Here is a 56,562-nt window from a genome sequence, read left to right as displayed (position 1 = left end):
GGGCCGCCGTCAACACGTACTGGCCACCGGCCAGCAGCGAACCGGAACACGCCCAGTTGCCTTCGGCATTGCTGAAGCTCAGGCGGGCCACGCCGTCGAGCGCGCCCACGACGCCGTTGAAACTCTGGCCCGGCAGGAAACGCCAGTCGGCCGGCGACGACGTGTTGCCCGTCAGCGGTTTGAGGAAAGCGGCATTATTGGCCTGCGCGCCCGTGGCGAACAACGCCGCGGCCAGCGCACCGGCCAGTTGCAAGGTTTTGGACTGCATCACTGTATGACCTCTGTTAGTCGATTTATTGGTTGAAAAGTGCATCCCTGTCGTGTTCCACCAGCACGCCATCACCACCTGAGTGCATCCCGGACGGCGTGCGATGTGTGGACACAAATATAACATTGCTGTTTGAAAAATACTTATATTTTCGCAATTTATATTTAATTAACTCATTACCGAAGCGTCACGTATCGACGCGGAACCCATCAGCCCGCTTTGGGAGTACACTGGCCCGCAGACGGTGCGGCAGCCGCCCCTACCGCCCGCCCCTCTCTCGGACCCGGCCGCCATGACGACATGCTTGCGCTTGCTGTGTTTGCTGCTGCCGCTGCTGTGCGGCGCCTGGCCGGACGCCACCGCCGGCACGGTGACGCTGCGCGTGGCGGCCCAGGAGGGCACGGAACCGAAGTTCATCGCCCGAGGCGGCGCCGTGGTGGGCCTGTGCGTCGATATCCTGCGCGCCATCGAGAAAACAGAACCCGGCCTGACCTTCACCGGCGACCAGCACTGGATGCCGCTGGTGCGCGTGTACGCGGAGCTGGCGCGGGGCGAGCAGGACGCGGCCTGCGGCGTGCAACGCACGGCGGACCGTGAAGGCAAATTCGTCTTCCTGGAGCCGTCCCTGTTCCCCATCAACTACATGCTGATGGCGCGCGCCGACGATCCCATCGTCATCAACAACTGGGACGATGTGCGCAACTTGGGGCCGGACGCGGTGGTGCTGGCCAACCGTGGTTTTGCCAGCGTGCAGATCCTGCAAGGGGTGGGTGGACTGAACGTGGATGCGCGCTCAGCCAGCCCGTCGATGAACCTGCAAAAACTGATCGCCGGACGGGGCCGGCTGTTCCTGCACCGCACCCCGGGCCTGCAAGCGTTCCTCGAGCGGTCCGGCGCGACCTACAAGGTCAGGATCTTGCCGGTGATATTGTCCAGCAACCGCCTCTACCTGGTGCTGGGCAAGCATGTGGACCACGACACGGCCGCCCGCGTGCAGCACGCGCTGACACGGCTGGAAAAATCGGGCGAACTGGAACGCTTGCTGCACCGCTGGGATGGCCCCGTCACGCCATAAGCCCGCACACCGGCCGGCATCAGCACGCTCGTGCTGAAACTTGATTGACAGCAACGCAAGATTTAGCCACTATCAACGTTTGCTGACTTTCACGTGACACCGATGCTGCCTTCCCGTTTCCGCCCGTCCCTGCTGGCCCTGCTGCTGGCAGCCGCCTTTGCCGCGCCCGCCGGCGCCGCATCCGTCGCCCAAGGCGCCCCGGCCAATTCCGCGACCCCGGCCACCCATGCCATCACGCACGAGGACGTCTGGCTGATGAAACGCGTGGGCGCGCCCGTGCCCAGCCCGGACGGCAAATGGGCCGTATTCTCCGTCACCGACCCGGCCTACGACAGCAAGGAACAGTGGTCGGATTTGTGGATCAAATCGCTGACCGACGACACGCCGGCCCGCCGCCTGACCTTCAGCAAGGGCGGTGAAGGCGGCGTCAGCTGGTCGCCCGACAGCCGCCAGCTGGTGTTCACGGCCAAGCGCGACGGCGACGAAGCGAGCCAGCTCTACCGGCTGGACGTGGCGGCCGGCGGCGAAGCCCAGCGCCTGACCACGCTGACGCTGGGCGCCCGCCTGCCCAAGTGGAGCCCGGACGGCAAGCAGCTGCTGTTCACCAGCGACATCTTCCCCGGCAATGCCAGCGAAGCGGACGTCAAGCAATCGGCCAAGGAACGCAAGGAGCGCAAGACCAGCGCGCGCGCCTATGAATCGTTCCCGCCCCGCTATTTCGACCGCTGGCTCGATGACAAGCAGGTGCGCCTGTTCGTGATGGATGCGCAGCCGGGCGCCGTAGCGCGCGACCTGCTGGCCGGCAGCAAGCTGGCCGCCCTGCCCGGCTTCGGCGGCGCCCAGGGCGACGATGGCCAGTCGCTCGACGCGCTGTGGACGCCGGACGGCAAGGCCGTGGTGTTCGCCGCCGCCACCAACCGACTCGACGCCGCCAGCACGCCCACCATCACGCAGCTGTACGCGGTAGCGCTGGCCGGCGGCGAGCCGCAAGCGCTCACGGCGGATACGCACAGCTACCACGCCATGCAATTCGCGCCGGACGGCAAGACCCTGTTCTGCCTGACGGAAGCAGAAACCAAGGGCAAGGTGTACGACCTGACGCGCCTGGCCAGCCTGCCCTGGCCCGTGGGCCAGGCCCAGCCCGCCATCCTCACGGCCGGCCTGGACCGCTCCATCTCGCGCTACGCGCTGCCCGAGGGCGCCCGGCGCGTCTACTTCAGCTACGAGCACGCGGGGCTGGAACAACTGCATTCGATGGCCTACGACGGCGGCGCCGTGCGCGACGAGCCGTCCGCCGCCACCGGCGCCATCAGCGCGTTGCGCGCCGGCGGCAAGGCGCTGGTGGGCGTGTGGGAATCGTCGGTCAACCCGCCGGAAGTGGTGGCCTTCAACGGCGCCCGGTCCAAGCGCCTGACGGACTTCAACACGGCGCGCGCGGCCAGCATTGACTGGCAGCCACCCGAGCACTTCTGGTTCCAGGCCGCCGACGGGCGCCAGATCCACAACATGCTGATCAAGCCGCCCGGCTTCGACCCGCACAAGAAATATCCGCTGTTCGCCGTGATCCACGGCGGCGCGGCCAATATGTGGCGCGACCAGTTCGTGCTGCGCTGGAACTACCATCTGCTCGCGCAGCCCGGCTACGTGGTGCTGCTGACGGACTACAAAGGTTCGACCGGCTACGGCGAAGAATTCGCGCGCGCCATCCAGTTCGACCCGCTCAAAGGCCCGGCCGACGAGCTGAACCAGGCGGTCGATGTGGCCATCCAAAAATACGCCTACATCGACGGCGACAAGCTGGCCGCCGGCGGCGCCAGCTACGGCGGCCACCTGGCCAACTGGCTGCAGGCCACCACCACGCGCTACAAGGCCATCGTCTCGCACGCGGGCGAGATGGACCTCGTGATGCAGTGGGGCACCAGCGACAGCATCCACAACCGCGAAACCAACAGCGGCGGCCCCGTGTGGAGCGACTTGCCCGTGTGGCGCGAGCAAAGCCCGGTCATGCAAGCAGGCAACCACGACAAGGGAACGGGCTTCCTCACCCCCATCCTCATTTCGGTGGGCGAGCTCGACTATCGTGTGCCGGCCAACAATGCGCTGATGAACTTCGCCACCCAGCAACGGCTGCATGTGCCCAGCAAGTTGCTGGTCTTCCCAGACGAGAACCACTGGATCCTCAAAGGCGAAAACAGCCGTTACTTCTACAACGAAGTACACGGCTGGCTGGCGAAATACCTGAAATGAGCGTCTGAAAAACGCTATAAACGATTTATATCATTGAACAAGGAGACAAGATGACGATTGCAAACTGGACGATCCTGGGCGCCTGCATGCTGCCGGTGGTGACGATGGGACTGGCGAAGGCGGCCTCGGTGCGCCTGCCGGACCGCAAGGCCCGCTACGACAACAACCATCCGCGCGACTGGGAAGCCAAGTTGACGGGCTGGCAGGCGCGTGCCTACGCGGCGCAGAACAACGGCTTCGAAGCGCTGCCCTTGTTCATCGCCGCCGTCATCCTGGCGCAGCAGGCGCACGCCGAGCAAGGCCGCATCGACCTGCTGGCGTTGAGCTTCATCGGCATCCGCATCGCCTACGTGGCCGCCTACCTGGCCGATATCGGCACGCTGCGCAGCCTGATCTGGGGCGCCGGCCTGGCGACCAACATCGCCCTGCTGGCCATGGCCTGATCCGGCCACGCCTGACGTCAAACGCGCGGGCCGCCCACGACGGCCCGCGCGTTCAACACGGGGCGGATGAAGCCCACTTTCCCTTATTTGTCCTTGCCTTCCCTTATTTGCGCTCGTTCTTATCGATGCGCAGTGCGCTCTGCACCTGGGTCACGCCCTTCACATTGCGCGCCACTTCCACCGCCTTGTCCACTTCCGTTTGCGATGGCACGAAGCCGCTCAGGCTGACCACACCCTGGTTGGTTTCCACGTGCACGTCCAGCGACTTCAGGTTCGGTTCCTTGAGCAGTTCGGCCTTGACCTTGGTGGTGATGACGGAGTCGGCCACTGCTGTTCCGGCCATGTCGGACTTGGTGCGGGTCAAGCAGGAAGCCTTGGCCGAACCCGTCATGGTGTTGCAATCCTCACCCGTCTGCGCCACGTCGGCCGCATGCTTCTCAGCCTTGGCATCGGCGATGGCCGCCGTTTGCGCGGACTTGGCCGTGTTCAGGCAATTGCGCTTTTCCGTGCCGGTCATGTCGGCGCACTTGGCCTTGGCCAGGTCATATTCGGCGTCGGCCACGGCGATCTCGGCCTTCTGCACCGACTTCTTCTCGTTCTTGTACTGCACCACGGCATCGGACTCCGTGTGCGCGCGCGTGGCCTTGGCTTGCTGGATGCAAATGTCTTTGGCGTTGCCCGACTGCTCGTCGCATTGCGCCCTGGCCGTCTTATAGTCGGCGGCCGCCTTGTCCATCATCTGCTTGTAGGCCACTTTGTCCATGTGGGGCGTGGCGGCAGCGGGCATGGCCGGATCGGCGGCAAAGCTGGCGCTGGCAAAGCCAGCCAGCACGATGAAGATAAGCTTGTTCATGGTGTGTTCCTTATCAATGGTTGACATGCAGATTAAATCCTCGCGCCAGCCGCTACTCTGTGCGAGAACGAACACAATCCGGGAATTCGGGACAAATAGGCTAAGGAACAGCGCGGCGTTTGTGGTGGATCAATCGCTGCCGGCCAAACCTTTGCTCCACAGCAGGGACACCTGCTCGAACAGTGGGGAGGGGGAGGAAAACGCTGCACGGTCGGCCGCCAGCCGCAGCCAGGCCGTGGTGTCGTGCGAAGCGCCGGCGCCAGGCTGGCGCACCTGGCGCATCCAGCGGTACACCTGCGCATATTGGGCCGGGTGGTGAGAAGCTGTCCATGACAAGGCCACCAGGTCGGCGTAGCCTTCCTCGCGCTGCGTGGCGCGCTGCACGCGGGCCAGTTCCAGCAGGTCGGCCGAGCTCGCATGCTGCTGGCCCACTTCGACGAAACCGGCCGGCAGCACATGCCATTGGTGATGCACGTAGCGCCAGCAATGGCCGATCTCATGGGCCGTCATGGCTTCGATCAGGATGGCGCGCTGGCCGTCGGGCACACCGTCGAGCACGCTCTCGGCGGCCGGGTTGCCGCGCATCGACAACACCAGCTTGCAGCGGCCGTTCTCAAAGCCCAGCGCCAGCGGCACATCGTTCGGCCCGGCCTGCGGCTGCACGGTGATATCGAGCGGCAAGCCCAACTCCTGCTTGGCGTAGCTGAGCGCAGGCAGGCCGGCCGTGAGCCAGCGCGTTTCCAGCTCGGTCAGCTGGGCCGCGCCCGCCAGGGCTGGCAACAACAGCAACAGGGATAAGGGGGTCTTGGACATGGCGCGATTCCTGAGTCGGACTCTAGCATGTCGGGCGCGCGAAAATTTACCTTGCGGAAGGTATTTTTCTACGTAGAAAAAGTGGAATGACTTTATGACAGCGGATGCGCACCGGCCGCGAGGGGCCGGTGCGCGGGCCGGGCTTATTTGCCCAGCAACGCTTGCGCCGTCGGGAACGACGGGCGGATATCGTTGGGCACGGCCTTCATCTTGTCGAGCGCCTTCTGCACGTCGGGACGGATCACGACGTACTTGGTCATCATGGCCTGGGCACGCGCATAGTCGCCCGTGGCTTCGATGGTGAGGAACTCGCGGTCAAGATCGGCCACCGCCTGTTTGATCTTCTTGAAATCCACCGCGAACGTGCCGTCGCCGTGCGACACGAAGCCGCCCTGGTCGAGCAGGTAGTTGATCTGGATCGCCATGCCGCGCGCGTGCGAATCGGTCAGGCCGAAGTGCAGCGTGCGGAAGCCCGAGGCCAGGAAGGTCGTGTACAGCTTGCGTTCAGCCGCCTCGCCCTGCCCCAGCACGCCGTTCAACTGGCCCTTGTCCATCATGTAGGCCAGCGCGTACAGGCCGGTGATGTCGGCCTTCGCTTCCTCGATGGTGGAATAGGCCGCCTTCAAGTCCTGGCGCGGCGTGGACGCGACGCCGTTGACGCGCGTAATGTGCGGACCCAGGCCATGCGTGATCTCGTGCGCCAGGATGTGGGTGAAGAAGGAATCGAAATCCACGTCCTTCTGGTCGGCCGGCTTGAGCACCAGCTTGGAGATCGGCGTCAGCGTGGACTTGAACTTCGCCTCCTGCACGTTCTTCAGCATCACGCGCTTGGAGCCGCGCTGGCTGATAATGCGCTCGTCGTTGGGCAGGTTGTAGGCGGCCGTCTGCACACCCATGTTGCCGTCGCCCGCGCCATACACCTCATTCACCACCACCATCGGCGCCAGCGCACCGACCTTGGGGTTGCGGTACTGCGCGTCCAGCGGCAGGTTATCTTCCAGCTCCTGCATGTGCTTGGCGAAGAAGTTGAGCTTCTCGGTTTCCTTCTGGTCGCGGATGTTCACATACGCTTCGAACGCGGCCTTGTAGCCGAACAATTCGTCGTTGTAGGTCTCGTAGGGGCCGATAGTCACGTCCACCGGCGAATCGAGATCCATCCACGCGAAATCGGAAGCCAGGTAGTCGTTCGACAGCAGCGCCTGCGCGCGCAGGCCGAGGAATTTTTTCAGCGACGCGTTATCGGTGGCGTCGGCCGCTTCGTTCAGCAGCGTGGCCAGGCGGGTCAGCTCCGGCTTGTATTCATCGGCGTACTTGACGGTCTTGAACTGGCCGTCGGCGCCCTGGCGGATCACGGTGTAGAACCACTGGGCCTGCTCCTTGTCAGCGGCAGGCAGGCCGTTGATCCACGTATCCAGCGCCTGCTTGCTGGCGCCGGCCGGGTAGAAATTGGCCGCCGCCGGCTTGGTGGCCGGAATGGTGATGCCCGCCACTTGCGCCGGCAGGAATGCGGCGTTGCCGTCGATGATGGACCACGGGCCCTTGTTGAGCCAGAAGTAGTTCAGGCGCGCCTTGCCCAGCGGGCTGCTGTCCTTTTGCAGCGAGGCCCACAGCGCCTCGTTGGACGCCCAGCGCTGGCGCAGTTGCAGCACGTCGACGATCTTAGCCGCTTCGACCAGCTTGGCGATGGCCTTGCGGTCGCCGGCCGACAGCGCCGACGTATCGGCCTTCAGTTCGACCGGCGCGAAGCGGGCCGTCATTTTATTGAGTTCGGCGACGTTGGCCGGCGCGGCGGATACAGCCGATGCGGCAACTGCCAGTACCACAGGAAGCAGGATGGTTTTCATGTGACCTTGTTGAAGGGATGGTAGGCCGGGTATTGTAATGCGTCTGCCTTAAGTTTCACCCCTGCATTTCACCCGGCGTTTCACCTTCTGCGTTCCCCCTGCTTCCCGCCGCCGCGCTTACCAGACGCGGTATTCCTGCCCCGTCTCGGCGCCATCGACGCTGCGCGCGTAAGCGAGCGCCACACGGCTGGCTTTGACCGGCTCGAAGCCGACAAAGAACGGACCGTACGCGGGCATCGATTCTTCCAGCACGGTGGGGCTGACCAGATTGATGCGCAAACCCCGCTGCAAATCGACGGCGGCGCCGCGCACAAAGCCGCCCAGCGCGCAGTTGACGGCGGCCGCGCTGCTGGCGTGGCGGATCAGCGGCCGCTCGCCGATGATGCCGCTGGTGAGCGTGATCGAACCGCCATCGTTCAGGTAGTGCTGGGCCACCATGGCCACGTTGACCTGCCCCATCAACTTGCTGTCCACGCCCACGCGGAATTCCTCGGGCGTGATATCGGCGAACGGCACCAGGCGCAGCGCGCCGGCGGCTACCACCACGGCGTCCACCTTACCGACCTGCTCGAACAGCCGGCGCACCTGGGCAATGTCCGCGATGTCGGCCTGGTGCTGGCCGCTGCTGCTGCCGACGGTGATGATGTCGTGACGCTGGCCCAGTTGTTCCACGACGGCCTTGCCGATGGTGCCGGCGGCACCGATAACGACTACTTTCATGTTGTGACTCCTGTCTGGTTGGTGAGTGCGAGCAGTATCTCGCCAAGCAAAAAAGGAATAAATGGGCTAGGATTTAGATCATTCCTAAATCACAGTTAGCAATCAATGGATAAACTGCGCAGCATGGCCATTTTTGTCGCCGTGGTGGATGCCGGCAGCTTCACAGCCGTCGCCGCCCGTTTCCGGCTCTCGTCCGTCATGGTGGGCAAGCACATCGCCCACCTTGAGGAAACGCTGGGCGCGCGCCTGCTCACGCGCACCACGCGGCGCCAGAGCCTGACGGAGATCGGTCAACAATACGCGGAACAATGCCGCGCCATCCTGGCCCAGATCGAGGCGGCCGAAACGGGCGCCGCCGCCATGCGCGCGGGCGCGCGCGGCCTGCTCAAGATCACGGCGCCCGTCTCGTTCGGCGCGGAATGGCTGAGTCCCGCCGTGACGGACTATCTGACCCTGCATCCGGACGTGAGCGTGGACCTGAGCCTGAACGACCGCATGGTGGACCTGGTGGAGGAAGGCTACGACCTGGCCGTGCGCATCGGCAAACTGGAGGATTCGACCATGGTGGCGCGCCCCCTGTTCCCGTATGCGATGGTGATCTGCGCCGCCCCCGGCTACCTGGCGCAGCGCGGCACGCCGCGCACGCCGGACGAACTGGCGCAGCACGAATGCCTGGACTTTATGCACTGGCCGCACGCCATGCGCTGGCGGCTGCGCGGCGTCCAGGGCGCCAACGCCATTCCGCCCAGCCGCTTCCGGGCCAACAACGGCCAGGCGCTGCGCACGGCCGCGTTGCACGGCTTTGGCATCGTGATGCAGGCCGAAGTGCTGCTGGCGCAGGACATCGCGGCCGGACGGCTGGTGACGATACTGGAGGATTACGTGCCGCAGGCGCGGCCCATGCATCTGGTCTATCCGCGCGACCGCCAACCCACGCCCAAGCTGACCACCTTCGTTGACTTCATGCTGGAACGCTTCGGGCCAGCGGCACGCTTGCCGCTGGCCTCTTCCGCCTAGGGACAACAGGGAGCGGCCGGGCCGCTCGCTGCAGGCTGATTGCGCCGCTTATCGGGCAAAGTATTGCGCAAGGTATTGGGCTACTTGTTGCGCAGCGTATTGCCCTGCTTATCGCAGAGACTTATTGCGCCGTCCTGGCCGCGCCGGTGGACACGGCCGCCAGGGCCGGCGAAGGCTGCCAGCCTGCGCCCAGCGCGCGCGCCACGTTCACGGTGGCCAGCAGGCGCTGGGTGTTGATCTGCACAGCGGCGCGGTCGGCCGCCAGCGCGCTGCGCTGGGCGTCCGTCACGTCCAGGTAGGTCGACACGCCGCGCTCGTAGCGGGCGCGCGCCACCAGGTAGGCGCGCGCAGCGGCCACTTGCGAGGCCGATTGCGCCTGGCCCTGCAACTGGCGCTGTTCGGCGTCCGACAGCGCGTCTTCCACTTCGCGCAGGGCCGTCAGCAGCTTGCCTTCGTGGTTGGCGACGGCTTCCTCGTAGCGGGCCTTGGCCACGGCCAGATTGGCCTTGTTGCGGCCGCCGTCGAAAATGGGCAGCGACAACGCCAGCGGGCCGACACTGAACTGGCGCGCGCCGCCCTTCGACAGTTCGCGCAGGCTTTCGGATGCGAAGCCGAAATTGCTGGTCAAGGACAGCGAAGGATAGAACGCGCCTTCGGCCACGCCGATCTGGGCGTTCGCCGCCCGCAGGCTGGCCACGCTGCCAGCCAGGTCGGGACGCTGGGCCAGCAGGCTGGCAGGCAGGCCGACGGGAATGGCGGGCGGCTGCGGCAACGCGCCGGCATTGTCGGCCGCCGGCAACCGCATGGCCGACGGCGAGGCACCCACCAGCGTGGCCAGGCTGTGTTCGAGCAGGTTGCGCTGGCGCTGCACTTCATGCAAGTCGGCCTGGGCGTTGGCGCGCTCGATGCGGGCGCGCGACACATCCAGTTCATTCGACAGGCCGGCGTCGAAGCGGGCCGTGACCAGTTCCTCCGTCTCGCGGCGCGTATCAAGCGCGCCCTTCAGGATCGCCATTTCGGCGTCCAGGCCGCGCAGTTGCCAGTAGGTGGTGGCCACTTGCGAGGACAGCAGCAACAGCACGCCGTCGCGGTCCGCTTCGGCCGCCAGCGCTTGCGCGTCGGATGCTTCCACCAGGCGGCGCACGCGGCCCAGCAAGTCCACTTCATACGACATCGACGCGCCCACCGTGTACTGGTTGCCCTTGATGGCGCGGCCGCCCAGCGCCAGCGCCTGCGACGTTTCGGCCGAGGTGCGCGAGTTGGCGGCCGAGGTGCTCAGGTTGACGGATGGCGACTGGTTGGCGCGCGTCACGTCCGACTGCGCCTGCACTTGCAGCAGGCGCTGGCCGGCCGCCTTCACGCTGGGGTTGTCGCGCAATGCCGTCTGTTCCAGGCGGTCCAGCGTGGCGTCGCCGAACACGGTCCACCACTGGGCCGGCAGATGCGCCTCGCTGGCGGCGCCAGGCGCCTGGTGGCGGAAGCTGGCGTCGGCCACGTTCTTCGGCGCGGCGAAGTCGCTGCCCACGGTGGCGCAGCCGGTCACGGCCAGCGCCACGGATGCGGCCAGGGTCAGGCGTTTGAATGCTGTGTACATGGCATTACCTCGAAATCAGTATAAATAGTATTATTTTTTGTGGAATCAATGCGCGCCGCCGCCACCGCTGGACGGGGCTTTGACCTTGTCGGAGAACCACAGCACGAAGATGCAGCCGATCAGCACCGCGCCGACCAGGAAGAAGCCGTCGTTGTAGGCCATCACATAGGCCTCGCGCCGCACGATCGAATCGACCGCCTTGAGCGCCATGTCGGAGGCCGTATTGGCATCGATGCCCTTGGCCACGAACGATTGGGTCAGCTGGTCCAGGCGCAGCTGGGTGGCGCTGGAGAAGCTGTTCACGGCTTCACCCAGGCGCTGCGAATGGAAGTGCTCGCGGGCGCTCAGGGCCGTGGCCAGCAGCGCGATGCCGATCGAGCCGCCCAGGTTGCGGGTCATGTTGATCAGGCTCGACGCGGACGGCGTGTCCTTGGGCGCGATGCCATTCATGGCGAAGTTCGACAGCGTCAGCATCACGAAGGGCTGGCCGGCGGCGCGCACGATCTGCGAGATCAGCAACTGGTCGTAGCCGGTGGTGGCGTCCATGTAGGCGTTCATCAGGCAGGAGCCGCCGAACAGCAGCAGGCCGAAGGTGCACAGGATGCGGTTGTCCACCTTGATCGACAGCTTGGCCACAAACGGCATGATGAACAACTGCGGCAAGCCAGCCCACATGATCACTTCACCGATCTGCATCGGCGAGTAGCCGGCAATCTGGCCCAGGTACAGCGGCAGCAGGAACGAGGAGCCGTACAGGCCCATGCCCATGCAGGCCGACAGCGCGGTGGCAGCCACGAAGTTGCGCTGGCCGTACAGGCCCAGGTTGACGAAGGGCTGGGCGCGCATGGTGCTGGTGACGACCCAGCCCAGCAGGCCGACGATGGCCAGCGCGGCGAAGGTGACGATGAAGGCCGAGTCGAACCAATCCTTGGAGTTGCCCTCTTCCAGGAACACGGTCAGGCTGCCCAGGCCCAGTGCCATGAAGGCGATGCCCAGCCAGTCGGCGTTGAACAGTTGGTCGAGTTTGACCGGTTCGCGGTCCAGGCCATACGAGATGCCGGCGATCAGCAGCAGGCCGGGCACCCAGTTGATGTAGAAGATAGAAGGCCAGCCATACAGTTCGCTCAGGTAGCCGCCCAGCGTGGGGCCCATGGAGGGCGCCAGCGTGGCCGTCAGGCCGAAGATGGCCATGCCGGTGGCGCGCTTGGAGGCGGGCAGCTTGGCCATCACCAGCGTCATGGCCATCGGGATCAGGGCGCCCCCGGTGAAGCCTTGCAGCATGCGGAAGCCGATCATGCTGGGCAGGTTCCAGGCCGAGCCGCACAGCGTGGAGAACACCAGGAACAGCGCCGTGGTGCCCATCATGTAGGCGCGCATGCCGAACACGCGCGCCATCAGCGCCGTCATGGGGATGATGATGATTTCCGCCACCAGGTAGGCGGTGGAGATCCACGAGCCTTCTTCCTGCGTGGCCGACAGGGTGCCCAGGATGTCCTTGAGCGAGGAGTTGGTGATCTGGATGTCGAGCACGGCCATGAAGGCCCCCAGCATGCCGGCGGCCACGGCCATCCAGGTGCGCGCCGAGACGTGTTCGCCCACCATGGGCGGGCCCAGCGGCTTGGCGCCGGGCGGCAGGGTTTGGGTGCTGCTCGTCATGACCGGCGCTCCTTACTTCTGCGCCACTTTGGCGGTGGCGGCAGCTTCGCCGCGGTTCACTTCCACTTCGGCCAGGGCCGACATGCCGGGCACCAGGCGGCCGCTCAGGGCTTTCACGTCCTCCGGCTTGAACACGATCTTGACCGGCACGCGCTGCACGATCTTGGTGAAGTTGCCGGTCGCGTTATCGGCCGGCAGCAGCGCGAACTGGGCGCCCGAGGCCGGCGAGAAGCTCTCCACCTGGCCCTCCAGGGTCTTGCCGGGGATGGCGTCGATCGTCACCTTCACGGGCTGGCCGGCGCGCAGGTCGGCCAATTGGGTTTCCTTGAAGTTGGCCGTCACCCACACGTTGTCCTGCACGATGGCCGTCAGCTGCTGGCCGGGCTGCACGCGCTGCCCCACTTCCACGGCGCGCTTGCCGATGCGGCCCGTGACGGGCGCCACGATCTGGTTGTAGGCCAGTTGTTGCTGGGCGTCCTTGAGCTGCACGCGCAGCACCTTGATCTGGGCCTTGAGCACGTCGCGCGCGGCCGTGGCGGCGCCGATGTTGGCCTTGGCGGCGGCGGCGCTGTCGCGGCGCGCGGCCAGGTCGGCCACGGCGCTGGCACGGCCGGCGTTGGCCGCGTCCAGCTCGGCCTTGGAGACGGCCTTCATCTGGCTGTTATACAGCTGGCCGAAACGCTCAGCGTCCTGCTTGGCGCGCACCAGCTGGGCTTCCGACTGGGCCACCTGGGCGGCGGCGGCGCTGGCCTGGGCCTGCACCTGGGCGATCTGGGCGTCGGACTGGCCCACCTGCTGTTCGGTGGTGGCGATCTGGGCCTCGATCTGCTCGACCTTGACGCGCTGGTCGGCCGGATCCAGCTCGGCGATCACGTCGCCTTCGTGCACCAGCTGGTTATCTTCGATCATCACACGCGTGACAACGCCAGAAATGCGCGACGACACCGGATGCACATGGCCCGTCACATAGGCGTTTTCCGTCTCGACGAAATAATGGCTGCGATACCACATGCGGCCGCCGGCGGCCAGCGCGGCCAAGGCCACCAGGCCAGCCACCACCAGCACGCGGCGGTTGGGCTGGGGAGCGGCCGGCGTTGCGCCAGGGGTCACGCCCGAGTTTGCGCCGGGTACGGCGTTGAGCACTTTTTGTTCTGCTTCGGTGTGCAGGTTGGACATGGAACGCTCCGGAAATGAAATTGGGTAGGTGCATTATTGGTCAAGTTTTGGGCAAAGTCAAGAAATGAAACGATTGCATTTCATTTTAATTTGGACTACATTATCGCCATCGACTACCATTGCGTCCCATGAAGATTTCCGCCCCCACCGCCCTGGAACCGGACAGCGTCCAGCTCGACCGCGCCGCCAACGACGCCTCCGACCATCAGTGCCCCGGCAAGAGCGCCGGCCGCCCGCGCGCGGCCGACAAGCAGGCCCGGCTCGATAGCCTGCTGCAGACGGCCGCCTGCCTGTTCCTGGAAAAGGGCTACAGCAAGGTCAGCCTGGAAATGATCGCCCGCGAGGCCCACGTGGCCGTGCGCACCATCTACGTCAAGTTCGGCGGCAAGGCCGGCTTGCTGAACGCCGTCATCGCCGAGGGCCGGGCCCGCTTCTTCGCCGGCATGAGCAGCATGGACACGGACACCCGCCCCATGGAGGAAGTGCTGGCCGATTTCGGGCTGCGTTTCCTGGGCCTGGTGTCGGCGCCCGCCTTCGTCAAGCTGCACCGCATGGTGATCGCCGAAGCCCACACCACGCCGGAACTGGCCATCACCTTCAACCAGGCCGGCCCGCAGCAGACGCGCGAACAACTGTCGCGCTTTTTCGCCCGCCCCGAAATCAAGGCCCAGCTGCGCACCCAGGTGCCGCACGAGGCGCTGGCCGTGCACCTGATTAACTGCCTGCTCGGCGACCAGCTGAGCCGCGTGCTGTTCGCTGCCGACACGCCACCCACGGCCGAGGAAAACCAGCGCCGCGTGGCGCAAGGGCTGGACCTGTTCCTCAACGGCGTACGCGGCCCCGCGCGCGACTGACGCTGCAAAACCTTGCGATTTGCGCCATACTATCTCTTTACTAACAGGAGACAGCATGAGCAAGTCGAATCGTCTTGAATGGAGCAGGCAGGTGGCGCAGTTGAACGAGCGCATCAAGGGATTCCAGGCCAACCCCGACCAGGAACAACTGGAGGCCGCCATCGCCGAGCTGCGCGCCTATGCCGAGGCGGCCCGCAACGGCGGCATCGAAATCCCCGCCCAGTTCATCGCCAGCTAAAGCTCCCCCACACCACATCAACACCCCACCGCCCCGTGCCGCCCGGCACGGGCGCATCCGCCGCTTGCGCATAAAAAGCAACAGCAAGACCCGTCTTTGCGTCCCCGCCCCGACCATGGCTTCAACCAGTCGAACACCACGCCAAGGTTGTATTGAAGACCGTCAAATATGAGCGTATAAAAGTAACATTCGCCGCAACCCACCGGCCGTCCTGCGGTCCATGGACAGCCATCCACCACGAAAGGACGACCATGCTTTTCCTGCAGCGCATGCGCTTGTGGCAACGATTCGCCCTGCTGGGCATCATCGGCATCCTGCTCGTGGCGCCGCCGCTCTACCTGTACCTGGAAGGCGCCAACAAGGACATCGCCTTTTCCAGCACCGAGCAGGATGGCCTCACACCCGGCAGCGCCGCGCTGACGCTGCTGCAGAAGACCCAGCAACACCGGGGCCTGTCGGCCGCCTACCTGGGCAACGGCCAGCTGGCCAGCGAGCGCGCCGCCAAGGAAGCGGAAGTGAACGTGGCGCTGGCCGCCGTCGCCAAATCGCTCAAGGGCAGCAGCCGCGACATCGACGCCGCGCTGGGCGCTGTCCGCGAAGCCTGGGACAGCCTGGCCAAAGGCGTGGCCGCGCGCACCATCACGCCAGCGGAAAGCCTGCAACGCCACGCGGCCCAGTCCGACCGCCTGCTGCTGCTGATCGAACAGGTGGCCGACCACTACGGCCTGTCGCTGGACCCGGACGCCGACACCTATTACCTGATGCGGGCCGCGTATTTCGACTTGCCCCAGGAGACGGAATACCTGGGCCGTACCCGCGCCAAGGCCACCAGCCACCTGGCCGCGCGCCAGATCGACACGGAAGGCCGCTCCACGCTGTACAGCCTGATGGCGCAAAGCGAGCTGTATTCCAACCTGGCTGGCCGCACGCTGGGCAAGGCCTACGCGGCCAACGGCGCGCTGCGCCAGGCGCTGGACCAGGACGCGACGGACGCCAGCACCATGGCCGCCAACGCCATCGCCGTGACCCGCACCAAGGTGGCGGCGGCCGACACGCTGACACTGCCGGCGGCCGAATACCTGGACCTCATGACGCGCACCATCGACCAGCAATTCAAGACCGCCTTCCACGCCAAGGGCCAGCTCGACCAGTTGGTGGCGGCCCGCGTCGCCAGGCTGCGCAGCACCCGCAACCTGCTGGCCGGGTCGGTGGCCGGCATCGCCCTGCTGGCCGCGTTCGCGGGCTGGGCCATCAGTGTCAGCCTGATCCGCCAGCTGGGCGGCGAGCCGGCCTATGTGGCCGATATGCTGGCCCAGGTGGCCGGCGGCGACCTGCGCGCCAACATCCAGGTCCGGCAGAACGACCGCAACAGCATCGTCTATTGCCTGAAGACGATGGTTGAACGGCTGTCGGCCGTGGTGGCCGAAGTGCGCGGCGGGGCCGAGGCGCTGGCCAACGCCTCCAACCAGGTCAGCAGCACGGCCCAGTTGCTGTCGCAGTCCACCAGCGAGCAGGCGGCCGGCGTCGAGCAGACCAGCGCCTCGGTGGAACAAATGACGGCCTCGATCGCCCAGAACACGGAGAACGCCCGCGTCACCGACGATATCGCGGCGCGCGCGGCCAGCGAGGCCGGCGAAGGCGGCGAAGCCGTGCGCTCGACCGTGCAAGCGATGCAGCAGATCGCCAACAAGATCGCCATCATCGACGATATCGCCTACCAGACCAACCTGCTGGCCCTGAACGCGGCCATCGAGGCGGCCCGCGCGGGCGCGCACGGCAAAGGCTTCGCGGTGGTGGCGGCCGAGGTGCGCAAGCTGGCCGAACGCAGCCAGGTGGCGGCCCAGGAGATCGAGTCGGTCGCCAGCGGCAGCGTGGCGCTGGCGGAACGGGCCGGCGGCCTGCTCAACCAGATGGTGCCCAACATCAGCAAGACGTCCCGGCTGGTGCAGCAGATCACGCTGGCCTCGGCCGAACAGACCTCGGGGGTACGGCAGATCAACGTGGCCATCAACCAGTTGAGCCAGAGCACCCAGCAGAATTCGGCCAGCTCCGAGGAACTGGCGTCCACGGCCGAGGAGATGAGCAGCCAGGCCGAGGAGCTGCATCAGACCATGTCGTTCTTCAAGGTGGCGCAGGTGGCACAGGCGTCGCAGGGGAGGCCCAACGCGCTGCGGGCGGCCTGACGCCTGGGGCCTGGGGCGCAGCCCAAAAAAACGACACGGCGCCCGCTTGCCCGCCCTGCGGGTGTGGCGGGCGGGCCAAGCCACAGGAAAACTTGTGTTGAATGCCGTCAAGTTTGAGAGTATAAAAGTGATAGTCACGATCTCCTGGCGCCTGCCAGGATTGAACCTGCCAGCTCCCTGATCGGAAGGAGATGCCTATGTGTCTTTTACCGCACCCGCCTGATCGGCGACGATGAACGCTGCCAGCCATGCCCGGGATCGACGCACTGATCCCGGCCTGACCCAGCCTCCCCCAACCTGAAATGAAATACCACCGGCCACCGCGGCGCCTGCGCGGTGCGGCTGCGGCCGCCCCTGCGCGGCCCCGGCGCCGGTCACACGTCACGCACATCAGCAACAACACGGGCCGCAGTGAACGGCAGCCACGGGCGCTGCCGGACCAGGCCCGCGCTTCATCAGGAGAGCATCATGCGCAGCAGATTGTCCATCAAGCAGATTTTCGCCGGGTTCTTCCTCTTTACCCTCACCCTGTCGGCCCTCAGCCTGTGGGCCTTGTTCCAGATCGCGTCGCGCCAGGCCGAATCGACCAGGGCCAGCGAAGCGCGCTACCACTCCTACCTGCTGGCCGACGAACTGCGCCAGAGCTCGGACGACCTGACCCGCCTGGCGCGCACCTACGTGGTATCGGGCGATCCGCGCTACGAGCAGCAATACATGGACATCCTGGCCATCCGCAACGGCGCCAAGCCCAGGCCCCAGCACTACGAGCGCATCTACTGGGACTTCATCGCGGCCGGCATGCCCAAGCCCACGCCCGACGGCGAGACGGTGGCGCTGGCCGAGCTGATGAAAAAGGCCGGTTTCACGGACACGGAATTCGCCAAACTGAAACAGGCGCAAGCCAATTCCGACGGCCTGGTCAAGACCGAGGTGATCGCCATGAACGCCGTCAAAGGCTTGTTCGACGACGGCACCGGCAAGTTCACCAAGAAGGGCGAGCCGGACCTGGAGATGGCGCGCCGCATCATGCACGACGAGGAATACCACAAGAACAAGGCCAAGATCATGCAGCCGGTGAATGAATTCCTCACCATCCTCGACCAGCGCACGGGCGAGGCGGTGGAAGCGGCGGCGGCCGGCGCGCGCCATGCCTACCTGCTGGCCATCAGCCTGCTGGTACTGTCGGTGGCCGCCACGCTGGTGGGCCTGTATTTCGTGTACCGCCACATCCGCGACAGCATCCGCAGCGCCGTGGGCTGCGCGGAAATGATCGCGGCCGGCGACCTGACGGGCCACATCGAAGCGCACGACAACGACGAGGTGGGCCTGCTGATGCGGGCCATGGACACCATCAACAACAACCTGGCGCGCATGATAGGCGACATCCGCAGCAGCACCGACGAGATGACCACGGCCACCCATGAAATCGCGCTGGGCAACGCCGACCTGTCGGCCCGCACCGAGTCGCAAGCCAGTTCGCTGGAGGAGACGGCCAGTTCAATGGAAGCGCTGACGGGCACAGTGACACAGAACGCCGGCCATGCGCGCCAGGCCAACGAACTGGCCGCCAGCGCCTCCACGGTGGCGGCCCAGGGCGGCGAAGTGGTGGCACAGGTGGTGCAGACGATGGGCGCCATCAAGGACAGTTCCGGCAAGATCGTCGACATCATCGGCGTGATCGACGGCATCGCGTTCCAGACCAACATCCTGGCACTGAACGCGGCCGTGGAAGCGGCGCGGGCTGGCGAACAGGGACGGGGCTTCGCCGTGGTGGCATCGGAAGTGCGCAACCTGGCCCAGCGCAGCGCGGCGGCGGCCAAGGAAATCAAGGCGCTGATCAACGATTCCGTGGAACGGGTGGACACGGGCAGCAAGCTGGTGAACGACGCCGGCCAGACCATGGACCAGATCGTGCAATCGGTGCGCCAGGTGGCCGACATCCTGGTCGAGATCACGGCCGCCAGCCAGGAGCAGAGTACCGGCATCACGGAAGTGAACGCGGCCATCACGCAGATGGACACCATCACCCAGCAGAACGCGGCGCTGGTGGAGCAGGCTGCGGCGGCGGCCGAGAGCCTGCAGGAACAGGCGCAGGCGCTGGCCCATGCCGTGAGCATCTTCCACGTACCGGGTGGCGCGCACGCAGGGCACGCAGGGCACGCAACAGCGGCGCGGCCCGCGCTGGCGCCGGCCAGAGCGCCCGCGCCGGCCGCCCCGCCCGTCGCGGCGGCCCGTCCGCGTCCCGTGCTCAAGCCGGTGCCGCGCGCGCCCGCACCGCAACTGGCGGCCAAGCCGGCCAAGACAGCCAGCAAGGTGCCAGGCACGCCGGCCGACGAGTGGGAAGAGTTCTAGTGGCGGCAGGGCGCGCCGCAGCGGGCCGCCCTTACTGCCCTTACTTGTAGATGCCGGAGCCGACGATCAGGTCGCCGCTGCGCTCGACGTAGCCGGCCTTCAGGTCGACCTGCTTAGTGATCGGGTTGGGCCACTTGTATTCGACCCAGCCCTTGCCGGCCGGCGAACTGGCCACGTCGATGAAACTCTTGACGATGTACTTGCCTTCGCCGTCGCGCAGCTCCAGCAGGTTGCGACCGACCATCTTGGGATTGACGCCGTGGGCCACGGACACGCCCTTCATGTCGTACACGTAGACGTACAGGTCGCGGTCATGGAACGTGGTGTTGGCCGGATTGGCGAATTCAGCGAATGCCTTCTCCTTGCCATGGTCCTTGATGTAGGCGACCGCTTTCTGGGTCATGGCGACGGCTTCGGCCGCCGTACCTTTCTCGGTGGCGCCGGCGGGCGCCAGCGCGCATAAGGACGCGCCGAGGATGGCGCAGCTCAACAGGGCTTTCATACGTTGTCTCCGTAATTGGACTGATTAGTCTTCGTGGCAGCCCGCAGGCTACTGCGTGCAGTATCGGAGAAAACCGCCTGCCTGTCGTCCGTAGAAATACGGATTCGCCAGAAAAAAAAACCGGGGTCAGGTCATGAAGTCATGCAAGTTGCGTGACTTCATGACCTGACCCCGGCGTCAGCCTTAGCGCTTGCGCGGCGGCGGCAGGTCGGTGCAGCTGCCTTCGTACACTTCAGCGGCCATACCGATCGATTCGCCCAGCGTCGGGTGCGGGTGGATGGTCTTGCCGATGTCGGTGCCGTCGCAACCCATCTCGATGGCCAGCGCGATCTCGCCGATCATGTCGCCGGCGTGGGTGCCGACCATGGTGCCGCCGATGATGCGGTGGGTCTCGGCGTCGAACAGCAGCTTGGTGAAGCCTTCGGCGCGGCCATTGGCCACGGCGCGGCCGCTCGCGGCCCACGGGAAATGGCCCTTCTCGACCTTGATGCCCTTGGCCTTGGCTTCGTCTTCCGTGATGCCGGCCCATGCCACTTCCGGATCGGTATAGGCCACCGATGGAATGACCTTGACGTCGAAGTGCGACTTCTGGCCCACGGCCGCTTCGGCCGCCACGTGCGCCTCATGCACCGCCTTGTGCGCCAGCATGGGCTGGCCCACCAGGTCGCCGATGGCGAAAATGTTCGGCACGTTGGTGCGCATCTGGCTGTCGACCGGAATGAAGCCGCGGTCGGTCACCACCACGCCAGCCTTGTCGGCGGCGATCTTCTTGCCGTTCGGGCTGCGGCCCACGGCCACCAGCACCAGGTCGTACAGCTGCGGCGCGGGCGCCGTGGCGCCTGCCTCGGCGGCCTCGAAGGTGACCTTGATCCCTTCGGGCAGCGCTTCCACCGCGACCGTCTTGGTCTTGGTCATGATGTTGTCGAAGCGCGCTTCGTTGTACTTCTGCCAGACCTTGACCGCGTCGCGGTCGGCGCCCTGCATCAGGCCATCCATCATTTCGACCACGTCGATGCGCGCACCGAACGTCGAGTAGACGGTCGCCATTTCCAGGCCGATGATGCCGCCGCCGATGACCAGCATGCGTTTCGGGATCTGGCGCAGTTCCAGCGCGCCGGTCGAATCGACGATGCGCGGATCTTCCGGCACGAACGGCAGCTTCACCACCGAGGAACCGGCGGCGATGATGGCCTGCTTGAACTGCACCACCTTCTTACTGCCATCCTTGGCGGTCACTTCGATATGGTTCGCGCTCAGGAACTGGCCGACGCCGACCACAACCTGCGTTTTGCGTGCCTTGGCCATGCCGGCCAGGCCGCCGGTCATGTTCTTGATCACGCCTTCCTTGTATGCACGCACCTGGTCGATGTCGATGGTGGGCTTGGCGAAGGTGACGCCGGTCTTGGCCATGTGGGCCGTCTCGTCGATCACGGAGGCCACGTGCAGCAGCGCTTTCGACGGGATGCAACCGACGTTCAGGCACACGCCGCCCAGCGTTTCGTAACGCTCGACGATGACCGTGTTCAGGCCCAGGTCGGCCGCGCGGAAGGCGGCCGAGTAGCCGCCAGGACCGCCGCCCAGCACCATCATGTCGCAGTCGATGTCGACGGCGCCGGTGTAGCTGCCGCCGATCGGCGCCACGGCCGGGGTGGCGCTCGGTGCCGGGGCAGGCGCCGGGGCCGGTGCGGCCGCAGCAGGTGCCGGGGCCGCTGCCGCAGGCGCGGCGGCAGCGCCGCTCGCTTCCACGATCAGCAGCAGGCTGCCTTCATTGACCTTGTCGCCCGCCTTGACCTTGAGTTCCTTGACCACGCCGGCGTGGGTCGAAGGGATCTCCATGCTGGCCTTGTCCGACTCCACCGTCGCCAGCGACTGGTCGACCTTGATGGTATCGCCCACCTTGACCATCACCTCGATCACTTCCACGTCCTTGAAGTCGCCGATGTTCGGTACTTTCACTTCCACAGTGCTCATAGATCGCTCCCCTTACAGCAGAATTTTGCGCATGTCGGCCAGCACTTCGCCCAGGTACACGGCGAAGCGTGCACCCATGGCGCCGTCGATCACGCGGTGGTCGTAGGACAGCGAGGTGCCCATCATCAGGCGCGGCTGGAAGGCCTTGCCATCCCACACCGGCTTGATCGAGGCCTTGGACAGGCCCAGGATCGCCACTTCCGGCGCGTTCACGATAGGCGTGAAGTGCGTGCCGCCGATGCCGCCCAGCGACGAGATGGTGAAGCTGGCGCCCTGCATGTCGGTCGGTTTGAGCTTGCCTTCGCGCGCCTGTGCCGACAGTTCGCCCATTTCCTTGGCGATCTGCGCCACGCCCTTCTTGTCGGCGTCCTTGATCACGGGGACCACCAGGCCGTTCGGGGTGTCGGCCGCGAAGCCGATGTTGTAGTACTGCTTGAGGATCAGGTTCTCGCCCTTCTCGTCCAACGAGGCGTTAAAGGCCGGGAACTTCTTCAGCGCGGCGACGGAGGCCTTGATCACGAACGCCAGCATGGTCAGCTTGGCGGCATCCTTGTTCTTGGCGTTGGCAGCGTTGGACTCGACGCGGAATGCTTCCAGGTCGGTCACGTCGGCTTCGTCGAACTGCGTCACGTGCGGGATCATCACCCAGTTGCGGTGCAGGTTAGGACCGCTGATCTTCTTGATGCGCGACAGCGGCAGCAGTTCGGTGGCGCCGAACTTGCTGAAGTCCAGCGACGGCCATGGCAGCAGGTCCAGGCCCACGCCGGTGCCGCCGGCGGCAGGCTTGGCGGCGCCGGCTGGCGCGGCCACGGTACCAGCCATCACACCCTTGACGTAGCCCTGCACGTCGGCCTGGGTGATGCGGCCTTTGGGGCCGGTGCCGGGCACCAGGCCCAGGTCCACGCCCAGTTCGCGGGCGAACTTGCGGATCGACGGCGAAGCGTGCGACAGCTTGCCCGTCACCACCGAGCCGGCCGAAGCGGCTGGTGCAGCGGCGGCGGCAGGAGCAGCGGCAGCAGCGGCAGGCGCGCTGGCGGCAGCGGGTGCGGCTGCTGCGGCAGGCGCGGCTGCTGCGGCAGGTGCAGCGGCGCCACCGGTTGCCTCGACCACCAGCACCAGCGAACCTTCAGCGACCTTGTCGCCCACCTTGACCTTGATTTCCTTGACCACGCCGGCGTGGCTGGACGGGATTTCCATGCTGGCCTTGTCCGATTCAACGGTGATCAGCGACTGGTCCACCTTGACCGTATCGCCAACCTTGACCATCACTTCGATCACTTCCACTTCCTTGAAGTCACCGATGTCGGGCACCTTCACCTCGACCGGGCCGGCCGATGCGGCTGGCGCGGCAGGTGCTGCGGCAGGCGCTGGGGCAGCGGCGGCAGGCGCCGGTGCTGGTGCGGCGGCGGCAGCCGGTGCGGGTGCGGCGGCGGCGCCGTCGGCTTCCACCAGCAACAGCAGCGAACCTTCCGCCACCTTGTCGCCCACCTTGACCTTGATCTCCTTGATCACGCCGGCCTGGCTGGAGGGGATCTCCATGCTGGCCTTGTCCGATTCCACGGTCACCAGGGACTGGTCGACCTTGATCGTGTCGCCCACCTTGACCATCAATTCAATGACTTCGACTTCCTTGAAATCGCCGATATCCGGGACTTTGACTTCCACAATGCTCATAGCGTTTGCTCCGTATTCTGTTTATTGGGTCACCGGATTTGGCTTGTTGGCGTCGATGCCATACTTGGCGATCGCCTGCTCCACCACGGACACGTCGATCTTGCCTTCTTCGCTCAGCGACTTCAGCGCGGCGACCGTGATGTAGTAACGGTTCACCTCGAAGAATTCACGCAGCTTGGCGCGGCTGTCGGAGCGGCCGAAACCGTCCGTGCCCAGCACGCGGTAGGTGCGGTTCTTCGGCACGTAGGCGCGGATCTGCTCCGCGAAGGCGCGCATGTAGTCGGTGGTGGCGATGATCGGGCCTTCGGTGCCTTGCAGGCATTCGGTGGCGTACGGCACGCGCTGCGTCTTGCCCGGGTTGACCAGGTTCCAGCGCTCGCAATCCTGGCCTTCGCGGGCCACCAGCGTCAGCGACGGAGCGGACCACACGTCGGCGGCGATGTTCCAGTCGTTCTTCAGCAGTTCGGCGGCGAAGATCGATTCGCGCAGGATGGTGCCCGAGCCGATCAGCTGCACGCGCTGCTTGGCGGCCTTGTCGCCTTCCTGCAGCAGGTACATGCCCTTCAGGATGCCCGCTTCCTGGCCAGCCTTCAGGCCAGGGTGCGAGTAGTTCTCGTTCATGATGGTGATGTAGTAGAACACGTCTTCCTGTTCCGCCACCATGCGGCGCAGGCCGTCCTGGATGATGACCGCCACTTCATGCGAGAAGGTCGGATCGTAAGGCACGCAGTTCGGGATGGTGGCCGCGATGATGTGGCTGTGGCCATCTTCGTGCTGCAAGCCTTCGCCGTTCAGCGTGGTGCGGCCGGCCGTACCGGCCATCAGGAAGCCGCGGGCGCGCATGTCGCCGGCCGCCCAGGCCAGGTCGCCGATACGCTGCATGCCGAACATCGAGTAGAAGGTGTAGAACGGCACCATCACGCGGTTGTTGGTGGAGTACGACGTGGCCGCCGCGATCCACGAGCTCATGCCGCCCGCTTCGTTGATACCCTCTTGCAGGATCTGGCCGGCCTTGTCCTCGCGGTAGTACATCACCTGGTCCTTGTCGACCGGCTCGTACAACTGCCCTTGCTGGTTGAAGATACCGATCTGGCGGAACAGACCTTCCATGCCGAAGGTACGCGATTCGTCGACCAGGATAGGCACCACGCGCTGGCCCAGGTTAGGGTCTTTCAGCAGCGAGGTGATGATACGCACGTAGGCTTGGGTGGTCGAGATTTCACGGCCTTCCGGGGTCGCGTCCAGCACGTTCTGGAACGTGGACAGCGCCGGCACCGGCAGGGCTTCCTCGGCCTTCTCGCGGCGCTGCGGCAGGTAGCCGCCCAGCGCGGCGCGGCGCTCGTGCAGGTATTTCATTTCCGGCGAATCGTCGGCCGGCTTGAAGAACGGGATCTCGGCCAGCTTGTCGTCCGGGATAGGCAGCGCGAAGCGATCGCGCATTTCGCGGATGGCCGCGTCGTCCAGTTTCTTGGTCTGGTGCGCCGTGTTGCGCGCCTCGCCCGACTTGCCCATGCCGAAGCCCTTGACGGTCTTCACCAGGATCACGGTCGGCTGGCCCTTGTGTTCCTGCGCGACCTTGAAGGCGGCGTAGATCTTGTGCGGATCGTGGCCACCACGGGTCAGGCGCCAGATGTCGTCGTCGGTCATGTTGGCGACCATTTCCAGCAGCTTCGGATGCTTGCCGAAGAAGTGCTTGCGCACGTAGGCGCCATCCTTGGCCTTGTAGTTCTGGTATTCGCCGTCCACGGTTTCCATCATCACGCGCTGCAGGATGCCGTCCTTGTCGCGGGCCAGCAGCTCGTCCCAGCCCGGGCCCCAGATGACCTTGACCACGTTCCAGCCGGCGCCGCGGAAGTCCGCTTCCAGTTCCTGGATGATCTTGCCGTTGCCGCGCACCGGACCGTCCAGGCGCTGCAGGTTGCAGTTGACGACGATGACCAGGTTGTCCAGCTGTTCGCGCGCGGCCATGCCGATGGCGCCCATCGATTCCGGTTCATCCATCTCGCCGTCGCCGCAGAAGGCCCACACCTTACGCTCGGCCGTGTCGGCGATCGAGCGCGCGTGCAGGTACTTCAGGAAGCGCGCCTGGTAGATGGCCATCAGCGGGCCCAGGCCCATGGACACGGTGGGGAACTGCCAGAACTTCGGCATCAGTTTCGGGTGCGGGTACGAGGACAGGCCCTTGCCGTCCACTTCGCGGCGGAAGTTCAGCAGCTGTTCTTCGGTCAGGCGGCCTTCCAGGAAGGCGCGCGCGTAGATGCCGGGCGAGGAGTGACCCTGGATGTACAGCAGATCGCCGCCGTGGGTGTCGCTCGGGGCTTTCCAGAAGTGGTTGAAGCCGATGCCCAGCATGTTGGCCAGCGAGGCGAAGCTCGACAGGTGGCCGCCCAGGTCGCCGTCGGCGCGGTTGGCCTTGACCACCATCGCCATCGCGTTCCAGCGCATGTACGAGCGCAGGCGCTCTTCCAGTTCCAGGTTACCGGGGCAATGGGCTTCCTGGTGCTGCGGAATGGTGTTCACATAGGCCGTGTTGCTGGAGAACGGGATGTGGGCGCCGCGGCGGCGCGCCAGGTCCACCAGGCGCTCCATCAGGTAATGCGCGCGATCCGGACCCTCTTGTTCGAGCACCGCTTCCAGTGCATCAAGCCATTCTTTCGTTTCCTGCGAATCAGGGTCGATGGCGGTGAGCGCCGTTACCTGGTCAAGTTGAGCTGACATGTATGAAGTCTCCTGTGTGAATGCCTTGATCCAGGGATCGCCGGCGGACGGTACTGCGCTGATTATTTACCAATACGACAATTTAGTGGGTAGATTCTAACAGCACTTCCACGCTTTTTCAAATAGCGATATGAGTTTTTATAATGTGAAATGCGCTGTCGTTTTTTACCACCACAGGTGCTGCGTTGCAGCATGCGCGCCGGCCGGGAGATCGCCGGAAATGCGACAAGAATGCCCGTCACTACAGGGAGAAGAGAGAAATCGTGGGTTGTATAGTCAGCACTTGACAGACATGGCCGCGAGGACTAATGGCATCAGGCTGCACTGGAGAGCAGCCCAACACAGAGGGAGCATCAGTTCTTCAACAATATTTGCTATGTCGTGCCGACGGCGCTATGATATTTCAATGATTCTTGAACTATGAAAGCAATCTGATGGAAACCCAAGACGTTCTGGCCGCGTTGGCGGCCATCGCCCAGGAAAGCCGGCTGGCCGTGTTCCGCCTGCTGGTGCAGGTGGGCCCAGACGGGCTGGCGGCATCCAAGATAGGCGAGCAACTCGATATCGCGCCCTCGTCACTGTCGTTCCACCTGAAGGAACTGAGCCATGCCAAGCTCGTCGTTGGCCGCCAGGAGGGCCGCTTCGTCATCTACAGCGCCAATTTCGACACCATGAACGGCCTGGTTTCCTTCCTGACCGAGAACTGCTGCGCCGGCCAAAGCTGTTCGCCAGCCGTGGCGCCATGCGTACCGGCCGGATGCGGCCCGGCGCAGTCCCTCACCCCACAATAACCGTTGATTTCCAGAGGAATTTCGTGAACGTCCTGATGCTATGCACCGGCAATTCGTGCCGCTCCATCCTGGCCGAGGCCACCTTCAACCACCTGGCGCCGGCAGGCTGGCGCGCCATCAGCGCCGGCAGCAAGCCCGCCGGTTTTGTGCATCCGCGCTCGATCGCGCTGCTGCAGCGTGAAGGCATTGCGACCGAAGGCTATTTCAGCAAATCGTGGGATAACCTGCCCGTCACGCCCGACATCGTGATCAGCGTGTGCGGCAACGCGGCCGGCGAAACCTGCCCGGCCTACCTGGGCCCGGTGTTGCGCGCGCACTGGGGCGTGGACGATCCGGCCCACGCCACCGGCACAGACGCACAAATCGATGCCGCGTTCCAGCAAGCCTACCGCACGCTGCGCGCGCGCATCGAAGCCTTCCTGGCGCTGCCGCTGGCGCAACTGAAGACGGACCACGCCCGCCTGAAAGCCGAGCTGGACCGCATCGGACGGATCGCGCCATGAGCGTCGCACGCCGTCTCGTGGCCGAGGGACTGGGCACGGCCATGCTGCTGGCCGTCGTGGTCGGTTCCGGCATCATGGCCGAGCGACTGGCGGGCGGCAACGTCGCCATCGCCCTGCTGGCCAACACCATCGCCACCGGGGCCGGGCTGGTGGCGCTGATCCTGATGTTCGGCGCCATGTCGGGCGCCCACTTCAATCCGGTCGTGACGCTCTCTGAAGCATGGCTGGGCAATCTGCCGCGACGCGACGTGCTGCCCTATATCGCGGTGCAGGTGACCGGCGCGTTTGCCGGCGTGGCGGCCGCGCACGCCATGTTCGACGCGCCGTTGTTCTTCGCATCGGAACACGTGCGCACGGGCGCCAGCCAGTGGTGGAGCGAATGCGTAGCGACGTTCGGGCTGATCGCCGTCATCATCGGCACGTCGCGCAGCCGTCCGGCCGCCACGCCGTTCGCGGTCGCGGCCTATATCACTTCGGCCTACTGGTTCACGGCGTCCACCTCGTTTGCCAATCCGGCCGTGACCCTGGCCCGCGCCGCCAGCAACACGTTCGCCGGTATTCGTCCGGCCGACGCCCCGGGCTTCATCGCGGCGCAGCTGCTGGGTGGCGCCGCCGCGGCGCTGCTGTTCCGCTGGTTGTACCCGGCGCCCGCCGCAGCGGCAATCGCGGACGCAGTGCCCGTCGATGCGGCGGTCGCAAACACGGCAACGTCCGGCAACGTCGCCCGGCGCTCCGTTCCAGCCAGAACGGAGCAATGACGACGCTGCCCTCCCTGCCCGGTACCGGGCCAGCTTTTGGCCCCTGCCTTGCGCTGGCGCGGTATGAATTGCAGCACGATAAAGCTAAACTCAGGCTGGAACCGGCCCGTATCGGGAAAGATCGGGATGCTGACGGCCTGACTTATTCAAACGCACGACCTTGAAAGGATCAATCATGGCAACCATACAGATTTTTGACCCCGCCCTGTGCTGCAGCAGCGGCGTGTGCGGCGTGGAAGTCGACCAGGCGCTGGTGCGCTTCGCCGCCGATGTGGACTGGGCCAAGACGAATGGCGCGCAACTGGAGCGCTTCAACCTGTCGCAACAACCAATGGCGTTCGCCGAGAACCCGACCGTCAAGGCCTTCCTGGAACGCTCCGGCGCGGAGGCACTGCCCTTGATCCTGGTCGATGGCGAAGTGGCGCTGGCCGGCCGCTACCCGAACCGGACCGAACTGGGCCGCTGGGCCGGCATTGGCGCGGCTGACGCAGCGCCGGCGCAAAGCGCTTGCTGCTCCGGCGGCCGCTGCTGCTAAGCGGAGGGAGCGCCCATGCACTTCCTCGAACAAGCGCCACGCCACCTCTTCTTCACCGGCAAGGGCGGAGTCGGCAAGACCTCCATCGCTTGCGCCACGGCCGTGCAACTGGCCGCCGCCGGTAAACGCGTGCTGCTGGTGAGCACGGACCCCGCATCGAACGTGGGGCAAGTATTCGGGGAAACCATTGGTAACCAAATCAAGGCGATCCCCGCGGTGCACAATTTGTGGGCCATCGAGATCGACCCGCAAGCGGCGGCCCAGGCCTATCGTGACCGCATCGTCGGCCCGGTGCGCAATGTGCTGCCCGAGAGTGTGGTCAAAGGCATCGAGGAACAATTGTCGGGCGCCTGCACCACGGAAATCGCCGCCTTCGATGAATTCACCGCCTTGCTGACCGATCCGGCCCTGACGGCCGGTTATGAACACATCATTTTCGACACCGCCCCCACCGGCCATACCATCCGCCTGCTGCAACTGCCCGGCGCATGGAGCGGTTTCCTGGAGGAAGGCAAAGGCGACGCCTCTTGTCTCGGGCCGCTGGCCGGGCTGGACAAGCAGCGCGCCCAGTACAAGGCCGCCGTGGACGCGCTGGCCGATCCGCAGCGCACCCGCCTGGTGCTGGTCGCGCGCGCGCAACGGGCCACCCTGCGCGAAGTGGCCCGCACCCACGAGGAGCTGGCCGCCATCGGGCTGTCGCAACAATACCTCGTCATCAATGGCGTGCTGCCGGCGGGCGAGGCGGAACACGACGGGCTCGCCGCCGCGATCGTGCAGCGCGAGCAGGCGGCGCTGGCCGCCATGCCGGACGTGCTACAAAGCTTGCCGCGTGACCAGATCGCGCTGAAGCCGTTCAACCTGGTGGGACTGGACGCCCTGCGCCACCTGCTGGTCGCCAGCGCCGGGCCGCAGACGGCCTGCGCCGTCGAACTGCCGGACCGGCTCGATGCCCCCAGCCTGGCCTCGCTGGTCGACGACATCGCCGTGGACGGGCATGGCCTGGTCATGCTCATGGGTAAAGGCGGCGTCGGCAAGACCACGCTGGCGGCCGCCGTGGCCGTGGAACTGGCGCACCGCGGCCTGCCCGTGCACCTGACCACCTCCGACCCCGCCGCGCACCTGGCGGAAACGCTGGAAGGGTCGCTGCCCAACCTGACGGTCAGCCGCATCGACCCGCACGCGGAAACGGCGCGCTACCGCCAGCACGTGCTCGACACCAAGGGCGCCCAGCTCGACGCCCAGGGGCGGGCGCTGCTGGAGGAGGACTTGCGCTCGCCCTGCACGGAAGAAATCGCCGTGTTCCAGGCGTTTTCCCGCGTCATCCGCGAGGCGGGCAAACAGTTCGTCGTGATGGACACCGCGCCCACCGGGCACACGCTGTTGCTGCTGGATGCCACCGGCGCCTACCACCGCGAAGTGACGCGCCAGATGGGCAGCACCGGCCTGCACTACACCACGCCGATGATGCAGTTGCAGGACACGCGCCAGACCAAGGTGCTGCTGGTCACCCTGGCCGAAACCACGCCGGTGCTGGAGGCGGCCAACCTGCAGGCGGACCTGCGCCGCGCCGGCATCGAGCCATGGGCGTGGGTCATCAACAGCAGCGTGGCGGCCACCCGCCCCAGCTCGGCGCTGCTGCGCCAGCGCGCCCACAACGAGCTGCGGGAAATCGACGCCGTGGCCAACCGGCACGCCCAGCGGTACGCGGTGGTTCCCCTGCTGCAACAGGAGCCGGTCGGCGTGGCGCGCCTGCGCGAGCTGGCGCATCCCGAGCACGGAAACGGCTGAGACAGGCTGAGACGGGCTGAAACAGGCTGAAAAACCGGGGCGTGGCCTGCCGGTGGGCGCGTGCAGGCGCCCACCGGCGTGTCCGCCAAACCGCGCGGACTCGTCGCCCACCCCCGCCCGGCTTTATAATCGTGTTTTTCCCTCCAATTGCCAAAATCATGCCTGCACAACTGATCGACGGAATCGCCCTCTCCCAAAAACTGCGTGGTGAAATCGCCGCGCGCGCCGCCGCGCTGACCGCCAAGGGCAAGCAGCCCGGCCTGGCCGTGATCCTGGTCGGCGAAGACCCGGCCAGCCAGGTCTACGTGCGCAACAAGGTCAAGGCTTGCGGCGACGTGGGCTTCCACTCGGTGCTGGAAAAGTACGAGGCCGACCTGTCCGAGGCCGCCCTGCTGGCCCGCATCGCCAAGCTCAACGCCGACCCGGCCATCCACGGCATCCTGGTGCAAATGCCGCTGCCCAAGCACATCAACCCGCACAAGGTGATCGAAGCCATCTCCACCACCAAGGACGTGGACGGCTACTCGGTGCTCAGCGCCGGCGAACTGATGACCGGCCTGGAAGGCTTCCGTCCCTGCACGCCTTACGGCTGCATGAAGCTGATCGAATCGACCGGCGTCGACCTGCGCGGCAAGCACGCCGTCGTGATCGGCCGCAGCAACACCGTCGGCAAGCCGATGGGCCTGCTGCTCTTGCAAGCCAACGCCACCGTCACCATCTGCCATAGCGCGACGCCGGACCTGGGCGTGCATACCCGCCAGGCCGACGTGGTGGTGGCCGCCGTGGGCCGCCGCAACACGCTGACGGCCGACATGGTCAAGCCCGGCGCCATCGTGATCGACGTGGGCATGAACCGCGACGACGCGGGCAAGCTGTGCGGCGACGTCGATTTCGCCGGCGTCAAGGAAGTGGCGTCGCACATCACGCCAGTGCCGGGCGGCGTGGGTCCGATGACCATCACCATGCTGCTGATGAACACGGTGGAAGCGGCCGAGCGCCTGTAAGAAAAACAGACTGGGGCGCCCGCCGGACGCCCCAGTCAGCAGGACGTCGTTCCCGCGCAGGCGGGAACCCATACCCGGCGTGCCGCCCGTGTGCCAGCGACACGCCCGGTATGGAGCCCCGCCACCGGCGGGGACGATACCGAACCACCACACTGGAACGACCATGACCACCGACGCCCTCAATCCCCTGCTGGACTTTAGCGGCCTGCCCCGCTTCGACGCGATCAAGCCCGAGCACGTTACGCCGGCCATCGCCGACTTGCTGGAACGCTGCCGCGCCGTGGTGGCCCAACTGGAAGCGGACACGGGCGCCGTGAGCTGGGACAGCTTCGTGGCCCCGCTGGAGAACACCACCGAGCTGCTGGGCCGCGCCTGGGGCATCGTCAGCCACCTGAACAACGTGGTCGACACGCCCGAACTGCGCGCCACCTACAACGAGAACCAGCCCAAGGTGACGGAATTCTGGACTGCGCTGGCCCAGAACGAGGCGCTGTTCGGCAAGTACAAGGCGCTGCGCGCCAGCGCCGGATTCGCCGCGCTGGCGCCGGCCCGCCAACGCATCATCGACAACGCCGTGCGCGACTTCCGCATGGGCGGCGCCGAACTGCCGGCCGACAAGAAGGAACGTTTCGCCGCGATCCAGGAAGAACACGCGGCCGTCTCCACCCGCTTCTCGGAAAACGTGCTCGACGCCACCAACGACTACAAGCTGCTGGTGGCCGACGAGGCCGAGCTGTCCGGCGTGCCCGAGGACGTCAAGCAGGCCGCCCGCGCCGCCGCCGAGAAGGAAGGCAAGGCCGGCTACGCATTCTCGCTGCACTTCCCGTCCTACTTCCCTATCCTGCAATTCGCCGACAAGCGCGAACTGCGCGAGACCGTGTATCGCGCCAACGCCACCAAGGCCTCCGCCGAAGGCAGCATGTTCAGCGAGCGCGAGAAGTGGGACAACACGGCCAACATCGTCACCCTGCTCAAGCTGCGCGACGAGGAAGCCAAGCTGCTCGGCTACCGCAACTTCGCGGAAGTGTCGCTGGTGCCGAAGATGGCGCAAAGCCCGGAACAGGTGATCGCCTTCCTGGAAGACCTGGCCAAGCGCGCCCGTCCGTTCGCGGAACAGGACCTGGCCGAGCTGCGCCAGTTCGCCAAGGACGAGCTGGGCCTGGCCGAACTGGCCGCCTGGGACCTGCCCTACGCCTCGGAAAAACTGCAGGAGCGCCGCTACGCGTTCTCGGCCCAGGAAGTGAAGCAGTACTTCCCCGAGCACAAGGTGATCGACGGCCTGTTCCGGCTGGTGCAGAACCTGTTCACCGTCACCATCCTGCCGGACACGGCCACCACCTGGCACAAGGACGTGCGCTTCTTCCGCATCGAGCGGCACGGCAAGCTGGTGGGCCAGTTCTACCTCGACCTGTACGCGCGCGCCGGCAAGAGCGGCGGCGCGTGGATGGACGACGCGCGCGGCCGCCGCATCGACAGCGGCGGCGCCGTGCAAACGCCGGTGGCCTACCTGACCTGCAACTTCACAGAGCCAGCCGTGGTCGATGGCAAGGTACAGCCGTCGCTGTTCACGCACGATGAAGTGATCACGCTGTTCCACGAATTCGGCCACGGCCTGCACCACATGCTGACGCTGGTGGACGAGATCGGCGTGTCCGGCATCTCCGGCGTCGAGTGGGACGCGGTCGAACTGCCGTCGCAGTTCATGGAGAACTTCTGCTGGGAATGGGAAGTGCTGGAGCACATGACGGCCCACGCGCAGACGGGCGAACCGCTGCCGCGCGCGCTGTACGACAAGATGCTGGCGGCCAAGAACTTCCAGTCCGGCCTGCAAACGCTGCGGCAGGTGGAATTCTCGCTGCTCGACATGCACTTGCACTACGACTACGACCCGAACGGCACGCAAACCGTGCAGCAAGTGATCGACGACGTGCGGCGCCAGTTCGCCGTCATCATCCCGCCCGCCTTCAACCGTTTCCAGAATGCCTTCGGCCACATCTTCGCCGGCGGTTACGCGGCCGGCTACTACAGCTACAAGTGGGCCGAGGTGCTGTCGGCCGACGCCTACGCCGCCTTCGAAGAAGCCAAGGCGCTGGGCGGCGCCGACCTGACCTCGGAAACGGGCAAGCGCTTCCAGCAGGAGATCCTGGCCGTGGGCGGTTCGCGCCCGGCACTGGAATCGTTCACGGCCTTCCGTGGCCGCGAACCCAGCATCGACGCGCTGCTGCGCCACAGCGGCATGGCGGCCTGACCCTCCGACACCAACCGGGAGCGCACCATGAGCAACGTACTGGCCAAGCCGGCCACCCCGCTGGCCTCCGGACTGGCCGCGCCGCTGGCCGGCGCGCTGGCCCTGTCCTTGCTGCTCGCGGCCGGCCCGGCCGCCGCGCAGATGTACAAATGGGTGGACAGCAAGGGCGTCACCCACTACAGCGACGCCCCGCCGCCGCCCGAGGCAGCGGCCAAGACCAAAGTCGAGATCAAGTCGTTCGCAACCGGCCCGCAAGCGGACCTGCCGCCGCAACTGGCCGAGGCGGCGCGCAACCGCCCCGTCACCTTGTACAGCACCAGTCCGTGCGAGATCTGCGACCAGGCCCGCGCCATGCTGCGGGCGCGCGGCATTCCCTACAAGGAAAAGACCGTCAACACGCCGGAAGACCGCGCCGCCTTGAACCAGGCCGGCGGCAAGGGCCAGTTGCCCCTGTTGCTGGTGGGCCGCACCCGGCAGGTCGGCTTTGAACAGAACAGCTGGGACGTGTTGCTCAGCGATGCAGGCTACCCCACGGAAAACATGCTGCCGCCCGATTTCCGGCAGGCCGCGCCCACGCCGGCCGCCCCGCCGCCTGTGCCCAGCGCCGCGGAACAGGCCGCCGCCGCGGCCAAGGCGACCGCCGACGAGGCAGCAAGGCTGAAGAAATTGCCGCCGCTCAATGCAACGCCCGATTTTCAGTTTTAGCATGGCGGCTATACAATCCTGTTCCGGCTTCCCACCCATCCGACTATGACCCGCATCGACTTCCACACCAATGTGCCCGACAAGCTGGCCTACGCCTGCCGGCTGGCCCGCAAGGCTTACGCGGCCGGCAACCGCATCGTGCTGATGACGGACGATGCGGCGCAGCTGGCCGAACTTGATGGCATGATGTGGACGTTTTCGGCCACCGACTTCCTGCCGCACGTGCCCGCCGGCGATGCGCTGGCGTCCGCCACGCCCATCATCCTGGCCGACAACGACGGCGCCGCGCTGCCCCACCACGACTTGCTGGTGAATCTGTCGCGCCGCATTCCGTCCGTGGTGGACAGCTTCCAGCGCGTAATCGAAGTCGTGTCCGCCGAGGAAGACGACGCGGCCGCCGGCCGCCAGCGCTACGTCGCCTACAAGCGTCAAAACCATCCCCTCACCCACTTCGTCGCCAACAAGTCATGACTCCAGCCCAACCGTTTGACGCCAGCATCCCCGTCCTGACCGAAGTGTTGCGCGACGATCCGGCGCCGGCCGCCGACGGCGCCGCGCTGGCGCACGCTGACCACGGCGCCCGGCTCGAAGCACAGGCGCTGGCCGGCTGGAGCGAGCACGAATGGGAGGTGCTGGAACGCCGGCTCGCCACCCGCATCGTGCAGCAGCTGCAAAGCCGGGTCGACTTCGTGCTGGAGCAGCGCATCAAGGACAGCATGGCGGAAGTGCTGAGCCACGCGCTGCGCGACCTGACCGCCGAGATCCGTGGCGGCTTGCAGGACACGATCGAAAAAATCGTGGCCCGCGCCGTGAGCCAGGAACTGACCCACCTGCAAGCCCGCAAATAATCGCGCCGTGGCAAATCATCCTTTGCTAACGCGATAATTTGTTGTACCTTTTGCCCTTGTACAAATTTCCGACCGGCCTCACCGTGGCGCCGCCGTGACCTATTCATTGGAGAATGTTTATGCTGTTCAAGACTAAGTTCATTCCACTCGCCATTGCCCTCGCATTCGCAGGCAGCGCCGGCGCGCAAGAAGTGGTCAAGATCGGCCACGTGGGCCCCGTGTCGGGCGCCTCCGCCCACCTGGGCAAGGACAACGAGCAAGCGGCCAAGATGGCGATCGACGACCTGAACGCCAAGGGTGTGAAGATCAACGGCAAGGCCGTCAAATGGGTGCTGGTGCCGGAAGACGACGGCGCCGATCCGAAACAGGGCACGGCCGTGGCGCAGAAGCTGGTCGACGCCAAGGTCAACGGCGTGATCGGCCACCTGAACTCGGGCACCACCGTGCCCGCCTCCAAGATCTACTTCGACGCCGGCATCCCGCAGATTTCGCCGGCCGCCACCACGCCGCAGTACACCAAGCAGAACTTCAACACGGCGTTCCGCGTGGTCGCCAACGACAACAAGCTGGGCGGCACGCTGGGCGCCTACGCGGTGCAGAAGCTGAACGCCAAGAAGATCGCCATCATCGACGACCGCACGGCCTACGGCCAGGGCGTGGCCGAGGAATTCGTCAAGGGCGCCAAGAAAGCGCTGCCCGGCGTGCAAATCGTCGGCAAGGAATTCACCAACGCCAACGCCACCGACTTCAACGCCATCCTGACCAGCATCAAGGCCAAGAACCCGGACCTGGTGTTCTTCGGCGGCATGGATTCGGTGGGCGGCCCCATGCTGCGCCAGATGAAGGCGCTGGGCATCAAGGCCAAGTTCATGGCCGGCGACGGCGTGTGCACGGAAGCGCTGCCGCGCCTGGCTGGCGACGGCATCGGCGAAGGCCAGGTCACCTGCGCCGAAGCGGGCGGCGTGACGGCCGACCAGCAGAAAGGCATGGACGACTTCCGCGCCCGCTACAAGCAGAAGTTCAACATGGACGTGCAGCTGTACGCCCCGTACGTGTACGACGCCGTGATGACCATGGCCACCGCGATGCAGGACGCCAAGTCGGCCGAGCCGGCCAAATACCTGCCCTACCTGGCCAAGGTCAAGTACCAGGGCGTGACGGGCCTGATCACCTTCGATCCGCATGGCGACATCAAGGACGGCGCGCTGACCCTGTTCACCTACAAGGGCGGCAAGAAGACCAAGATGGAAGTGGTCAAGTAAAGATCAGGTAAAGATAAAGTAAGTAAGCACTCACGGCCGGGCCATGCGCCCGGCGCCGCTTGCGGCAGGGACAAAAAAAACGCGCCGTCACCGGCGCGTTCGTTTTTGGATCCGGGCAGATTATTTCTGCGCCAGCACCCACTTCACCAGGGTGTGGGCTTCCGCCTCGGTCACCTGTGGATTGGCTGGCATCGGGATCGCGCCCCAGGTGCCCGAACCGCCCTTCATGACTTTCTGTACCAGCTTGGCTTCAGCATCCTTCTGGCCTGCGTATTTCGCGGCCACATCCTTGTAAGCCGGGCCCACCAGCTTGGTGCTCACTGCGTGGCAAGCCAGGCAGTTTTTCGACTTGGCCAAATCCAAACCTGCATCCGCCATCGCAGCTTGCGAAGCGAAAGCCGACACAACCATACCAACCATCATCAAAGTGCGTTTCATCTTTATCTCCATAGTAAAACCAGCGGCAATTCTACCGTGTTTTGCGCCAGCGCACGGCAGCGAACGAGAATACAACGCAGTCCGATCCACAGTCGTTGACGCGCACGTGAAAATTGCTCCACGTTAAGGCCGTTTCTTTGTAAGATGGCACAATACGAGGAGTTACCATGCCATTGATATTGCTGATCGTCGCCCTGGTCGGGCTGCGTTATTTCGAAGTCTGGCGATTCGCCCAGTTGTCCTGGTGGTGGATTGTCGGCGTGATGGCGTTCGCCTTCATCTGGTTCGAATTCCTGGAACCGATGCTGGGCCTGGACAAGCGCAAGGCCCACAACGTGGACGAACAGCGCCGCAAGGACCGCGTCAAGCAAAGCTTCGACAAGAAAAAGAAGTAATGGCACCGGCCCCTGGCCGGCCGCCACGCGCCCAGGCACCATCCTTGGACTGGCATGGCTGGCGCGGTATGATCCATCCTTGTATGACACGCCAGCTTGCAACTTTAGTTCGTTAGTGTATCAACCGCGCCCTTGCCCTGTCCCCGCATCGGTGTGCATCTGAACGTTCCTCCTGCCGCCACCCAAGCGGCGCGCACGTTCACCCCGCCTGAATCCAGACTGCATCCTGCCGGAAGCGCGCGCCGGATTGGCCGTTCAGGCAACCATACAAAAAAAACCATTTCCGGGGAAATCACCATGAATCGTTTCAACATCTCGACGCGCCTGTTTATCCTCATTGGCCTGATCGCCACATTGCTGATCACCGTAGGCCTGCTGGGACTCAATGGCATGAGCCACGCAAACACCGGCCTGAAGACCGTCTACGAAGACCGGGTCATCCCCATGGGACAGCTGATGGACGTGCAGCGCCTGATCCTGCGCAACCGTCTCGACATGAGCAACACCGTCGCCCTGTCCTCGCCGGAGACGACCAAGGCCAACCTGGAGGATATGGAACGCAACGTCGAAGGGATCAACAAGACCTGGCTCGCCTACATGGGCACCGTGCTGACGGCGCAGGAGGCGGGCATCGCGAAGGCGTTCCAGGACGCGCGCGCACGCTACCTGGAAGTGGTGATCAAGCCCGCCATGGCGGCGATGCGGGCCAACGACCTCAATGCGCTGCGCGCCATCGTGGTGGAGAAGGATGCCGCGACCTATGCCGCCATCCGCAACAACATCGTCGCCCTGTCAGATCTACAACTGGCCGAAGCCAAGCACGAGTACGACGCGGCCCAGGACCGCTACAGCACGGTACGCATGGTATCGCTGGCGGCCATGGTGCTGGGCCTGGGCTTCGCCGCCCTGTTCGGCTGGGCCATCGTGCGCGGCATTACCCGTTCGCTGGCGATGGCCATGCGCACCACGCATGCCGTCGCGGGCGGCGACCTGACCACCCACATCGAGCTGGACGGCAAAGATGAAATCGCCACGCTGCTGCAAGCGCTGGCCGTCATGCAGGGCAACCTGATCAAGGTGGTGGGCGCGGTGCGCGACGGCAGCGTGTCGGTGGCGTCGGCCAGCACCCAGATCGCCCAGGGCAATATGGACTTGAGCGGACGCACGGAATCGCAGGCCAGCGCGCTGGAGCAGACGGCGGCCAGCATGGAGGAGCTCAGCTCCACCGTCAAACAGAATGCCGACAACGCGCGCCAGGCCAATGTGCTGGCCCAGACCGCCTCGGGCGTCGCGGTCCAGGGCGGCCAGGTGGTGTCGCAGGTGGTGGACACCATGAAGGGCATCAGCGAAGCGAGCCGGAAGATTTCGGACATTATCGGCGTGATCGATGGCATCGCGTTCCAGACCAACATCCTGGCCCTGAACGCGGCGGTGGAAGCAGCCCGCGCCGGTGAACAGGGGCGCGGCTTCGCCGTCGTGGCCACGGAAGTGCGCAGCCTGGCCGGACGCAGCGCGGAGGCGGCCAAAGAAATCAAACAGCTGATCGGCGCCAGCGTGGAGCAGGTCGAGCAAGGCAGCAGCCTGGTCGACCAGGCCGGGCAGACCATGGACGAAGTGGTGAACGCGATCCAGCGGGTGACGGACATCATGGCCGAGATCAGCTCGGCCAGCCTGGAACAGAGCGCCGGCGTCACCCAGGTGGGCGAGGCCGTCACGCAGATGGATGAAAACACGCAGCAGAACGCTGCGCTGGTGGAGGAAATGGCGGCGGCCGCATCGGCCCTGAATGGCCAGGCGACGGAGCTGGTGCAGGCGGTGGCCGTGTTCCAGCTGCATCCGTCCGGCGGCGCGGCGCGCCCGGCGCCGGTGGACAGGCTGCACGTGGTGCCGGCGCAAGTGCCGGCACCAGCACCTGCGCCCGCGCCCGCGCGAGCGGCCGCCGCGCCGGCCAAGGCAAGCGCTCCGGCCACGTCCCGCCTGCGCGGCGCCAGTTCAGCGACGCCGGCTTCCGCCATGGAGGAGTGGGAGGAGTTCTAACTCGCCGCGGTCTGACAATACCAGGGACGTAAAAAAATGGGGGAGGTGGCACACTGCGCCAGCGCAGCGTGCCACCTCCCCCATGCTGATGCGCAGCGGTTTAGCGCTTGAGCTGCGACAGGTCGCGCACGGCGCCGCGGTCGGCCGAGGTGGTCAGCGCGGCGTAGGCCTGCAGCGCTTGCGAGACATAGCGGTCGCGGTTGACCGGCTGCCAGGCCTGGTCGCCCTTGGCTTCCATGGCGGCGCGGCGCGCGGCCAGGTCGGCGTCGCTGATGCGCAGGCTGATCTTGCGGTTCGGGATGTCGATATCGATCATGTCGCCCTCCTCCACCAGGCCGATGGCGCCGCCTTCAGCCGCTTCCGGCGAAGCGTGGCCGATCACCAGGCCCGACGAACCGCCCGAGAAACGGCCGTCCGTCAGCAGCGCGCAGGCCTTGCCCAGTCCCTTGGACTTGATGTACGAGGTCGGGTACAGCATCTCCTGCATGCCGGGGCCGCCCTTCGGACCTTCGTAGCGGATGATGACGACATCGCCTTCATGCACGGTGTCGCCCAGGATGCCTTCCACGGCCGCGTCCTGGCTTTCGAACACGCGCGCCTTGCCGCTGAATTTCAGAATGCTTTCGTCCACGCCGGCCGTCTTCACGATGCAGCCGTTTTCCGCCAGGTTACCGTACAACACGGCCAGGCCGCCGTCCTGCGAGTAGGCGTGCGCCTTGTCGCGGATGCAGCCGGTGGTGCGGTCGGTGTCCAGCGACGCATAACGCTCACTTTGCGAGAACGCCACCTGGGTCGGCACGCCGCCGGGCGCGGCGCGGAACAGCTGCTGCACGGCCGGGTCGTCGCTGACCTTGATGTCGTTGCGCGCGATCGAGTCGCCCATGGTCGGCGCGTGGATGGTCGGCAGCGATGTGTCGAGCAGGCCGGCGCGGGCCAGCTCGCCGAGGATGGCGACGATGCCGCCGGCGCGGTGCACGTCTTCGATGTGGAACTTGTCTGTCATCGGCGCCACCTTGCACAGGCAGGGCACTTTGCGCGAGATGCGGTCGATGTCGGCCATGTCAAAGGCCACACCCGCTTCGTGCGCGGCGGCCAGCAGGTGCAGCACGGTGTTGGTCGAGCCGCCCATGGAGACGTCCAGCGCCATGGCGTTTTCGAACGCGGCCTTGGTGGCGATGGAGCGCGGCAGCACCGAGGCGTCATCCTGCTCGTAGTAACGCTTGGCCAGTTCCACGATCAGGCGGCCGGCGCGCAGGAACAGTTCCTTGCGGTCGCCGTGGGTGGCGACGATGGTGCCGTTGCCGGGCAGGGACAGGCCCAGCGCCTCGGTCAGGCAGTTCATCGAGTTGGCCGTGAACATGCCGGAGCACGAGCCGCAGGTCGGGCAGGCGGAACGTTCAATCTCGGCCACGTCGGCGTCGCTGACGGTGTTGTCGCCGGCCTTGATCATGGCGTCCACCAGGTCCAGCTTGATGACTTTCTGCGAACCGTCCACCACCTTCAGCACCTTGCCCGCTTCCATCGGGCCGCCCGAGACGAACACCACGGGGATGTTCAGGCGCATGGCGGCCATCAGCATGCCGGGGGTGATCTTGTCGCAGTTGGAGATGCACACCATGGCGTCGGCGCAGTGGGCGTTGACCATGTATTCGACCGAGTCGGCGATCAGGTCGCGCGAGGGCAGCGAGTACAGCATGCCGCCGTGGCCCATGGCGATGCCGTCGTCCACGGCGATGGTGTTGAATTCCTTGGCCACGCCGCCGGCCGCTTCGATCTCGCGCGCCACCAGCTGGCCCAGGTCCTTCAGGTGCACGTGGCCGGGCACGAACTGGGTGAACGAGTTGACGACGGCCACGATCGGCTTGTCGAAATCGGCATCCTTCATGCCGGTGGCGCGCCACAGGGCGCGCGCGCCTGCCATGTTGCGTCCGTGGGTGGTGGTGCGTGAGCGGTATTGCGGCATGATGTCGGTCTCCAGAGTGAAAAGCTAAGGGCTATCTAAGCCCAGCGTAATAACATAGGTTGCCTTGCGCCGGGTGGCCTGTCAAATATATGATTTGCCTGTCTGTGAGTCGCAAAACATATCGAAACTTTCAAAACGCATAGAAACCCATATCAATGAACCTGGAATTGCGGCAATTGCGCTATTTCGTCACCGTGGCCGAGGAACTGCACTTCGGCAAGGCGGCGCTGCGCCTGCACATGACCCAGCCGCCGCTGTCGCAGACCATCCAGGCGCTGGAGGAATTGCTGGGCGCGCCCCTGTTCGAGCGCAACCGGCGCGGCGTGACGCTGACGGCGGCCGGCGCCGCCCTGCTGCCCGAGGCGCGCCGCATGCTGGCCCAGGCCCAGGAGCTGCCGCAACTGGTGCAGCGCGCCGCCGCCGGCGAGGTGGGGCGGCTGTCCCTGGCCTTCGTGTCGTCGGCCGACTACAGCGTGCTGCCGCCGTTCCTGCGCGCCTACCGCGCCGCTTATCCGCAGGTGCAGATCAACCTGCAGGAGGCGACCTCCGACCTGCAACTGGACGACCTGCTGCACGCGCGCATCGACGCCGGCCTGCTGATCCCCCCCCTGCCCGACAAGAGCCGGGCCGAACTCGATTACCTGCCAGTGCTGAACGAGCCGCTGATCCTGGCCGCGCCGGCCGGGCTGGACGCGCTCAAAACGCCGGGCCCGGTGGCGCTGGCCGATTTGCCGCCGCTGCCGCTGATCATCTTCCCGCGCGCCATCGCGCCCGCGCTGTACGACGCCGTGCTGGCCGTGTTCGGCGCAGCCGGCATCACGCCGGAGATCGGCCAGCAGGCGATCCAGATGCAGACCATTGTCAGCCTGGTCTCGGCCGGCATGGGCCTGGCGCTGGTGCCGCAATCGGTGTCTAACCTGATGCGGCCCGGGGTAGAATACCGCTCGCTGCGCGACCCCACGCCGCTGGTCGAAACGGGACTGGCCTGGCGCCGCGACCACGTGACGCCCGTGCTGCAAGGCTTTTTGGATTTACTACGAAAGAACACACCATGCTGATACACCCTATGCCCGATCCGGTCGCCGTACACCTGGGGCCGATCGCCGTCCACTGGTATGGCCTGATGTACGTGCTGGCGTTCGCCATGTTCATCGGCCTGGGCCGGGTGCGCATCAAGCAGCCGCACATCGCCGCGCTGGGCTGGAAGAACCAGGACCTGGACGACATGCTGTTCTACGGCATGCTCGGCGTGGTGCTGGGCGGGCGCCTCGGTGAAGTGCTGTTCTACCGGCCCGCCTTCTTCTTCGCCAACCCGATCGAGATCGTCGAGGTGTGGCACGGCGGCATGTCGTTCCACGGCGGCTTCCTGGGCGTGATGGTGGCCATGTGGCTGTGGTCGCGCAAGGCCGGGCGCAACCTGATGGACGTGTACGACTTCATCGCGCCGATGGTACCGCTCGGTTACGCGGCCGGCCGCCTGGGCAACTTCATCAACGCCGAACTGCCGGGCCGCGTGGTCAGCGACCCGTCGCTGCCGTGGGCCATGCTGTGGCCGGACACCAGCTACCCGCTGCTGCCCAACCCCGTATTCCTGCAAGGCTTGCGCCACCCGTCGCCGCTGTACCAGATGCTGATCGACGGTATCCTCGTGTTCGCGATCCTGTGGCTGTACGCGCGCAAGCCGCGGCCACGGCTGGCCGTGGGCGCCATGTACACGCTGCTGTATGGCTGCGCGCGCTTCTTCACGGAGTATTTCCGCACGCCGGACTGGGAAGTGAACTGGGGCGGCATCCCCATCACCTCGGGCCAGATGCTGTCGCTGCCGATGATCATCGGCGCGCTGGTGATCCTGGCGTGGTCCTACAAGCGCAACGTGGTGATGGGCGTGCCGCCCGCTACCAAACCGGCCTGACGGTTTAACGCACCCTGGTCAGCGCACAGCCTTCCACAGCATGTAAGCAGCCAGGCAATACAGCACCACCGCGAACATCTTCTTGAGCGACTGCACCGGCAAGCGGTGCGCCGTGCGCGCACCCAGCGGCGCCAGCATCACGCTGGCCGTGGCGATCACGGCCAGTGCGGGCAGGTAGACGAAGCCCAGCGAATACTGCGGCAAGCCCGTCACGTTCCAGCCGAAATACACATTCGACAGCGTGCCCGCCAGCGCGATGGGGAAGCCCAGCGCGGCGCTGGTGGCCACGGCGTTGTGGATCTTCACGTTACACCAGCTCATGAACGGCACGGAGATGAAGCCGCCGCCCGCGCCCAGCAGGCCGGCCAGCACGCCGATCACGCCACCGGCCGCGAACATGCCCGCGCTGCCAGGCAGCTCGCGGCCGGCGGCCGGTTTGCGGTTCAACAGCATCTGTGTGGCCGAGAACGAAATGAAGACGGCGAACACCAGCGCCAGCGTGGGCGCCGGCAACTGCTTGCCTATCCACGGCCCCACCCATGAGCCGACCAGGATGCCCGGCGCCAGCAGCGCCACGATGGGCCAGCGCACGGCCCCGTGCAAGTGATGCGCGCGCACCGACGATAACGAGGTAAACAGTATGGTTCCTAACGAGGTGGCGATCGCCATGTGCACGATCACCTCGGGCGGGAAGCCCTTGGCGCTGAAGATCATGGTGATGAACGGCACCAGGATCATGCCACCACCGATGCCCAGCAGGCCCGCGCAAAAACCGCCAAAGGCGCCCATGGCCAGCAAGGCCGCGATCAAGGTCCAATCCATCAGGCGTCCTTTTCCAGCAGCTTGACGATGGTGTTCCACTGGCCCTTGGTGACGGGCGTGATCGACAGGCGGCTGCCCTTCTGCAGCAGCACCATGTCCTCCAGCGCGGCAATGGTGCGCAGTTCGGCCAGCGGCAGCAAACGCGTTTTCTTCGTCGCGCGCACGTCGATGGAAATCCAGCGCGGCTGCTCCGGCGTGGCCTTGGGGTCGTGGTATTTGCTGTGCGCGTCGAACTGGGTGGCGTCCGGATACGGCGTGCCCACCACTTCGGCCAGGCCGGCGATGCCGGGCTGCGGGCAGCTCGAATGGTAGAACAGCACGCCGTCGCCGGGACGCATGGCGTCGCGCATGAAATTGCGCGCCTGGTAGTTGCGCACGCCGAACCACGCCACCGTCTGCGCGGGCGCGGCCAGCACGTCGTCGAAACTGACTTCGTCCGGTTCGGATTTCATCAACCAGTATTGCATGGGGCACCGCCTCTCAAAACGTACGGACGTAAAAAAGCGGCTGCGCACTCATCATGCTGGCAACCGCTTTTTTTGGAATTCAAGCCCCGCCTGTGCCGTTATGCCGGCATCCCGAACCTGATGGTTCAAGGTGGTCACAGTTAGTTCAATTTCGGGTTCGTCGGACTAGCGACGCTCACGCCCACCAAACAAATTCCCGCAACCGATGCACATAAATGGTTCAAGGAATATATGGCAATCGCGAACACCGCAGGGGTGACACGGAGTTTACTCTTTAAGCCCGTTTTGGGGAAGCCGTTTCTCGAACTAAAAGCGTACTAAAACAGAGTTTCTTGTGGCGTCAGCGCGTTATCGAGCACCTGGTTCATGGCCGCGATCTTCTGCTGCACTTCCAGTATAGACAAGTCCGACAACGGTCCCTGTGGCGCTTTCACCGACAGGAATTCCGCCGCCACGCCCAGCGCCGCCATCACGGCGATGCGGTCGTTGCCCTTGACTTTGCCCGCGTCGCGGATGGCGCACATCTTCTTGTCGAGGAAGGCTGCCGCCTCGCGCAGCGCACGCTCCTCGTCCGCCTTGCACATCAGGCGGTAGGGCTGGCCCATGATGGTGACATCGAGCTGCTTCATTGATTGTGCTCCTGGTCAGGCATGGCGCCATCGGCGGCCGCATCCGCATCCGCATCCACTTCGCCGTCGAGCGCGGGGATCTGTTCGAGCAGGGCCGAGACGCGGCTGTGCGCTTCGCTCAGGCGCTTCTGGTAACCGATGTTTTCCACCACCAAAGCGGCGTTGGCTTGACGCAACTGGGCGTTCTCGCGGCGCAAGGCCGCGGTCATTTCGGCCAACTGGTCGATTTTGTCGGAAAGTTCTTGGAATTCTGAAATCATCCCGTCACTATAGGATGGCTTGCGAACGCGCGTCAACCGCTACGCGGCAGAGAACGCGCATATTTTTGAGGCAAGACAGGAATGGGACAGGCGTGGGCAAATGGCGCTCCCTGTCCTCTGCTGCCGAACCGGTATCAAGTCGCAATGGCGGCCTGCGCGCGCTTGCGCCAGGCGCCCGGACCGACGCCATAGTGGCGCTTGAAGGCCCGATTGAAAGCGGCCTCGGATTGGTAGCCCACCGTTTCAGCGATGCCGCCGGTCGCCTGTTCGCCCTGGTCCAGCAGACGCGCCGCCTGCGCCATGCGCAACTGGGCCAGCACGTCGGCCGGGGTGGCGCCAGCCGTCTGCCTGAACAGGCGCGCGAACGTGGCGCGCGACACATGGCACAGGGCCGCCAGTTGTTCCAGATCCCACGGCCGCCCAGGCTGCGCCAGCATGCCGTGCAGGGCCGCCTGCAGGCGGCGCTCGGCCAGCAGCGCGAACAGGCCGGGCACCGTCATCGCCTGGTCCATGCAGGCCCGGATCAACAACGCGAACAGGGCCGACGCCAGCTGACCGACGATCGCGCCCGAACCGGCGCGCGGCATTTCCGCCTCCGACTGCAGTATCGCCATCAGGCTGCGCAGGCTGCCCGCATCGGGCCGGTCGGCGGTGCGCACCACCAGCAGTGGCGGCAAGGCCGCCAGCAGGCCGCGGCCGCCGCCCGCTTCCGCATCGAAATGGAATTCACCGCACAGGATGTCGGCGGCGGGGCCGTCGCCACCGTTGCGCACCTCGCGCAGCAAATGCTCGCCCGGCAGCACGTGCAGCGGAGACGCCGCGCCCGCCTCCCCCAGCGACAGGCGGTGCGCGCCACCGTGCGGAAATACCACAATGTCGCCAGCCTGCAACGGCACGCCGTGCGCGGCAGCGCAATCCAGCGTCGCACTGCCGCGCACGATCAGGTGGTAAGGCGCGATGCCCGATCCGGCTGCCGGGTGGTCCAGCACCCACGGCGCGCCGAAATGGCAGCGCACGTCCAGGGCGGTACGCAGGGGATAGACGGCGAGCAGGCGGCTGAGGGCATCCATGGCAATGATGAGGACAGAGACGGTTGAGACGAATGAGCAAATTCTAGCGTATTTTGAGCATTAAAAATCTCAACCGTGCAGCCTACACTGCTTTCCATGGCATCGACATCGCATGCCAACTCTCTTAACCACTGAAAGGAATCACCATGGACCGTCTGTTCACCCAACCCGCCGCCAACGCCACCGGCGCCGCCGCCCAACTGTTTGCCGCCATCAAAGGCGCAATCGGCAAGGTGCCCAACGCCTATCTGGCGCTGGGCAACAACAGCCCGGTGGCGCTGGAGGCGGCCTTGAACCTCGACGGCGCGCTGCGCAAAAGCGCCCTCAGCGCCAAAGAAGTCGAAGTGATCAAGCTGGCCGTCAGCCAGCAAGCGGGTTGCGACTATTGCGTGGCCGCGCACACGCTGATGGGCGGCAAAGCCGGCCTGAGCCCGGCGACCATGCGCGCCGTGCGCAGCGGCGATGCCAGCGGCGAAGCGCGGCTCGATGCGCTGGCGACTTTTGTCCATACCCTGGTCAGCACCAGCGGCACCGTGCCGGCAGCGGCGGTGGAAGCCGTCAAGGCGGCCGGCGTGACGGATGCGCAGATCGCCGACACCACGCTGGCGATCGCCGCCATCACGCTGACCAACCTGTTCAACCGCGTCAACAACACCACAGTCGACTTCCCCGCCGTCGCCTGACGCGCCCCGCTGTGACGCACACCCGGCCGCCGCCCCGCGCAGGCGGCCGGAAATTGGCCGGCGCCCGCCGAGGCCAACAGTTTGACAAGTATGTCTTGAAATAGCCCCATACCGTCCCTATAATTGGCACTCGTTAGCGAGGAGTGCTAACAACGATTTCCGCTGTTTCAGCGACTGAAGCAGCCTTTGTGATTCTTTTGGCAATAACCCATTGATAGGAGTTTTGTATGAACCTTCGCCCCTTGAACGATCGCGTCATCGTCAAACGCCTGGACCAGGAAACCAAAACGGCATCCGGCCTGATCATCCCTGATGCGGCTGCTGAAAAACCGGACCAAGGCGAAGTGCTGGCCGTCGGCAATGGCAAGATTCTCGATGACGGCAAAGTGCGTCCGCTGGACGTCAAAGTCGGCGACCGCGTCCTGTTCGGCAAATACGCCGGCCAGACCGTCAAGATCGACGGCCAGGAACTGATGGTCATGCGCGAAGAAGACATCATGGCGATCGTCACCAAGTAATTGGTCACCGCCTTAACAAATTCCACGAAATTCAGGAGAAAACAACATGGCAGCTAAAGAAGTAATCTTCGGCGACGCAGCGCGCGCCAAAATGGTCGAAGGCGTCAACGTCCTGGCCAACGCAGTCAAAGTCACCCTGGGCCCGAAAGGCCGCAACGTCGTGCTGGAGCGCTCGTTCGGCGCCCCTACCGTCACCAAGGACGGCGTGTCCGTTGCCAAAGAAGTCGAGCTGAAAGACAAGCTGCAGAACATGGGCGCGCAGATGGTCAAGGAAGTTGCTTCCAAGACGTCCGACAACGCCGGTGACGGCACCACCACCGCAACCGTGCTGGCCCAGGCGCTGGTGCGCGAAGGCATGAAGTACGTGGCCGCCGGCATGAACCCGATGGACCTGAAGCGCGGTATCGACAAGGCCGTCGCCGCCACCGTCGAGCAGATCGCCGCCATCGCCCGTCCTTGCACCACCTCCAAGGAAATCGCACAAGTCGGCTCGATCTCGGCCAACTCGGATTCCTCGATCGGCGAGCGCATCGCTGAAGCCATGGAAAAAGTCGGCAAGGAAGGCGTCATCACCGTGGAAGACGGCAAGTCGCTGAACGACGAGCTGGACATCGTGGAAGGTATGCAGTTCGACCGCGGCTACCTGTCGCCGTACTTCATCAACAACCAGGAAAAGCAAGTCGCCATCCTCGAGAACCCGTTCGTTCTGCTGTGCGACAAGAAGATCTCCAACATCCGCGACCTGCTGCCGGTACTGGAGCAAGTGGCCAAGGCTGGCCGTCCGCTGCTGATCATCGCTGAAGACATCGAAGGCGAAGCGCTGGCGACCCTGGTGGTCAACAACATCCGCGGCATCCTGAAGACCTGCGCCGTGAAGGCTCCTGGCTTCGGCGACCGTCGTAAAGCCATGCTGGAAGACATCGCCATCCTGACCGGCGGCCAGGTGGTGGCGGAAGAAGTCGGCCTGACCCTGGAAAAAGTAACCCTGGGCGAACTGGGCCAGGCCAAACGCATCGAAGTGGGCAAGGAAAACACCATCGTCATCGACGGCGCTGGCGAAGCCTCGTCGATCGAAGGCCGCGTCAAGCAGATCCGCGTGCAGATCGAAGAAGCGACCTCGGACTACGACCGTGAGAAACTGCAAGAGCGCGTGGCCAAGCTGGCCGGCGGCGTTGCCGTGATCAAGGTTGGCGCTGCCACCGAAGTCGAAATGAAAGAGAAGAAAGCCCGCGTGGAAGACGCCCTGCACGCTACCCGCGCTGCCGTGGAAGAAGGCATTGTGCCAGGCGGCGGCGTAGCCCTGCTGCGTGCCCGCTCGGCCCTGAACGTGAAAGGCGACAACGCTGACCAGGAAGCCGGCATCAAGATCGTGCTGCGCGCCATGGAAGAGCCACTGCGCATGATCGTTCAGAACGCCGGCGAAGAAGCTTCGGTGGTCGTGGCCGCCGTGCTGGCTGGCAAAGGCAACTACGGCTACAACGCTGCCAACGGCACCTACGGCGACATGGTCGAAATGGGCGTGCTGGACCCAGCCAAGGTGACTCGCTCGGCACTGCAGAACGCCGCGTCGATCGCCGGCCTGATGCTGACCACCGATTGCATGGTTGCTGAGATCGTCGAAGACAAGCCAGCCGGCGGCATGGGTGGCATGGGCGGTATGGGCGGCATGGGCGGCATGGACGGCATGATGTAATCGCCGGCTCCCGGCCTGCCGGGAGCACCGCAGCCCGCTGCGCACAAGGCCAGCTTCTCCGGAAGCTGGCCTTTTCTTTTGCGCGACCACAAAAGCAGTGCGCCGCCGCGCCCGTATAGTGGACGCCTGCGGCCGACGCGTGCCGCGCGGAGGGAACATGGAACACATGCACGCGGCGCGGCCCACCGTCGCCTGCCGCCACAAGCAGCGAGCGTTCGAGGAACAGGCGCGCAAACTGGGCCTGCGCCCGCGCGACCCGTGGGTGGGCGGTTACGTCGATTACGAATGGGACCATCTGCGTCTGGTGCTCGACCATCTGCCGTTGCGGCTGGAAGGCTTGCCGGTGCTGGAGTTTGGCTGCAACGTGGGCGCTTCGGCCATCCTGTTCGCCTACCTGGGCGCGCGCGTGTGCGCCACCGACATCGACGCCGGCTGGGTCACGCTGGCGCGCCTGAACGCGGCGCGCCACGGCATGGACAGCATCGACTTCATCCACACCCCCGATTCCGGCCAGCTGCCGTTCGCGGATGGCCAGTTCCAGCTCATCGCCTGCAACAGCGTGCTCGAATACGTGGCCGCCGGCGAGCAAGGCGCCGTGCAGCGCGAACTGGACCGCGTGCTGGCGCCCGGCGGCGCGATCCTGCTCACCGGCACCAGCAACCGCCTGTGGCCGCGTGAGGCGCACACGGGCCGCTGGCTGATCAACTACCTGCCGCGCGCGTGCGACCGGCTGTGGGGCAAGCCGCTGCAACGCGGCGTATGGCCGTGGACAGCGCGCCATGGCTTCGGCCCCCACTACCGCAACCTGGATACGGCCAGCACCGCCAACTACTTCGCCCGCTCGCGCCGCGCCATGGGCACCCCGCCCCGCCTGCTGGCGCCGCTGCTATGGACGGCGGCCGCGCTGGGCGTGGGTCCGGGCTTGCTGGCGCAGCACATTTCCTGCCTGCTGCAGAAACAGCCGTCGGCCTGAGGACGCCGCATTGCCCACGGCCGGGCTTTGCATTAGTATGGCCGCTTTCCACCGACATGCGTCCCGCTTCCCCTCCATGGCATCGCCCGCACCCCATCCCCGCCGTACCGTCATCGTCGCCGCCCTCGTGGGCGCGCTGGCGGGAGGCATAGGCACCACCTATGCCGTGTTTTCGGCCACGGCGGGCACGCCATCGGCAAGCACGACGCCAGCCTCGGCCTCCGCGCTGGCGCCCGCCGCCGCCAGCGCGGCGACGGCAACAGCATCATCCGCCGCATCCACCGCGCCCACCGCATCGCCCGCGCACGCCAGCCGCAGCAAGGAACAAGCCGCCGCTGCCCTGATGGCGCTGCCGGAACTGCAAGCCTGGTCGGCGCTGCTGGAAAAACAATCGGGCGGCAAGGCGCATGGCGCCCTGATCGAATATGACGCGGCGCTGCGCACGGTGCGCGGCAAGACCTATTGGCAATTCAGCTTCGTGGAAAACAGCGAGGAGGCGGCGCTGCGCTGGGAGAGCTTCCTGCTCTCGACCAGCGACGATGAAATCCTGGTGGAAGACCTGGCGTCCGACGAGCTGCTCAGCCTCGAACGCTGGCGCAAGGAAAAGCAGCCCGGCAAGCGCACCAGCATCGACGGCTGATGCGCACCGGGGCCATGCAGCCGCTCACGCGGCTGTGCAAACAGTCATTTACGCGGCGGAGCGCGCCCGCGCCGGGCTGGCGCCACTCACCTGCCCCACCCACGTCACCGTCAGCACCGTGATGCCGGCGGCAAGCCAACCGTTGATGCCATAGCCGGCGATATGGCCGGCGCTGTCCGTCTGCAAGGTCAGCCCGCCCAGCAAGGCGCCCATGCCGCTGCCCAGTTGTTGCAAGGCCGAATTGACGCTAAGGAAAGCGCCTCGGTTGGCCGGTTCCGGGATGGTCGTCATCAAGGCTTGCAGCGGAATATTGCGGCCCGACACGGACAACATGAAGAACGGGAAGAACGCCATCACGGCCAGCAGCGGCAGCTGCGGCATGTGCGTCATGAACAGGAAGCACAGCGCGGAGAACAGGGCCACGTAGCGGTACACCTGCGGCTTGCCGGCCCGGTCCGACCACACCCCGATCAGGCGCGCCGTGAACAGCGTGACGCAGCCGCCCGCCAGGTAGACGTAGGTAATCTGCGCCGGCTCGATGCCGAGGTTCCCGACCAGCATGGGCGAGATGAACGGAATGATCAGCATGCCCGCCATCATGTTCAGCACGGACAGCAGGAAGGCCCGCAGATGGCGCGGCACGCGGAACAAGCTCAGCAGGTTGGGCAACACTTCGGACAGCGGCGCCTTCTGGCCCAGGTGCCCGCGCAGTGTCGGCAGCACGCTCCAGCCGGCCAGCCACACCAGCAGCGACAGCAGCACCAGCAGATAGAACGGCGAGGCCCAGCCGAAATGGGCGGCCAGCATGATCCCGGTCGGCACGCCGGCCACGGCCGCCATGCTGAACGAGGTCATCACGATACCCATGGCGGCGCCGCGCCGCTGGGCCGGGATCAGGTCGCCGATGATGGCCTGGCCGATGGCGCCCAGCACCCCGCCCGTGAGGCCGGCGAACGCGCGCGACCACACCAGCGTGGCGAAGTCCGGCGCCAGCGCGCAGGCCAGGTTGGACAGCGTGAACAGCAGGAATACCGTCAACAGCAGGCGCTTGCGGTCGAAGCGGTCGATATAGGTGGCCGCCAGCAGGCCGGACAGCCCGGCGCACCACGCGTAAGCCGACACGGCGCCCGACACGGCCGCCGGCGAAATGGAGAAGGCCCGCATCAACTGGGGTGCCAGCGGCATCATGACCATGTAGTCCATGATGACGGTGAATTGCGTGAGGGCGAGCAGCCACAGCACGTTGCGCTCGCGCGCGGGAGTCAGGAGGGTTGTCACTTGTTATTGTCCTTGGAATGTGAGGGGACGCCGGGGTCAGTCCAGCGCCTCGATGTCGGTGATGGCGCGGCGCAGGATGGCACGCACCTGCTCCAGCCGCGCCGGGTCCGGCTGGCCGTCGCGCGCGCGGCGGTGCACCAGGTCGCGTAATGCATGCATGAGGTTGCGCACGTCGCCGCGCGCGTCGCATGGTTCGCCCATGCGGGCCAGGATGGCGTCCACGAACTGCCGGTTCTCGGCCAGGAAAGCCTCGCCTTCGGGCGTGATGGTGTGCAGCTTCTTGTTGCCGTCGGCCGTGGCCGACACGTGGCCCATGTCGAGCAGCATGGACAGCAGCGGATAGATGGCGCCGGGGCTGGGCGTATAGCCGCCGCCGGAGCGCTGTTCGAGCTCCTTGATGATCTCGTAGCCATGGCGCGGCTTTTCCGCGATCAGTTGCAGCACCACATAGCGCATGGCGCCCGCATCGAACATCTTCGGCCCGCGCCCGTGGCCGCGCCCGCCGCCGTGGTGGCCATGCATAAGCGAGTGGAAACGATGGGCGCCGTGCAGGAATCGGAACATGGGAAACTCCTTAAGATATATCGCAATAAGATATATCGTAAACGTATTCCGCCAGAGTTCAAGCACAAATTTGTAACAGCCAAAAAACAAACCGGGGCCGGCGCCAGCATGCATCCACGCGTTCGTGTATGCATGTTGGCGCCGGCCCCGGGTGCGGGCAGAAAGCGGCTGGGTTTAGCTGTCGAGGTGGGAGATCAGCAGGCGGCGCGTTTCCGATTCGATGCCCTCGCCTTTGCGCTCCAGCACCAGCTCGGCGTTCTGGGCGTCCAGCGAGATGCCGACCGACAGGATGTCGATCAGCAGCAGTTGCAGGATGCGCGAGATCATCGACAGGAAGGTCGTGCTGTCCTCGCTGTGGTCCACCGCCAGGCACACCGTGGCCTTCTTGGCCAGCGGCGAGTTGCTGGCCGTGATGGCGATGACGTCGGCGCCGGCCGCGCGGGCCGTGTCCACGGCGTCCAGCAGGTCGGGCAGCTTGCCCGAGTTCGAGATGGCGATCACCACGTCGCCCGGCTTCAGCAGGCCGGCCGCCAGCCCGAACAGGTGCGAGTCGCCATACGACGAAGTGGGAATACGGAAGCGGAAGAACTTGTGCTGGCCGTCCAGTGCCACCACGCGCGAATTGCCCATGGCGTAGAACTCGACCCGCTTGGCCTTGCTGATCAGGGCGATCGCGCGGTCCAGCGAGCGCACGTCGAGCTGGTCGCGGAATTTCAAAATGGCCGACACGGTGTTGTCGACCACCTTGGCGCTCAGGTCGTGCGTGCTGTCGCTGATGCGCACCTGGCTGTGGCGCACAGGAATGGCGCCGGTCAGGCTGCTGGCGAACTTGAGCTTGAAGTCGGCCAGGCCGAGGAAACCGAGCGAGCGGCAGAAGCGGATCACGGTCGGCTGGCTCACTTCGGCCAGGCGCGCGATGTCGGCGATCGGTTCATTCAGCACCAGGCGCGGCTGCTCCAGCACCAGGCTGGCCACGCGCTGCTCGGCCGGCGTCAGCTCGTGCTGCAAGTGCTGCACGCGCTCCATCAGCGTGTTGGCGCCGCTGCGCCCACGCAAGTGTTCGGACAAGATCGTCGCCACGCCATAGAACGCGGGGTTGGGCGTGGTGATCACGTAGGTCGGGATCTCCGACAGGTAGCTGGTGAAACGGCCCTTGGCTTCGAAGCGCGCGCGGAACGGCGAGGTCTTGAACCATTCACCGAGGCGCGGCACGATGCCGCCGCCGATGAACACGCCGCCGAACGCGCCCAGCGTCACGGCCAGGTTGGCGCTGGCGCCGCCCAGCATGGCGCAGAAGCATTCGAGCACTTCCAGGCACAGCGGGTCCTTGTCCGTCAGCGCGCCCGACATGATCTCCTGGTTGGTCAGGTCGCGCACCTGGCGGCCGTTGCGCTTGGCGATGGCGCGGTAGATGATCTCCATGCCGGGGCCGGAGATCAGGCGCTCGGTCGAGACGTGCGACCAGGTCTGCCATGCGTATTGCAGGATCGAATATTCGCGTTCGTCGGCCGGCGCGAAGTTGGTGTGGCCCCCTTCACTGCCCAGCGTGACGAAGCCGTCCACGGTCGGAATCACGCCCGACACGCCCAGGCCCGTACCAGGACCCAGCACGCCGATCACGGAATTGCTGGCCGGCGTGCCGCCACCGACCTGCATCAGGTCGGCCGGTTTGAGGCCGGGAAGCGACATGGCCAGCGCCGTGAAGTCATTCACCACCAGCAGCGTGTGCAGGCCCAGGGCGCGGCGCACTTCGTCAGTGGAGAATTCCCAGTCGCGGTTGGTCATGCGCACCTGGTCGCCGCTGACGGGGTTGGCCACGGCCAGCGCCGCGTGGTTCAGCGTGATGTCGCCGTGCGCCGACAGATAGGAGCGCAGCATGGCCACGATGTCGGGGAAGTCGTCGCACTTGAGCACACTGACCGCGCGGAACTCGCCGGGCGCCGTCTGCAGCGCGAAGCGGGCGTGGGTGGCGCCAATGTCGGCCAGCAGCCGGGGACCGTCGGCAAACGCGGTGCGATTGATTTTTGGGTCAACTTCAGCTTGTTTCATCGTCGATACTGTCAAATCGTTAGGCAGCGGGTTTTGTTTGGAAGATAACGCGCCGGAAGGCGGCAAGCATACCCGAAATACGGCCCTTAAAGAAGAAAACCCCGCACAAACTGATTGAGCGGGGTTTCGCGTTCCTTACTGGCCGGCCGGGAGCAATCCGAACCAGGCGCCGTAGGCGGGCAGTCTGACCTGGTCGCCCTGCACGTCGCCGGGCAGGCCGTAGCCTTGCATCTGCTCGGCCCCGGCCACCTGCGGCAAGGTGAAGCTGGCCGCTTCGCCACCCAGGTTGAAGATGGCGACGATGGCGCGCTCACCTTCCAGGTCACGCCGCAGTGCCAGCACCGGCTCGGGCGCGTCGAAGAAGGTGATGCCGCCCCGGGTCAGTTGCGGCAGCGCGCGGCGCCACGCGATGAACTTGCGGGCGAAGGCCAGCGACGATTCCGGGTCCTGCTCCTGCACGGACGCGGCGCGCGCCAGTTGGGGCGCCACCACCGGCAGCCACGGCTTGCCGCTGGTGAAGCCACCGTGCGCGGCGGCGTCATCGGTCCAGGCAATTGGCGTGCGGCAGCCGTCACGGCCCTTGAACTCGGGCCAGAACGTGATGCCGTACGGGTCTTGCAGCAATTCGTAAGGCACGTCCGCTTCCGGGAAGGCCAGCTCGTCGCCCTGGTACAGGCAGGGCGTGCCCTTGAGCGAGAGCTGCATGGCCAGGATCATCTTGGCAAAGGCGACGGGCGCGTCCGGGCCGCCCCAGCGGGTGGCCACGCGCTGCACGTCGTGGTTGCCGACCGACCAGGAGGCCCAGCCGCCCTTGACGCGCGCTTCGAACTGCTCGACCTGCTTGCGGATATATTCAGCCGAGCAATTGGGCACCAGCAGATTGAAGCTGTAGGCCATGTGCAGCTTGTCGCCGTCGGCCGTGTATTCAGCCATCACGGCCAGCGAATCGTCGGCGCCCACTTCGCCGATGGCGACGGCGTTGTATTCGTTGAGCAGGCTGCGCAGCTTTTGCAGGAAGGCCAGGTTTTCCGGACGGCTCTTGTCGTACACGTGGGCTTGCATGCCGTAGGGGTTGACGTCGGACACAGTGGCCGTGTCGCGGTTCACTGCCGGCGGATTGCTGCGCAATTGCGTGTCGTGGAAGTGGAAGTTGCACGCGTCCAGACGGATGCCGTCCACGCCGCGCTCCAGCCAGAAGCGCAGACTGTCCAGGTGGGCTTGCTGCACTTCGGGGTGGTGGAAGTTCAGGTCGGGCTGGCTGACGAGGAAGTTGTGCATGTAGTACTGGCGGCGGCGGCTGTCCCACTGCCAGGCCGAACCACCAAACACGGACATCCAGTTGTTGGGCGGATTACCATCGGGCAGCGGGTCGGCCCAAACGTACCAGTCGGCCTTGGGATTGTCGCGGCTGGAACGGCTTTCCTTGAACCATGGATGGTCCTCGGCCGAGTGCGACATGACCTGGTCGATCATGATGCGCAGGCCCAGGCGGTGGGCCTTGTCGATCAGCGCGTCGAAATCGGCCAGCGTG

Annotated in this window: 51 protein-coding genes and 1 other RNA gene (2 of these 52 only partly in view); 28 read left to right on the top strand and 24 right to left on the bottom strand. The window is 65.6% G+C overall.

The genetic code is table 11. The features are described from left to right. Positions 1-268: the start of a trypsin-like serine protease gene (locus H3H37_RS13925; protein WP_229218831.1), read on the bottom strand. It extends 830 nt beyond the left edge of the window; 268 of the gene's 1,098 nt are visible here — the first part of the coding sequence; the start codon lies at positions 266-268; its stop codon lies beyond the left edge, outside the window. A gap of 292 nt (positions 269-560) precedes the next feature. Here H3H37_RS13925 and H3H37_RS13920 point away from each other — a divergent pair, with 292 nt between their 5' ends. The 3 genes from H3H37_RS13920 to H3H37_RS13910 all read left to right on the top strand — a co-directional run bounded on the left by H3H37_RS13920 (position 561) and on the right by H3H37_RS13910 (position 4,033). Further along, complete coding sequence (locus tag H3H37_RS13920) at positions 561-1,343, top strand: substrate-binding periplasmic protein (RefSeq protein WP_182163432.1); 783 nt, start codon at positions 561-563, stop codon at positions 1,341-1,343. Positions 1,344-1,445: 102 nt separating this feature from the next. Then, the gene (locus H3H37_RS13915; protein ID WP_182163430.1) at positions 1,446-3,590 is read left to right on the top strand and encodes an alpha/beta hydrolase family protein; all 2,145 of its coding nucleotides are present in this window, start codon (positions 1,446-1,448) and stop codon (positions 3,588-3,590) included. Positions 3,591-3,640: 50 nt separating this feature from the next. After that, positions 3,641-4,033 carry an MAPEG family protein gene (locus tag H3H37_RS13910; RefSeq protein WP_182163428.1) on the top strand — a complete coding sequence of 131 codons (393 nt, stop codon included), beginning with the start codon at positions 3,641-3,643 and terminating at the stop codon, positions 4,031-4,033. A gap of 103 nt (positions 4,034-4,136) precedes the next feature. Here the strand turns inward: H3H37_RS13910 and H3H37_RS13905 are convergent, their stop codons facing one another. The 4 genes from H3H37_RS13905 to H3H37_RS13890 all read right to left on the bottom strand — a co-directional run bounded on the left by H3H37_RS13905 (position 4,137) and on the right by H3H37_RS13890 (position 8,263). After that, complete coding sequence (locus H3H37_RS13905; protein ID WP_182163426.1) at positions 4,137-4,886, bottom strand: BON domain-containing protein; 750 nt, start codon at positions 4,884-4,886, stop codon at positions 4,137-4,139. Positions 4,887-5,015: 129 nt separating this feature from the next. Next, positions 5,016-5,699 (bottom strand): hypothetical protein, encoded by a 684-nt coding sequence (locus H3H37_RS13900; RefSeq protein WP_182163424.1) that lies wholly within the window; start codon positions 5,697-5,699, stop codon positions 5,016-5,018. A 143-nt stretch (positions 5,700-5,842) separates the two neighbouring features. Beyond that, the gene (locus H3H37_RS13895; RefSeq protein ID WP_182163422.1) at positions 5,843-7,543 is read right to left on the bottom strand and encodes a DUF8614 domain-containing protein; all 1,701 of its coding nucleotides are present in this window, start codon (positions 7,541-7,543) and stop codon (positions 5,843-5,845) included. 117 nt (positions 7,544-7,660) lie between these two features. Continuing rightward, complete coding sequence (locus tag H3H37_RS13890) at positions 7,661-8,263, bottom strand: short chain dehydrogenase (protein WP_182163420.1); 603 nt, start codon at positions 8,261-8,263, stop codon at positions 7,661-7,663. 105 nt (positions 8,264-8,368) lie between these two features. On the opposite strand from H3H37_RS13890, the gene H3H37_RS13885 reads away from it, so the two are divergent. Beyond that, on the top strand, positions 8,369-9,280 hold the full coding sequence (locus H3H37_RS13885; RefSeq protein WP_182163418.1) for a LysR family transcriptional regulator: 912 nt from the start codon (positions 8,369-8,371) through the stop codon (positions 9,278-9,280). A gap of 121 nt (positions 9,281-9,401) precedes the next feature. Here the strand turns inward: H3H37_RS13885 and H3H37_RS13880 are convergent, their stop codons facing one another. The 3 genes from H3H37_RS13880 to H3H37_RS13870 are packed head-to-tail and all read right to left on the bottom strand — an operon-like array spanning position 9,402 to position 13,706. Continuing rightward, positions 9,402-10,874, bottom strand: coding sequence for an efflux transporter outer membrane subunit (locus tag H3H37_RS13880; protein ID WP_182163416.1), 1,473 nt, complete (start codon positions 10,872-10,874; stop codon positions 9,402-9,404). A 45-nt stretch (positions 10,875-10,919) separates the two neighbouring features. Continuing rightward, a complete protein-coding gene (locus tag H3H37_RS13875; RefSeq protein WP_182163414.1) occupies positions 10,920-12,530 on the bottom strand; it encodes a DHA2 family efflux MFS transporter permease subunit in 1,611 nt (536 codons plus the stop codon). A gap of 12 nt (positions 12,531-12,542) precedes the next feature. Further along, positions 12,543-13,706, bottom strand: a complete 1,164-nt coding sequence (locus H3H37_RS13870) for an HlyD family secretion protein (protein WP_182163412.1) — start codon at positions 13,704-13,706, stop codon at positions 12,543-12,545. A 128-nt stretch (positions 13,707-13,834) separates the two neighbouring features. Here H3H37_RS13870 and H3H37_RS13865 point away from each other — a divergent pair, with 128 nt between their 5' ends. The 4 genes from H3H37_RS13865 (at position 13,835) to H3H37_RS13850 (ending at position 19,333) form a co-directional block, all read left to right on the top strand. Then, a complete protein-coding gene (locus tag H3H37_RS13865; RefSeq protein WP_182163410.1) occupies positions 13,835-14,560 on the top strand; it encodes a TetR/AcrR family transcriptional regulator in 726 nt (241 codons plus the stop codon). Between the two features lie 55 nt (positions 14,561-14,615). Beyond that, positions 14,616-14,798 (top strand): hypothetical protein, encoded by a 183-nt coding sequence (locus tag H3H37_RS13860; RefSeq protein WP_182163643.1) that lies wholly within the window; start codon positions 14,616-14,618, stop codon positions 14,796-14,798. 251 nt (positions 14,799-15,049) lie between these two features. After that, positions 15,050-16,981 carry a methyl-accepting chemotaxis protein gene (locus tag H3H37_RS25865; RefSeq protein WP_229218830.1) on the top strand — a complete coding sequence of 644 codons (1,932 nt, stop codon included), beginning with the start codon at positions 15,050-15,052 and terminating at the stop codon, positions 16,979-16,981. 468 nt (positions 16,982-17,449) lie between these two features. After that, positions 17,450-19,333: a methyl-accepting chemotaxis protein gene (locus tag H3H37_RS13850; RefSeq protein WP_182163408.1), complete on the top strand. Its 1,884-nt coding sequence runs from the start codon at positions 17,450-17,452 to the stop codon at positions 19,331-19,333. A gap of 40 nt (positions 19,334-19,373) precedes the next feature. Here H3H37_RS13850 and H3H37_RS13845 read toward each other — a convergent pair whose 3' ends face one another. The 4 genes from H3H37_RS13845 to aceE all read right to left on the bottom strand — a co-directional run bounded on the left by H3H37_RS13845 (position 19,374) and on the right by aceE (position 26,198). After that, complete coding sequence (locus H3H37_RS13845; RefSeq protein WP_182163406.1) at positions 19,374-19,835, bottom strand: cache domain-containing protein; 462 nt, start codon at positions 19,833-19,835, stop codon at positions 19,374-19,376. 183 nt (positions 19,836-20,018) lie between these two features. After that, a complete protein-coding gene (gene lpdA / locus H3H37_RS13840) occupies positions 20,019-21,806 on the bottom strand; it encodes a dihydrolipoyl dehydrogenase (RefSeq protein WP_182163404.1) in 1,788 nt (595 codons plus the stop codon). A gap of 12 nt (positions 21,807-21,818) precedes the next feature. Further along, positions 21,819-23,480, bottom strand: coding sequence for a dihydrolipoyllysine-residue acetyltransferase (gene aceF, locus H3H37_RS13835; RefSeq protein WP_182163402.1), 1,662 nt, complete (start codon positions 23,478-23,480; stop codon positions 21,819-21,821). 21 nt (positions 23,481-23,501) lie between these two features. Beyond that, the gene (gene aceE / locus H3H37_RS13830; RefSeq protein WP_182163400.1) at positions 23,502-26,198 is read right to left on the bottom strand and encodes a pyruvate dehydrogenase (acetyl-transferring), homodimeric type; all 2,697 of its coding nucleotides are present in this window, start codon (positions 26,196-26,198) and stop codon (positions 23,502-23,504) included. Between the two features lie 434 nt (positions 26,199-26,632). Between aceE and H3H37_RS13825 the strand changes: the two genes are divergently transcribed. From H3H37_RS13825 to H3H37_RS13775, 11 genes are all read left to right on the top strand, one after another. Further along, positions 26,633-26,989 carry an ArsR/SmtB family transcription factor gene (locus tag H3H37_RS13825; protein WP_182163398.1) on the top strand — a complete coding sequence of 119 codons (357 nt, stop codon included), beginning with the start codon at positions 26,633-26,635 and terminating at the stop codon, positions 26,987-26,989. A 23-nt stretch (positions 26,990-27,012) separates the two neighbouring features. After that, entirely contained in the window at positions 27,013-27,492 is a 480-nt protein-coding gene (locus H3H37_RS13820; protein WP_182163396.1) for an arsenate reductase ArsC, read from the top strand. Further along, complete coding sequence (locus H3H37_RS13815) at positions 27,489-28,250, top strand: aquaporin (RefSeq protein ID WP_182163394.1); 762 nt, start codon at positions 27,489-27,491, stop codon at positions 28,248-28,250. The genes H3H37_RS13820 and H3H37_RS13815 overlap by 4 nt, the downstream gene beginning before the upstream one ends. Before the next feature lie 175 nt (positions 28,251-28,425). Continuing rightward, the gene (gene arsD, locus H3H37_RS13810; protein WP_182163392.1) at positions 28,426-28,785 is read left to right on the top strand and encodes an arsenite efflux transporter metallochaperone ArsD; all 360 of its coding nucleotides are present in this window, start codon (positions 28,426-28,428) and stop codon (positions 28,783-28,785) included. Positions 28,786-28,800: 15 nt separating this feature from the next. Continuing rightward, positions 28,801-30,573 carry an arsenical pump-driving ATPase gene (gene arsA / locus H3H37_RS13805; RefSeq protein ID WP_182163390.1) on the top strand — a complete coding sequence of 591 codons (1,773 nt, stop codon included), beginning with the start codon at positions 28,801-28,803 and terminating at the stop codon, positions 30,571-30,573. A 158-nt stretch (positions 30,574-30,731) separates the two neighbouring features. Next, positions 30,732-31,577 (top strand): bifunctional methylenetetrahydrofolate dehydrogenase/methenyltetrahydrofolate cyclohydrolase FolD, encoded by an 846-nt coding sequence (folD, locus tag H3H37_RS13800; protein ID WP_182163388.1) that lies wholly within the window; start codon positions 30,732-30,734, stop codon positions 31,575-31,577. 163 nt (positions 31,578-31,740) lie between these two features. Then, complete coding sequence (locus H3H37_RS13795) at positions 31,741-33,825, top strand: M3 family metallopeptidase (RefSeq protein ID WP_182163386.1); 2,085 nt, start codon at positions 31,741-31,743, stop codon at positions 33,823-33,825. Positions 33,826-33,852: 27 nt separating this feature from the next. After that, positions 33,853-34,530: a glutaredoxin family protein gene (locus H3H37_RS13790; RefSeq protein ID WP_182163384.1), complete on the top strand. Its 678-nt coding sequence runs from the start codon at positions 33,853-33,855 to the stop codon at positions 34,528-34,530. A 45-nt stretch (positions 34,531-34,575) separates the two neighbouring features. Next, positions 34,576-35,001: a DNA polymerase III subunit chi gene (locus H3H37_RS13785; RefSeq protein ID WP_182163382.1), complete on the top strand. Its 426-nt coding sequence runs from the start codon at positions 34,576-34,578 to the stop codon at positions 34,999-35,001. Further along, complete coding sequence (locus H3H37_RS13780; RefSeq protein ID WP_182163380.1) at positions 34,998-35,378, top strand: DUF2486 family protein; 381 nt, start codon at positions 34,998-35,000, stop codon at positions 35,376-35,378. The genes H3H37_RS13785 and H3H37_RS13780 overlap by 4 nt, the downstream gene beginning before the upstream one ends. Before the next feature lie 119 nt (positions 35,379-35,497). Then, complete coding sequence (locus H3H37_RS13775; RefSeq protein ID WP_182163378.1) at positions 35,498-36,640, top strand: branched-chain amino acid ABC transporter substrate-binding protein; 1,143 nt, start codon at positions 35,498-35,500, stop codon at positions 36,638-36,640. A gap of 120 nt (positions 36,641-36,760) precedes the next feature. Here the strand turns inward: H3H37_RS13775 and H3H37_RS13770 are convergent, their stop codons facing one another. Then, positions 36,761-37,078, bottom strand: a complete 318-nt coding sequence (locus tag H3H37_RS13770; protein ID WP_182163376.1) for a c-type cytochrome — start codon at positions 37,076-37,078, stop codon at positions 36,761-36,763. Positions 37,079-37,245: 167 nt separating this feature from the next. Here H3H37_RS13770 and H3H37_RS13765 point away from each other — a divergent pair, with 167 nt between their 5' ends. Next, positions 37,246-37,473, top strand: a complete 228-nt coding sequence (locus H3H37_RS13765) for a TIGR04438 family Trp-rich protein (RefSeq protein ID WP_182163374.1) — start codon at positions 37,246-37,248, stop codon at positions 37,471-37,473. Between the two features lie 297 nt (positions 37,474-37,770). Then, positions 37,771-39,510, top strand: coding sequence for a methyl-accepting chemotaxis protein (locus H3H37_RS13760; RefSeq protein WP_182163372.1), 1,740 nt, complete (start codon positions 37,771-37,773; stop codon positions 39,508-39,510). A 100-nt stretch (positions 39,511-39,610) separates the two neighbouring features. On the opposite strand, the gene ilvD is transcribed toward H3H37_RS13760, so the two are convergent. Further along, on the bottom strand, positions 39,611-41,473 hold the full coding sequence (gene ilvD, locus H3H37_RS13755) for a dihydroxy-acid dehydratase (protein WP_182163370.1): 1,863 nt from the start codon (positions 41,471-41,473) through the stop codon (positions 39,611-39,613). A 155-nt stretch (positions 41,474-41,628) separates the two neighbouring features. On the opposite strand from ilvD, the gene H3H37_RS13750 reads away from it, so the two are divergent. Both H3H37_RS13750 and lgt read left to right on the top strand, forming a co-directional pair. Then, positions 41,629-42,531, top strand: coding sequence for a LysR family transcriptional regulator (locus H3H37_RS13750; RefSeq protein ID WP_182163368.1), 903 nt, complete (start codon positions 41,629-41,631; stop codon positions 42,529-42,531). Then, positions 42,525-43,385 (top strand): prolipoprotein diacylglyceryl transferase, encoded by an 861-nt coding sequence (gene lgt / locus H3H37_RS13745; protein WP_182163366.1) that lies wholly within the window; start codon positions 42,525-42,527, stop codon positions 43,383-43,385. Before H3H37_RS13750 ends, lgt begins: the two co-directional genes overlap by 7 nt. Positions 43,386-43,403: 18 nt before the next feature. Here lgt and H3H37_RS13740 read toward each other — a convergent pair whose 3' ends face one another. From H3H37_RS13740 to H3H37_RS13715, 6 genes are all read right to left on the bottom strand, one after another. Beyond that, entirely contained in the window at positions 43,404-44,207 is an 804-nt protein-coding gene (locus tag H3H37_RS13740; RefSeq protein WP_182163365.1) for a sulfite exporter TauE/SafE family protein, read from the bottom strand. Beyond that, the gene (locus tag H3H37_RS13735; protein ID WP_182163363.1) at positions 44,207-44,674 is read right to left on the bottom strand and encodes an EVE domain-containing protein; all 468 of its coding nucleotides are present in this window, start codon (positions 44,672-44,674) and stop codon (positions 44,207-44,209) included. Before H3H37_RS13735 ends, H3H37_RS13740 begins: the two co-directional genes overlap by 1 nt. Positions 44,675-44,753: 79 nt before the next feature. Then, a non-coding RNA gene (gene ssrS / locus H3H37_RS13730) (6S RNA) lies at positions 44,754-44,933 on the bottom strand. 58 nt (positions 44,934-44,991) lie between these two features. Next, positions 44,992-45,303 (bottom strand): cell division protein ZapA, encoded by a 312-nt coding sequence (locus tag H3H37_RS13725; RefSeq protein WP_182163361.1) that lies wholly within the window; start codon positions 45,301-45,303, stop codon positions 44,992-44,994. Beyond that, positions 45,300-45,563, bottom strand: coding sequence for a hypothetical protein (locus H3H37_RS13720; RefSeq protein WP_182163359.1), 264 nt, complete (start codon positions 45,561-45,563; stop codon positions 45,300-45,302). Before H3H37_RS13720 ends, H3H37_RS13725 begins: the two co-directional genes overlap by 4 nt. Before the next feature lie 134 nt (positions 45,564-45,697). After that, positions 45,698-46,633 carry an AraC family transcriptional regulator gene (locus tag H3H37_RS13715; RefSeq protein WP_182163357.1) on the bottom strand — a complete coding sequence of 312 codons (936 nt, stop codon included), beginning with the start codon at positions 46,631-46,633 and terminating at the stop codon, positions 45,698-45,700. A gap of 146 nt (positions 46,634-46,779) precedes the next feature. Here H3H37_RS13715 and H3H37_RS13710 point away from each other — a divergent pair, with 146 nt between their 5' ends. The 5 genes from H3H37_RS13710 (at position 46,780) to H3H37_RS25860 (ending at position 51,140) form a co-directional block, all read left to right on the top strand. Continuing rightward, positions 46,780-47,316 carry a carboxymuconolactone decarboxylase family protein gene (locus H3H37_RS13710; RefSeq protein ID WP_182163355.1) on the top strand — a complete coding sequence of 179 codons (537 nt, stop codon included), beginning with the start codon at positions 46,780-46,782 and terminating at the stop codon, positions 47,314-47,316. A gap of 227 nt (positions 47,317-47,543) precedes the next feature. Further along, positions 47,544-47,834 (top strand): co-chaperone GroES, encoded by a 291-nt coding sequence (gene groES, locus H3H37_RS13705; protein WP_161015212.1) that lies wholly within the window; start codon positions 47,544-47,546, stop codon positions 47,832-47,834. Positions 47,835-47,880: 46 nt separating this feature from the next. After that, entirely contained in the window at positions 47,881-49,527 is a 1,647-nt protein-coding gene (gene groL, locus H3H37_RS13700) for a chaperonin GroEL (protein WP_182163353.1), read from the top strand. Between the two features lie 157 nt (positions 49,528-49,684). Then, positions 49,685-50,500 (top strand): class I SAM-dependent methyltransferase, encoded by an 816-nt coding sequence (locus H3H37_RS13695; protein ID WP_182163351.1) that lies wholly within the window; start codon positions 49,685-49,687, stop codon positions 50,498-50,500. A gap of 76 nt (positions 50,501-50,576) precedes the next feature. Then, positions 50,577-51,140 carry a hypothetical protein gene (locus H3H37_RS25860; RefSeq protein WP_229218829.1) on the top strand — a complete coding sequence of 188 codons (564 nt, stop codon included), beginning with the start codon at positions 50,577-50,579 and terminating at the stop codon, positions 51,138-51,140. 48 nt (positions 51,141-51,188) lie between these two features. On the opposite strand, the gene H3H37_RS13685 is transcribed toward H3H37_RS25860, so the two are convergent. The 4 genes from H3H37_RS13685 to H3H37_RS13670 all read right to left on the bottom strand — a co-directional run. Beyond that, complete coding sequence (locus tag H3H37_RS13685) at positions 51,189-52,418, bottom strand: MFS transporter (RefSeq protein WP_182163349.1); 1,230 nt, start codon at positions 52,416-52,418, stop codon at positions 51,189-51,191. A 36-nt stretch (positions 52,419-52,454) separates the two neighbouring features. Beyond that, the gene (locus tag H3H37_RS13680; RefSeq protein ID WP_182163347.1) at positions 52,455-52,982 is read right to left on the bottom strand and encodes a PadR family transcriptional regulator; all 528 of its coding nucleotides are present in this window, start codon (positions 52,980-52,982) and stop codon (positions 52,455-52,457) included. 174 nt (positions 52,983-53,156) lie between these two features. Beyond that, a complete protein-coding gene (locus tag H3H37_RS13675) occupies positions 53,157-55,031 on the bottom strand; it encodes a glucokinase (RefSeq protein ID WP_182163345.1) in 1,875 nt (624 codons plus the stop codon). A 135-nt stretch (positions 55,032-55,166) separates the two neighbouring features. Further along, a protein-coding gene (locus tag H3H37_RS13670) for an alpha-glucosidase (RefSeq protein ID WP_182163343.1) crosses the window boundary here: on the bottom strand, positions 55,167-56,562 show its 3' portion. Its footprint extends 257 nt past the window's final position; the window shows 1,396 of its 1,653 coding nt (coding positions 258-1,653); its start codon lies beyond the right edge, outside the window; it ends in the stop codon at positions 55,167-55,169.

This window comes from Rugamonas brunnea (assembly GCF_014042345.1).
Classification (GTDB): domain Bacteria; phylum Pseudomonadota; class Gammaproteobacteria; order Burkholderiales; family Burkholderiaceae_D; genus Rugamonas; species Rugamonas brunnea.
Note: the sequence above shows the minus strand (reverse complement) of the source record. Positions and strands in the feature narration are given on the sequence as shown.

Bases quoted from the DNA above. Each gene is read 5' to 3' on its own strand.
- H3H37_RS13710 (WP_182163355.1), top strand. From the start codon at position 46,780: ATGGACCGTCTGTTCACCCAACCCGCCGCCAACGCCACCGGCGCCGCC.
- lgt (WP_182163366.1), top strand. From the start codon at position 42,525: ATGCTGATACACCCTATGCCCGATCCGGTCGCCGTACACCTGGGGCCG.
- H3H37_RS13770 (WP_182163376.1), bottom strand. From the start codon at position 37,078: ATGAAACGCACTTTGATGATGGTTGGTATGGTTGTGTCGGCTTTCGCT.
- H3H37_RS13775 (WP_182163378.1), top strand. From the start codon at position 35,498: ATGCTGTTCAAGACTAAGTTCATTCCACTCGCCATTGCCCTCGCATTC.
- lpdA (WP_182163404.1), bottom strand. From the start codon at position 21,806: ATGAGCACTGTGGAAGTGAAAGTACCGAACATCGGCGACTTCAAGGAC.
- H3H37_RS13845 (WP_182163406.1), bottom strand. From the start codon at position 19,835: ATGAAAGCCCTGTTGAGCTGCGCCATCCTCGGCGCGTCCTTATGCGCG.
- aceE (WP_182163400.1), bottom strand. From the start codon at position 26,198: ATGTCAGCTCAACTTGACCAGGTAACGGCGCTCACCGCCATCGACCCT.
- arsA (WP_182163390.1), top strand. From the start codon at position 28,801: ATGCACTTCCTCGAACAAGCGCCACGCCACCTCTTCTTCACCGGCAAG.
- H3H37_RS13905 (WP_182163426.1), bottom strand. From the start codon at position 4,886: ATGAACAAGCTTATCTTCATCGTGCTGGCTGGCTTTGCCAGCGCCAGC.
- H3H37_RS13785 (WP_182163382.1), top strand. From the start codon at position 34,576: ATGACCCGCATCGACTTCCACACCAATGTGCCCGACAAGCTGGCCTAC.
- H3H37_RS13895 (WP_182163422.1), bottom strand. From the start codon at position 7,543: ATGAAAACCATCCTGCTTCCTGTGGTACTGGCAGTTGCCGCATCGGCT.
- H3H37_RS13900 (WP_182163424.1), bottom strand. From the start codon at position 5,699: ATGTCCAAGACCCCCTTATCCCTGTTGCTGTTGTTGCCAGCCCTGGCG.
- H3H37_RS13795 (WP_182163386.1), top strand. From the start codon at position 31,741: ATGACCACCGACGCCCTCAATCCCCTGCTGGACTTTAGCGGCCTGCCC.
- H3H37_RS13740 (WP_182163365.1), bottom strand. From the start codon at position 44,207: ATGGATTGGACCTTGATCGCGGCCTTGCTGGCCATGGGCGCCTTTGGC.
- folD (WP_182163388.1), top strand. From the start codon at position 30,732: ATGCCTGCACAACTGATCGACGGAATCGCCCTCTCCCAAAAACTGCGT.
- H3H37_RS13885 (WP_182163418.1), top strand. From the start codon at position 8,369: ATGGATAAACTGCGCAGCATGGCCATTTTTGTCGCCGTGGTGGATGCC.
- H3H37_RS13720 (WP_182163359.1), bottom strand. From the start codon at position 45,563: ATGATTTCAGAATTCCAAGAACTTTCCGACAAAATCGACCAGTTGGCC.
- H3H37_RS13735 (WP_182163363.1), bottom strand. From the start codon at position 44,674: ATGCAATACTGGTTGATGAAATCCGAACCGGACGAAGTCAGTTTCGAC.
- H3H37_RS13890 (WP_182163420.1), bottom strand. From the start codon at position 8,263: ATGAAAGTAGTCGTTATCGGTGCCGCCGGCACCATCGGCAAGGCCGTC.
- H3H37_RS13915 (WP_182163430.1), top strand. From the start codon at position 1,446: ATGCTGCCTTCCCGTTTCCGCCCGTCCCTGCTGGCCCTGCTGCTGGCA.
- H3H37_RS13760 (WP_182163372.1), top strand. From the start codon at position 37,771: ATGAATCGTTTCAACATCTCGACGCGCCTGTTTATCCTCATTGGCCTG.
- H3H37_RS25865 (WP_229218830.1), top strand. From the start codon at position 15,050: ATGCTTTTCCTGCAGCGCATGCGCTTGTGGCAACGATTCGCCCTGCTG.
- H3H37_RS13680 (WP_182163347.1), bottom strand. From the start codon at position 52,982: ATGTTCCGATTCCTGCACGGCGCCCATCGTTTCCACTCGCTTATGCAT.
- H3H37_RS13780 (WP_182163380.1), top strand. From the start codon at position 34,998: ATGACTCCAGCCCAACCGTTTGACGCCAGCATCCCCGTCCTGACCGAA.
- H3H37_RS13725 (WP_182163361.1), bottom strand. From the start codon at position 45,303: ATGAAGCAGCTCGATGTCACCATCATGGGCCAGCCCTACCGCCTGATG.
- H3H37_RS13825 (WP_182163398.1), top strand. From the start codon at position 26,633: ATGGAAACCCAAGACGTTCTGGCCGCGTTGGCGGCCATCGCCCAGGAA.
- H3H37_RS13815 (WP_182163394.1), top strand. From the start codon at position 27,489: ATGAGCGTCGCACGCCGTCTCGTGGCCGAGGGACTGGGCACGGCCATG.
- H3H37_RS13860 (WP_182163643.1), top strand. From the start codon at position 14,616: ATGAGCAAGTCGAATCGTCTTGAATGGAGCAGGCAGGTGGCGCAGTTG.
- H3H37_RS13910 (WP_182163428.1), top strand. From the start codon at position 3,641: ATGACGATTGCAAACTGGACGATCCTGGGCGCCTGCATGCTGCCGGTG.
- groES (WP_161015212.1), top strand. From the start codon at position 47,544: ATGAACCTTCGCCCCTTGAACGATCGCGTCATCGTCAAACGCCTGGAC.
- H3H37_RS13715 (WP_182163357.1), bottom strand. From the start codon at position 46,633: ATGGATGCCCTCAGCCGCCTGCTCGCCGTCTATCCCCTGCGTACCGCC.
- H3H37_RS13870 (WP_182163412.1), bottom strand. From the start codon at position 13,706: ATGTCCAACCTGCACACCGAAGCAGAACAAAAAGTGCTCAACGCCGTA.
- H3H37_RS13865 (WP_182163410.1), top strand. From the start codon at position 13,835: ATGAAGATTTCCGCCCCCACCGCCCTGGAACCGGACAGCGTCCAGCTC.
- ilvD (WP_182163370.1), bottom strand. From the start codon at position 41,473: ATGCCGCAATACCGCTCACGCACCACCACCCACGGACGCAACATGGCA.
- H3H37_RS13750 (WP_182163368.1), top strand. From the start codon at position 41,629: ATGAACCTGGAATTGCGGCAATTGCGCTATTTCGTCACCGTGGCCGAG.
- H3H37_RS13875 (WP_182163414.1), bottom strand. From the start codon at position 12,530: ATGACGAGCAGCACCCAAACCCTGCCGCCCGGCGCCAAGCCGCTGGGC.
- H3H37_RS13880 (WP_182163416.1), bottom strand. From the start codon at position 10,874: ATGTACACAGCATTCAAACGCCTGACCCTGGCCGCATCCGTGGCGCTG.
- H3H37_RS25860 (WP_229218829.1), top strand. From the start codon at position 50,577: ATGGCATCGCCCGCACCCCATCCCCGCCGTACCGTCATCGTCGCCGCC.
- groL (WP_182163353.1), top strand. From the start codon at position 47,881: ATGGCAGCTAAAGAAGTAATCTTCGGCGACGCAGCGCGCGCCAAAATG.
- H3H37_RS13765 (WP_182163374.1), top strand. From the start codon at position 37,246: ATGCCATTGATATTGCTGATCGTCGCCCTGGTCGGGCTGCGTTATTTC.
- arsD (WP_182163392.1), top strand. From the start codon at position 28,426: ATGGCAACCATACAGATTTTTGACCCCGCCCTGTGCTGCAGCAGCGGC.
- H3H37_RS13695 (WP_182163351.1), top strand. From the start codon at position 49,685: ATGGAACACATGCACGCGGCGCGGCCCACCGTCGCCTGCCGCCACAAG.
- H3H37_RS13920 (WP_182163432.1), top strand. From the start codon at position 561: ATGACGACATGCTTGCGCTTGCTGTGTTTGCTGCTGCCGCTGCTGTGC.
- H3H37_RS13790 (WP_182163384.1), top strand. From the start codon at position 33,853: ATGAGCAACGTACTGGCCAAGCCGGCCACCCCGCTGGCCTCCGGACTG.
- H3H37_RS13675 (WP_182163345.1), bottom strand. From the start codon at position 55,031: ATGAAACAAGCTGAAGTTGACCCAAAAATCAATCGCACCGCGTTTGCC.
- H3H37_RS13850 (WP_182163408.1), top strand. From the start codon at position 17,450: ATGCGCAGCAGATTGTCCATCAAGCAGATTTTCGCCGGGTTCTTCCTC.
- aceF (WP_182163402.1), bottom strand. From the start codon at position 23,480: ATGAGCATTGTGGAAGTCAAAGTCCCGGATATCGGCGATTTCAAGGAA.